Genomic DNA, 57,671 nt, shown 5'->3' with positions numbered 1-57,671 from the left:
GATAGGTGTTGCCGTAGCTCAGTTCGAACCGCGAATCGGTTCCCTGGAGCGTGTTCACGTACTGCACGTAGTCGCGCTCCTGCGCCGTGGCGGCCGACAGGGCGAAGAGTGCCGCGGCGGCCGACAGGGCGAATCGCTTCAGAGGAAGCCGCTGCCGGAGTCGGCAGCATTCGTTCAGGTTTTTCATGTTGTTTGCCGGTATTGTTGGTTTTACCTTTCGGTCGGTTTGTCGATGCCCCACTGCCGGTTCGGCTCGGGGCCCATGTAGAGTTCGAGCGTGCCGCCCGCGGCGATCTGCGCGAAGTCGATGTGCGAGGCCGCGAGCTCTTCGCCGTTCAGCACGGCGCGCTGGATGTAGATGTTCTCGGGCGAGTTGTCGTGCGCCACGACGGCGAACGTTCCGCCCTGCGCGTAGCGGGGGTCGAGTCTGAATTCGATGCGGTCGAACACGGGGCTGGTGATCTCCATGCGCGTGTCGCCCGGGCAGGCGGGATGGATGCCCGCCGCGGCGAGCACGTACCAGGCCGACATCTGGCCGGCGTCCTCGTTGCCCACGATGCCCTCGACCTTGTCGGCGTAGGCCTGGCGGCAGATGAAGCGCGTCCAGCGCTGCGTGGACCACGGCTCGCCCAGCCGGTTGAAGAGGAACGGCACGAGGTGCACGGGTTCGTTGGCGTGGTTGTAGTAGGCGTTCCAGTGCATGTCCGCGGGGGCCTTCTCGAAGAATTCGTTCAGGTCGGCCAGCACGGCCTCGCGGCCGCCCATCAGCTCCACCATGCCTTCGACGTCGTGCGGCACGAACCATCCCTGCTGGTAGGGGGTCGATTCGATGCAGCCGTACCACTCCGTCGTGCGGGCGTTCTCCGGCCACGGGGCCCACGAACCGTCGGCGCGGCGCGGACGGAACCAGCCCTTCTCCCTGTCGAAGATGTTGCGGTAGGCCCGGCTCTTCTGCGCGAAGGCCTTCGCGTCCTCCGTCTTGCCGAGCCGTGCGGCCAACTGCGAGACGCACCAGTCGGTGTAGGCGTATTCGAGCGTGTGGGAAATGCAGAGGTCCGAGGGGGTGTAGCCCAGCGAGTCGTTGCCGAACAGGCGCGAGGTATTGACCGCGTAGCGGTAGGCGCGTTCGACGTCGTAGCCCCGGATGCCCTTGGCATAGGCGTCGGCGAGCACCGACAGCGCCGGGTTGCCGAGCATGCAGCCCGAGTAGGCGTTCACGATCTCCCACCGTTCGAAGTACTCCCGACCGCTCTCCTGGGCCATCGTCGTCAGCGAGGCGAGCAGGTCGTCCACCAGTTCGGGGTTGATGATCGTCTGCAACGGCATCTGGCTGCGGAAGACGTCCCATCCGCTGAACACGGTCCGCTTGGTGAAGCGGCCTTCGGTCGAACGGGGCTTGCCGTCGGCGCCCATGTAGCGGCCGTCGGTGTCGGTGTAGATGCGCGGGTCGATCATCGTATGGTAGAGCGCCGTGTAGAAGATCGTCTTCTCCTCGTCCGTGCCGCCCTCGATGCGGATGCGGTTCAGTTCGCGGTTCCACTGCGCATAGGCCTCGCCGGCCACCTCGTCGAAGGTTTTCGAGGCGATCTCCGCCTCGAAGTTTTTGCGCGCTCCCTCCATGTCCACGAACGAGATGCCCGCCTTGAACTCCACCTGCTGCCCTTCGCGGGTCGGGAATTCGGTGTAGAAACCGATGTGCTTGCCCTCGATCTGCCGTTCGCCGGTGACGACCGGGGCCTGGGCGACGCGTTGCAGGTAGGGGATGCTCACCACCTCGTCCTTCTTGCGTACCCAGGTGTCGGGGATGTCGGCGCTCCAGAAGCCGTGCTGCCGCATCGGTTCGCTCAACTGCGCATAGAAGTAGATCGTGTAGTCGGCGTGTCCCTCGCCGTTGCCCCAGCCGCCCGTGGCCGGGGTGCACTTCATCCATCCGGCGATCGTGCGGTCGTCGATCACCTCGACGTACTGCCGCTCCGAAGTGCCGCCCACGCGGCGCGCCAGGTCGATCTGGATGCGCGAGAGGTCGTTCTCGGGGAAGGTGAAGCGCAGGATGCCGCAGTGGGGCGTGGCCGAGCTTTCGACCCGGATGCCGTAGTCCGTCAGGTCGGCCGCGTAGTAACCCGCACGGGCCGTTTCGGTGGTTTTGTCGTAGTGCGAGCGGTAGCCGGCGATCGAGCCGTCCTCCTTGCCCGCGATCTTTTGCAGCGGGCCCGTGGTGGGCATGACGAGCAGGTTGCCCAGCTCGCCGAACCATCCCACGCCGTTCATCTGCGTGAAGGCGAAGCCTTCGATCGTGGTGTGTTCGTAACTGTATCCGGGGCTGTTGTCGCCGCCCGTGATGGTGTTCGGGCTGACCTGCACCATGCCGAAGGGCGTCGTGGCCCCCGGGAAGGTCTTGCCCAGACCGTGATAGACGCCTGCGGCGGCTGTGCTGGTGCTCGCGCCGATGAAGGGGTTCACGTAACGGGCCGCGTCGAATCCTTCGGCGGCAGCGCCCTCCCGGGCGCAGCAGCCGGTGAGCCCCGCCGCCGGGGCCGCCAGTGCGAAAAGCAGAGTCGCTTGGGTGAGGTAGTTATGCATGGGATGACTGTTATTTGGTCAGACGGAAGGTTTTCAGGCCGAAGCGGGGCATGGCGACCCGGACTTCGGTCTCGCCGTCCCGCACGACGGCGTCGCATCTGCCCGTCGTGCGGCCGTTGAGGTCGATCTCCTCGATCTTCGACACGGGGAAGCCGAACCGCACGGTCTGCGGCGTTTTGTCGCCCGAGGCGTTGAACAGGCGCACGATGACGCTTCCCTCCTGGGGATAGGCGGCCGACAGCTCGTAACCGCTTCCGGCGACGTCGATGAGCGAGGCGCTTCCGGCGGCCGTGTTCCCGGCGTCGCAGAGCAGCGGCTCGTTCCAGCGGAGGCTCTCCTCGTGGACGCCCGCCTCGTCCCATGTTCCGTCGTGGGCCGCCACGGCGAAGCGGATGTGCGTCGGACGGTCGATCGGGTAGTCGCGGCCCCACAGCCCGCCGCCGGAGTACTGCACCGTCAGTCCGAGCGGCGAACCGCCGCCGTAGATATAGGAGGTGGTGTGGTCGGTCAGCAGGGCCAGTCCGTAGCCGCCGTCGCGCTCCGCGAGGTCGGCCCAGTGGAGCAGGATGTCGTGTTTGATGTTGTCCCACGTCGAGAAGCGGGTGTCCTTCAGGCGGCTTTTGCAGACGTCGAACGGCGCGTCCTTATAAAGTTCGGGGGCGTCGAGCGCCACCGGGAAGTAAACGTTGAGCTTGTAGCGGCTGTCGTAGAAGGCACGGCGGTTCTTGTTGAAGGCGTCCTTCTGGGCGAATTCGCCGATGCCGACGTTGTGTTTCCAGTCGATCCGCAGGTCGAAGTCGATCTTGCGGTCGCCCTTGCGGAGCGTGATCGTCTCGGTGAAGGGGTGCGATGCGATGGCGCCGCGGATGCGGATGCGCTTCTCCAGGTCGTTGTCGCAGAGGACCGAGACCTCGGCCGGTGTTTCAGTCGAGGAGCGGAAGCGCCCCTCCTCGTAGAAGTGGCCCCGCAGTTCGCCCAGCGCGTAGTCGCTGCCGGCGTCGGCATATTCCCTGCCGCCGAGGTGCTTGGCCACGAGGCTCGTGACGATGCCGCCGCGTGCGGGGTCGATCTCGAGGCGGTACATGTCGTTTTCGACGACGATGCGGCCCTCCGTCGCGGCGTGCGGCGCGGTCTGCGCTCCCTTCTGCGGACGGCCTTCCCGGACGGTGTAGGTCGTGTAGCCGAAGGCGGGAACCTCGGCCTCGAAGAGCAGGCTCTTCGTCCCGTCCGAGGTCGTGAGGACGCTGCCGACCTTCTTCCCGCGGATGTCCCGCACGACGGCCCCCTCCGCGTCGAATCCTTCGGGCAGCGCGGCGCGGACCACCTCGCGGCGCGGCGTGCCGAGCGTGTTGCAGACCCTTATGCCGAACTCCTTCCTGCCGTTTCCGGCCGCAGCGAGGCTCCCCTCGGCCGCGGCGACGATGCCGGCGCAGATCGAATCGGTGGCCGCCGTCCAGCGGTGGATGTGGTCGGCCCAGGTCCCTTTGCCGTGCAGGCCGTTGTAGGGTACGATCCACGAATCGTGGTGCTGGGCGAGCATCAGCGTCCGCCACGCCTCGTCCATGTCGCCCTGTTTGTACAGGTAGCCGTTCGAGAGGTTGGCGATGGCGCCCATCTTCTCGGCCGTCGAGAGGCTGTTCTCGGCGCGGCGCACTTCGCGGGCGATGCGCTGCATGACCTGGCTGCCCCACATGAGGCTGACGTGCATGTCCTCCTGCGGGAATCGGTAGTCGTCCGTGGTGCGGCCCTCGGAGATGCGTTCGAAGTATTCGCGCCAGGTGACGTAGATCGAGTTGTTGCGGATCGAGTCGCCCGAACCGATCCAGGGCCCGTAGCGCCATCCGGCGTCCTGGTAGCACATGCCTACCGGATGGGCGATGTCCTGCCGGATGCAGGCCTCGATGTAGGGTGTCTCGTTGCCCCAGGCCGTCGTCTGCCAGACGGAGTTGGGCTGCAACTCTTCGCAGGCGTAGCGCGGGGAGGTGAGGATCGACGTGCCGTCGGGAGCGGTCCAGTTCACCAGTTCGCCGCCGTAGGGGGCCGTGTAGCCGCCCCAGCAGGTGTTCGGGCACTTGAGCGAGGCGTATTTGAAGCCGAAGAGCCTGAGAATCTGCGGCAGGCTGCTCGTGAAGCACGGTTCCTCGACCGAATAGGTGACGAACTCCACGTCGGGGAAGTGGCTGCGGATCTTCCGGATGCCGTAGGCGAACTGCCGGATGATGCTCTCGCCCGAGATGTTGTAGCAGTAGGGCTGGGCGTAGGTCGGGTTGGTGAATTCGATGCGCGGATCGGCGGCGATGCGTTTGAAGCGGGCGTAGTCGGCCGGCGTGCGCAGCGCCACGGTGTCCCACGTTTCGGGCTCGATCTCCAGTCCGATGCGCCACTCGGGATGCGCCTCCAGCTCATCGACGATGAAGCGCGTCTTCCACTCGACGGGATAGTGCCCGTAGATGCCTCCGTGGTACCCGTCCACGAAATAGACGGGCCGCCGTTCCTGTGCGGCGGCGGACGCGACGGGCGAGAGGGTCAGCAGAAGCAGACCGAGCAGCGCTCTCTTTCCGGTGTTCGGGATCGTGTGCGTGGCCGGGATTCCGGCGCGATGGCCGCAGAGGCGGGCGCGGAGCCGTGATACTCCGTTGCAGAATGGTTTCATGGTGTCAGCAGTTGGTTCGTAGATTCCGGGATTCCGCAGGAATCCGCTACTACAAAGAAACTGAATAAACCGCAAACCGTCATGCCCGCCGCGGGGCGAAGTAGATCGGAAAGTAAGTGCGTTGTACGACTATGCGGCTATTTTACAGCGTATTGTCGTTTCCGTACACCTCCGTTTTGGTAAATCACATTGAATCGCTCGCAAAGGTGTTCTGACCCAGTTTCCGCACCTCTTCCTCGAAATGCTCGATGCCGGGCTGCGCCTTGCTCTTGATTTTGCTCTTGTAGTTGTAAACCGTCTGGAGCGAGCAGCGCAGGAATTCCGCGATCTGGTTCACGTTCGTCAGTCCGAGCCGCATGAGGGCGAAGATGCGCAGCTCGGTGTTGAGTCTCCCTTCGGTCGTCTCGTAACGGGCCTCGGGCCTGAGCAGTTCGTTGAACTCCTCCACGAACGACGGGTAGAGTTTCAGGAACGCCTCGTCGAACTCGGCGTACAGCTCGTCGAACTCCCGGTCCTGCTCCTTCGGCGGAATCTTGAGCCGGTCGATCTGGCCGCTGCGCAGCTTGTGGCTGACGTCCTTGCGGTAGGCGCAGAGCTTGTTGATATAGAGGGCGCACCGGTTCATGAAGTAGCCGATGTATTTCTCCTTGACGACGTTCGCCTCGTTGAGGCTCCGGTTCAGCTCCGAGAGCTGGCCGTTCATCTCCTGAAGGTTGCGCCGTGCCCGCGAGACCATGCGCATCTGGATTCCGATGACGGCGAGCGCCCCGGCCAGCAGGGCGATGAAGACGCTCAGCAGAATGGTCGAGCGGCGCAGGTTCCGCCGCTGCGTCTCGATGCGGTCGAGGTAGTTGCTCTCGATGATGGGCTGCACGCGGGCGATGACCGAATTCTTGACGCGCGAGTTGTAGAAGTTGGCGTCGCTGAGCGCCGAGGAGATGTAGTTGTACGACCGTTCGATGTCGCCCTGTTCGAAGAGGTTCGTGGCCAGCGTGAGCAGCGCCTCGTTCTCCTTGACCGCCAGCCGCGTGTCGGTCAGGGCCGCCAGCTTCAGGAAACGGTTCTCCCGCTCCCGGTCGCCGGCTTCGCGGTAGAGTTTGGCCAGGCTCATCGCCGCCATGGCGTAGCTGTGCGTGTCGGGCGTCTGTCCGCGGTAGATTTCCGTGAGGATCCTTTCGGCCTCCTCCAGTCTCCCGTCGGCCTGCAACTGGAAGGCTTTCTCCTTGAGGTACATTTCGGAGTCTTCGGGCAGCAGCGACATGACCGTGTCGCGCAGCGCCCGGATCTGGGCGGCGTAATCCGCGCCGAGCGCCTCGTCGCCGGTGTAGCGCGTCAGGTTTTCGTAGTAGCGGATGCGGGTCCAGCAGTAGGAGAGCTTCTGGTCCGCGGTCAGCGCCCCGAAGTCGATGGCGCGGAGCAGGTCGGAAGCCTGCACGAACAGCCCCGAGAGGGAATAGACGAAGGCCAGCCGCAGGCGGCTTTCGGTCCGCAGCCGCTCGTCGCCCAGCGTTTCGGCGATGCGGAGGTTGTCGTGGATGTAACTCGTGGCCGAGTCGCAGACGAACGACGTGTAGTTGTCGATGATCTCGTCGTTGATCCGGTAGCGGTCCCGGAGCGACTCCTGCGCGTCCCGCCGCTGTTTCAGCTCGCGGAGCAGCTCCTCCTTGCGGGCCGTGCGGAGACTCCGTTCCGCGATGGCGCGGTCGAGCGTCCGGAGCAGCGAATCCGGTTCGTTCCCGGCGCGGGCCGCCGGGGTCAGCGACAGCAGCGCGATAAGCAGAAGCAGGTATCGTCTCATGTATGCGTGGCGGATGCGCAGCCCGTGCCGTACGGGGCGTTCCCCGACAAATATACGGAAAAAAGATGAATTGCGAAAAAAGGAACGGAAAATGCACACCGCCGTGCGGTCGGCGGGAGCGGGCCGCGGCGAACCGGGGCGGGACGCCTCCCGGGAACGGAGCGTGCGGAAGGACGGTTGCTTTTCTTCGGTATTTGTATTACCTTTGTTCCGGGAGGGGCCCTGCACGCCGCCCGGGCGGGATGCGCCGGAGCGCCCGTGCGGGTTCCGGCGGCGCTTCCGGAAAGCCGGCGTTCCGGACCGCACGGACGGATTCCGTCCCGATTTAAAAAAACTGTTCCGCCATGAAACGAATCTTTGCGACTTTGCTGTTCGTCTTCGCCGCCTGTGCGGCCGGGGCGCGCGAGGTGTATCCGCTCAACGAAGGGTGGCGTTTCTTCTTCAAGTCGGAGAACACGAGCGACAACGCCCGCCATGTCACGTTGCCGCACACCTGGAACACCGATCCCCGCTCGGCGGGGGGCTGGCTCGAAACGACGGGCAACTACCAGAACGATATTTACATTCCCGGGGAGTGGGCTTCGCGGCGGCTGTTCGTGAAGTTCTACGGCGCGCAGTCGGTGGCCGACCTGTTCGTCAATGGCCGCCATGCGGGTACGCACCGCGGAGGGGCCGCGGCCTTCGCGTTCGAGATCACGGACTACGTCCGCTTCGGGGAGGACAACGCGCTGCTGGTGGTCGTCAGCAACGGCGTCCGGGACGACGTGCTGCCCACCTCGACCGACATGAACCTCTATGGCGGCATCTACCGCGACGTGGAGCTCGTCGTGACCGGCCGGACGGCCGTGTCGCCCCTCTACCTCGGCTCGGACGGCGTGCTCGTCCATCCGCAGGCGGTCGATTCGCTCTCCGTTTCGGGCGAGGCCGAAATCCACCTCGTCTCGAAGGAGGGGAACGCCTGCATGGTGACGCTCGACATCGCCGCGCCCGACGGACGGCCGGTCTTCTCGAAGCGGCAGCGCGCACGGCTCGACGGCAAACCGGTCGTCGTGCCCTTCGCTTTCGGGGAGCCGGAGCTGTGGAGCCCCGAATCGCCGTCGCTCTACACCGTCACGGCTTCGATCGGCGAGGACAGTATCACGGACCGCGTTTCGGTCCGCACGGGATTCCGCTCGATCGTAGCGACACCCTCGGGCGGGCTGCGGATCAACGGCCGCCGGATTCCCGTGCGCGGCGTCACGCTCTACCACGACAACGCCTCCTCGGGCGGCGCGCTCACGCCGGAGGACGGCGAGGCCGATCTGGCCGTGCTGCGCGACCTGGGGGCCAACGCCCTGCGTTCGGCCGTGATGCCCCATTCGCAGCGTTTTTACGACCGCTGCGACGAACGGGGGATTCTGGTGTGGGTCGATACGCCGCTGCAAAGCGCCCCCTTCCTGGGCGACATAGCCTACTATGCCACGCCGCAGTTCGAAGAGAACGGACTGGAACAGTTGCGGGAGATCGTCGCGCAGAACATCAACCACCCGTCGGTGGCGATGTGGGGAATCTTCTCGTGCCTCCGGCCCCGGGGCGACGACGTGGTCCCCTACCTCCGGCGGCTCGTCGGCACGGCCCGTGCGATGGATCCTTCGCGGCCGACGGTGGCGTGCAGCGACCAGAACGGGAATATCAATTTCGTCTCGGACCTGATCGTCTGGCGGCAGAACGTGGGCTGGCGGAAGGGTTCGACGGACGATGTGGCCGTCTGGCGCGACCAGATGCGCAAGAACTGGTCCCACCTGCGTTCGGGTGTCGCCTACGGGGGCAGCGGGTTCATCGGCCACAAGAGCTACACGGCGCAGGCCGAACCCCGCTCGAACTGGATGCCCGAGGAGAAGCAGACGCGCTTCCACGAGGAGTACGCCCGCAACCTGCAAGGGGATTCGCTCTTCTGGGGCGTGTGGATCGACAACCTGTTCGATTACGGCTCCGCGCGGCGCCCCTACGGCGTGAACGGCTCGGGGCTCGTGACGCTCGACCGCCGCGACCGGAAGGACGCCTACTACCTCTACCGGGCGCTCTGGAACGCCGAGTCCCCGACGCTCTATATCGCCGACAAGCACCGGCGGCTGCGCGACGTGCCGCGGCAGGCGTTCCGCATCTACTCCTCGGCCGGGGTTCCCGTGCTGACGGTGGGGGCCGACACGGTGGCCGTCACCGAGTACGCCGCCTGCCAGTACCGGTCCGATTCGGTGGACGTGTCGGGTCTCGTGGAGGTGAAGGCCGTCGCCGGGCCGCTGCGCGACAGCGTGTCTATTCTGGTCGGCAACGTGCTAAAACCGAAGCGGCTGCAGGTCCCTCTGCGAAAAGCAGGTCCGCGAACGACAAATTAGCTTCGAAGGGCATCCGGTCGGAGAATACCTGGACATAGGGCTCGGCGGCGAACGCCGGGCCCTCTCTGCGTTTGGGCCGCAGATCCCGGTCGCCGGGCGCGGCCTCGACGTAACGCTCGGAGACCTCCGGCATCGGGATGTGCGCCAGCGAGCAGAGCAGCTCGGTGAGTTGCAGGTCGTAGTCGGCCAGGAAGGCGTATTCGCGGCGGTAGAACGGTTCGAACCGCCGGGCGTAGTGGTCGAAGTAGGGCGAGGATTTGTAGGAGGCCGTGAGTGCGCCCCAGTGCTGGTGCTGCCAGCGTTTCGAGTAGTCGAGGCGCATGTCGCGCATCGGCTGGCGGGGGCGGTCGGCATGGCGGACGTGGGCGGTGAGTTCCATCGCGCCGTCCGTGGCGAGGATCCGCGCGCGGTTGCGCTCCGAGCGTTTGACGAAGTGTTCGCCCAGATCGACGACGCACCCGCCCTGCGCCAGATGCCAGAAGTACTCCACCGAGGGGAGGTATGCCGCCGGAAGGATCGTCATGCCCGTGCCGCGCCGCGGGGTCCGGCGTCGGGTTCCGTCCATTCCCCGTTCCGTTTGATGAGTTCCACGAGGCGGTCGAGCGCCTCTTCCTGCGGGATGTCGCGTTCGACGACCTCGCGCCCCTTGTAGAGGGTGATGCGCCCGGGTCCCGCGCCTACATAGCCGTAGTCGGCGTCGGCCATCTCGCCCGGGCCGTTTACGATGCAGCCCATGACGCCGATGCGGAGGTTCTTGAGGTGCGACGTGCGGGCCTTGATTCCGGCGAGCGTCTTTTCGATGTCGTAGAGCGTGCGGCCGCAGCTCGGGCAGGCGATGTATTCGGTGCGGGAGAAGCGCACGCGCGCCGCCTGGAGGATCATCAGCTCGATGTCGTGCAGCTCGCGGTCCGTATGGCCCGGAGCGTCGATCCGGATGCCGTCGGCCAGCCCGTCGAGCAGCAGCGGCCCCAGGTCGGCCGCGGCCTTCACGGCCAGCGTTTCGAGGTCCTTCTCGTCGTAGCGGCACGCCACCATGACCGGTGCGTCGGCGGGTTCGAGGTCGAGGATCGCGGCCCGCAGTTCGGCCGTCGGGTTGCCCGAGCGGGCCTCGAGGATGCGGAAGCCGTCGTGCGGCTCGTCGTGGACGACGGGAACCGCCACCCGCGAACGACGGCGGTATTCGGTCGGGGAGTAGCGTTCGGGATGCCGCACGGGGAAGATGCCCGGGCGGTCGGCGAAGTGGCGGACGAGCAGTTGCGCCACGGGAATTTCGTGCTCCGGGGCCTCGGTGAGCGACACGCGGATCGTGTCGCCGATGCCGTCGGCCAGCAGGGCGCCGATGCCTACGGCGCTCTTGATGCGCCCCTCCAGTCCGTTTCCGGCCTCCGTGACGCCCAGATGGATCGGGTAGCGCATTCCCTCGGCCTCCATCGCTTCGACCAGCAGCCGGTAGGCGGCCACCATGACGCGCGTGTTGCTCGACTTCATCGAGACCGTCACCTGGTCGAACTCCTTCGCGCGGCAGATGCGCAGAAACTCCATCGCCGAGACGACCATGCCCTGCGGCGTGTCGCCCCACCGGTCGAACACCCGTTTCGCGAGCGAGCCGTGGTTCACGCCGATGCGCAGCGCCACGCCCCGGGCGCGGCACGTGTCGATGAGCGCCTCGAACTGGCCGCGGTCGTTGCGGTAGTTGCCCGGGTTGATGCGCACCTTGTCCACGTATTGCGCGGCGACGGCGGCCACCTCGGGCGTGAAATGGATGTCGGCCACCACGGCCGCCGTGCATCCGTCGGCCCGCAACTGCCGGACGATTTCGCGGAGGTTCTCGCCTTCGCGGCGGCCCTGCGCCGTGAGGCGCACGATGTGTCCGCCGGCGCGGTCGATCCGTTCGATCTGGGCCACGCTCGCGGCCGTGTCGTTGGTGTCGGTGTTGGTCATCGACTGCACGGCGACGGGGTGTCCGCCGCCGATGGTCACGCCGCCGATGCGCACTTCGCACGCCGGGCGGCGCATGAATTTCTCGAGATTCATCGCTTGTCGTTTTCGGGACCTTCCCGCGCCGGGGCGGAGAGAGGTCCCTGCAAAGATAATATAAAAATAGCAGACCGCAGCTATTGCTGCGGTCCGCCGGGAGTTATTGCCTTCCTGGCTTCCGGGTCGGGATCCCGGCCCGGAAACCGGAAGGGGAGGGGAGAGAGTTGTCGTTATTCGGCCGAAGCCTCGGGAAGCAGATCGACGGTAACGGTTGCCGTCAGCGTGCCCCACTTGTGGCTTACGGTTACGGGGATGAAGAGTTTCACGGCCTTCTCAACCTTCACGCCGCTGATGTTCTTGAAGGTCAGGGTCGATTCCGCGGTGTTCTCCGTGATGCAGTTTACACCGAAGCGGTCTTCTGCCTTGATCTGGGCGTTGTCTGCCGTGATCGACTCGTCTACCACGTAGTTGCCTGCGTTGTCCTTCTTGAGGTTGGTCTTGGCCTCGGCCAGGTCCCACTTCGGAGCTACGACCTGATAGTACTTGTAGAGTTCGGCGGCGTATTTCTCCTTTTCGCCGGAGCCCGTGGTGGTCTCGGCTACGATGTAATCCTTGAAGTCGGTCATCGTGAAGGCCTTCGAGCAGTCGATCGTCGAGCCGCTGATGAGCTGGTCCACGAAGTAGGCGTTCTCCAGTTCGGTGTTGATCTTCAGCGGTTCTACGAAGAGAATGTTGAACGTATGCAGCGCGATGCGGTTGTAGTCGTTGATGGCGGCCCAAACCTGGAGAGTCGCCTCCTGACCCAGTATGCCGATACCTTCGGCGTTGTGCATTACCTGTACCTGGATGTCGGATGCTTCGGCCACGTTCGTAGCGCCGGGCGTAAGGGGAGCAGCAGGTGCGTACCAGGGATCGCCGGCTGCGTAGTTGAGCTGTACGGCCGTCGTCAGCCCCTTGACCAGGGTATGGCCCGCAGCATCATCGGACGGAACCTTCGTTGCGCCGGAGCTGTATACGCTTGGCTGCTTCTGAGCGAACTGGATGTCCCACTTGCCGCAGGGCAGCATGTCCTTGACCGGTTTGCTGTCGGCGAACAGACGGTCGAGTTCGTAACGGTATGCGCAGGTTTCGAGGGCTCCCGGCGTGTTGTACTGGATCGGGAATACGCGGGCGAGCGTGTAATCCGGGTTGTACCAGTTCGTCGATTCGTATCCGTAGATGCCGGGCAACTGCGGGAGCTTCACGACTACCTCGAATGCGAAGGTTATGGCACCCTGGTACTCGATCTTGGCGGGGATGGTTACATTGACCGTGTACTTGACCTCTTCGCCTGCCGTGAGCTTGTCGATGACGGTTCCGATCTGTTTGGTCGTCAGCGTCCAGGTGAATGCGGCGGCGGATTCGTCGGCAGCAGCGTCGAAGTTATAGACGAACTCGGCGTTTTCGGCCTCCGGAACGCCTTCTGCGGCGACGGATCCTTTGTCGTAGCCTTCTGCTTCGATCACGGGAGCGCCGTAGGTTGCGAGGAACTCATCCTGCGACATGCCATTTTCGCCGATCTTGCCGAGCACCTCGTTTACCATTTCATTCCAAAGGAATTCACCGGAGAATTCTTCGCAACTGAGCGTATAGTCGAAAGTCTTCAGAACACCCAGAGGCAGAGCCGGAATCGTCTCCTTGACCCACTGGATCTTGAAATAGCGCACGTCGGCGATCGCATTCTTGTTGTTCACGTCTATCAACTCGACGCGGACGATCGGGGTCTTGTCGATAGCGGCTTTGTTATTGGTTGTACCGTCGGGCAGTCGCGACGAGATCTTCCATCCGTCCTCGCCTTTCGAGACGGAAGCGAAATCCTGCTGGTCGGTCTTGTTGTCGCCGATCGTGTAAGCTGCGGTCGGCACATCGAAGCGGAACTCGAGGCCTGCGGCTTTCAGCTCCTCTTTCGTAATTTCGACGGCATTCTCGCCCTTCATGTAGCAACCCGTTACGAGCGGCAACAGTTCGAGCGGCTCGTTGTAGGCGACCATCTTGATGGGATCGGAAGCTTTTGCGGCTGCGTAACTTTCCGAATAGTGATTGTGGTTCTCCTTATCGCAATCGTATGCGGCGGCAGCGATCTTGGGCTCGATGGTCGCCTCGGACAGAGCTACGAAATCCGAATAGACGGACGTTCCGGTCTCTTTTTCACCGAGCCATTGGTCGGCGATGGGCACTGCGAGGGCAGCCGTATAGACATGGCCGTCGTTCAGTTTGATCTCTACGCCCGATTTCTTCTTCACGTTTACGGTCAGGACACCGTCGGCAACCTCGTAGGAATCCACGGAAAGCAGTTGATCTTTCACGGCAGCACGCGTCGTGCGCACCTCGGCCTTTTCGAAGATGTAGCTCGGCTCCTTGATGTCATCTATGGTTACGAGCGACGGGCTTACCAGGTAGCGAACGGCCGTAGCGTTCTGGGCGGTCGTTGCAACCGGTCCGCTCTGGGAGATCGTTTCGGTCGTCTCATTTACCGACCATGCCTTGTACTTGAGCGATTTCAGCTCGATCGTCTCGATTCCGTCTATGTACAGATCGGGAATCAGTTGGACGCTCGTCAGACGGCCGGCGATCTTGGCTGCCATTTCCTTTACGGCATCCTGGATCATTTCGGCGATCTTCTCGTTGATGAAACCGTCCTCGTTCTCGACAGCGTCGGTCAGCAACTGCTCGATGTGCTCGTTGTATGCCGCGAATGCCTTGCCGATTTCGTTCGCGGGCTCTTCGGTGGCGCCGGCGATAACGCTCTCGACTGCGGTCTTGAAGGCCTCTTCGCAGGCCTTGCCGGCAGCCGTGATGGCGGCGCTCTTGGCGTCGTCGATGGCCTTCTGGATGGCCTCATCGGTCGTGAAGGCTCCCAGAGCCTCCGTCACCTTCTTGATCGCCTCGCCTACGTACTGGGTCGTAGCGTACGATGCGAGCGTGGTCGAAAGGTAATCTTTCGTCGCGTAGTTCGCCTCGATGGCGTCGATGGCATCGCGGAGGGTTTGCAGGTCTGCGTCCGTGACCTGAGCGTCTTCGAGGGCCTTAATACGCGTTTCGAGAGCTTTGAGGCTCTCGACGGTCGTTTGCATCGAGCTGAGCTGGGACTCGATGTCTGCGATCTTGCCGGTCGTCAATTCGTCGATCCGGTCGTTGATCTTGTTGATGTCGTCGTCGTAGTCCTTACAACCGACACCTGCCAGCATTGTTCCTGTTAAGAACAATGCAAGAAGATTTTTAAAAATTTTCTTCATACAAATTAGAATTGAAATGGATTGGTTGTTTATGTCGTTCTTGTTTTATCCGTTACCTGTTTTCCCCGTTAAAAGTGCGCTCTGTACGCTTTTTGTGTATCATATATGATACCAACGATGCAAATATATATATAAAAATTTGCACAGCAAAATTTTTGTTCAAATTTTTGAGATGGGGGTTGTTTATGAAGAGGAGATCGCCTATATCTCCTCGAGAATTAGGGAGTTGAGGAAGGAAAAAAAGCTGACTGTGCAGGAACTTGCGTATCGTTGCGACATGGAAAGATCCAACCTGAGCCGGATCGAGGCGGGGCGCACGAATCTTACGATCAGGACCATTTGTATCATCTGCAATGCGCTCGAGGTCGGGTTGCGCGATGTGATCCGTGCGTAGGACATACCTATTTAATATATTGGGTTAGGTATCTGTGGCTCCCGTGACGTACGGGTTTTTCTTTTTTTGGGCGGTTCGGCCAAAAGTAGTATCTTTACACGCGAAACCCGCTGCTTTTGAACGCTATCGACCTTATAGTCTGCCTGGTGCTGGCGCTGGCCGTCTGGAACGGCTGGCGGCAGGGCTTCGTCGTGCAGGTATGTTCGCTGGCGGGAGTGGTCGCCGGCATCTGGCTGGCGGCGCACTACGGCGGCCGGGTCGGGGCGTGGCTCGAGCTCGACGGGGAGTTCGCCGCGGCGGGAGGCTTCGCCGCGGTGCTCGTGGCCGTCGTGCTGGCGGTGGCCGTCGCGGCGCGGCTGGTGCGCCGTCTGTGCCGTTTCGCAGGGCTGGGCATCGCCGACATCCTGCTGGGCGTGGCGGTTTCCGTGCTGAAGTATCTGTTGATACTGAGCGCGTTGTTCTCGGCGTTCGACAAGCTCAATGCGGATTACGCGCTGGTCGGCCCGCGGACGGTCGGACAGTCGAAATGTTATGAACCGGTGCTGCGTCTCTCGGAGGCCGTCTTCCCTTTCCTGGAATGGGTCGGCGACCGGGTTCCGCAGCGGGACGAATAGCCTATGGAGAAGCGTTTTACGGGAACGGTGGTCCGCGCGACCGGAAGCTGGTACGAGGTGCGGCACGACGGGGAGACGGTCCGCTGCCGCATGCGGGGCCGCCTGCGTCTGCAAGGGCGCCGTTCGACCAATCCGGTGGTGGTGGGCGACGAGGTGGCGTGCGAGGCCGACGACGGGGGCGACTACGTGATCGCCGACATCGCGCCGCGCCGCAACTACGTGATCCGCAGGGCTTCGAACCTTTCGAAGGAGTCGCATATCATCGCCGCCAACGTCGATCGCGCGCTGCTGGTCGTGACGCTGCGCGCGCCCGAGACCGCCACGGAATTCGTGGACCGTTTCCTGGTGACGTGCGAGGCCTACAAGGTCCCGGCGGCGATCCTGCTGTCGAAGATCGACCTGCAGGATCCGGAGGCCGTCGCCGCCTTCCGCGCCGTGTACGAAGGGGCCGGCTACCGCGTGCTGGAGGCCGCCGCGCCGCAGGGCGTCGGCGTGGAGGAGGTACGGGAGCTGCTCGCGGGGTGCACGACGCTCGTGGCGGGCAATTCGGGCGTAGGGAAATCGACGCTCGTCCGGGCTATCGACCCGTCGCTCGACATCCGCACGGGCGAGATTTCCGAGAGCCACCGCAAGGGGCGGCATACGACGACCTTTTCGGCCATGTATCCCCTCGCCGGGGGCGGGGCGGTGATCGACACGCCCGGCATCAAGGGATTCGGGCTGCTCGACATCGACGGGGCCGAGTTGTGGCACTACTTCCCGGAGATGATGCGCACGGCTCCCGGCTGCCGCTTCTACAACTGCACGCACACGCACGAACCGGGCTGTGCGGTCGTGGAGGCCGTGCGGAGGGGAGAGATCGCCCCGGCCCGCTACGAAAGTTACCTGAAAATCCTCGACGAAGATGAAAAATACCGCAAATGACGAAGCCGCTTCCGATGGCGGGTTCGGCCCCGAAGCCGGACATCTTGCCGGACGGATCGCCTGCCTGGCGGAGTTCATGACCGCGGACCGCTATGCCGTGCTGCGGCGGACGGTCGCCGGCCGGACGCGTTATATGACGGTGCTGGCCGAGAACATGTTCCACGGCCAGAACGCCGCCGCGCTGGTGCGCCATTGCGAGGCGTTCGGCATTCAGGAGATGCACACGGTCGAAAGTCTCTGTCCGTTCGAGCCGAGTGCGGCCGTGGTGCGGGGGACCGACCGGTGGGTGGACATCCGGCGGCATCGTTCGACGGACGACGCGCTGGCGGCGCTCCGCGGCGCGGGTTACCGCATCGTCGCCACGACGCCCCACCGCGAGGACTGCACCCCCGAGACGTTCGACGTCGCGCGGGGGCCCTTCGCGCTGGTCTTCGGCACGGAGCACGCCGGGATTTCGGACGGGATCGTCGCCGCGGCGGACGAGTTCCTGCGTATTCCGATGTGCGGGATGGTCGAGAGTCTGAATGTCTCGGCCTCGGCGGCGATCCTGATTTACATGCTTTCGGAGCGCGTGCGGCTCACGGTTCCCGGGTGGCGGATGCCCCTTGCCTCGCAGGCCGAGGTGCTGGAGCGCTGGATGCGCCGCAGCGTGAAGGATTCGGAAGAGATTCTACGGCGGCGTTTCGGCAGCGGCGGCCTTTGAGACCGTCCGGACGCGGGTTTCGCGCTGCGGCCGCGGTGACGGTCGTTCCGCCGGGCGGCCGTGAAACGGCGGCTGCGGGGATGCTCCCGTGCGCGTGGACGTGTCCCGGTCCGGCGGAGGGAAAAATGGAAAATTCGGTTATTTCTATGAACGATACGATTTTACGGAAACAGTTCCTGGCCCGTGTGGCCCAGACTTCGCCTTCGCCGATGCTGGTGGAGGTGGCCCGGGCCGAGGGTTCGTTTTTCTATACGCCCGAAGGAAAGCGGTATTACGATCTGGTGGCGGGCGTCTCGGTGAGCAACGTGGGCCATGCCAATCCGGCCGTAGTGCGGGCCGTGCAGGAGCAGGCCGCACGCTACATGCACGTGATGGTTTACGGCGAGCTGATCGAAACCCCGCAGGTGGAGTACGCCGCGAAGATCGCGTCGCTGCTGCCTGCGCCGCTCGAGAGCGTCTATTTCGTCAATTCGGGTGCCGAGGCGGTCGAGGGGGCGCTGAAGCTGGCCAAGCGGTTCACGGGGCGCACGGAGATGATCTCGATGCGGAGGGCCTACCACGGTTCGACGCACGGCGCGATGACGATGATGGGCGCGCCCGAGGGCGAGGAGTGGAAAGGGGCGTTCCGGCCCCTGCTGCCCGACGTGCAGGCCATCGAGTTCAACGACTTCGCGCAGTTGGAGCGCATCACGCGCCGCACGGCCTGCGTGCTGGCCGAGCCGGTGCAGGGCGAAGCGGGGGTGCGGCCGCCGCGGCCGGGCTACCTCGAGGCGCTGCGCAGGCGCTGCGACGAGGTGGGGGCGCTGCTCGTCTTCGACGAGATACAGACCGGCATGGGCCGCACGGGCGAGCTGTTCGCCATGCTCAAGTACGGCGTCACGCCCGACATCGTCTGTCTGGCGAAAGCCTTCGGCGGCGGCATGCCGCTCGGGGCCTTCGTCTCGCGGCACGAGATCATGGACACGTTGCAGTCGAATCCCGTGCTGGGGCATATCACCACTTTCGGCGGCCATCCGGTCTGCTGCGCCGCGGGGCTGGCGGCCCTCGAATACCTCCTGGAAAACGACGTCGTGCGGCAGGTCGAGGCGAAGGGGGCGTTGTACGAGGAGCTGCTGGGCGGCCATGCGGCCGTGCGGGAGATTCGCCGCAGCGGCCTGCTGCTGGCCGTCGAACTGGGCGATTCGGCCCGGCTTTACCGCATGATGGAACTGTTCCGGGAGGAGGGCATCCTGAGCGACTGGTTCCTCTTCTGCGACACGGCGTTCCGCATTTCGCCGCCGCTGACGATCTCCGAAGAGGAGGTGCGCGGCAGCGCGGCGGTCATCCGGCGGTGTCTGGACCGGCTGTGAGGGCGCCCCGTATGCGAAAACCGCCCCTGCGACACGTGCGGTCGCAGGGGCGGTTTTCGCTCGCCGGCGGTCCCCCGGGGTTACGCCTCCCCGGCGAATGCCTTCAGCCGCGCGATTTCCTCGCTCCAGCGGGCTTCGTCGGGGGTTTCGAGAATCAGCGGAATGCCGTCGAACCGCTTGTCGCGGGCGATGTAGCGGAAGCATTCGATGCCGATTTGTCCGTCGCCCAGCGGCGTGTGGCGGTCCACGCGGCTGTCGAGGGGCTTCATCGCATCGTTCAGATGCATCCCCCTGAGGTAGCGGAATCCCACGACGCGCTCCAGCTCGGCGAACGTGGCGTCGCACGCCTCGGCCGTGCGCAGGTCGTATCCCGCGGCGAAGGCGTGGCAGGTGTCGATGCAGACGCCCACGCGCGACTTGTCCTCCACGCGGTCGATCAGGTAGGCGAGGTGCTCGAACCGGAATCCGAGATTCGAACCCTGCCCGGCCGTATTCTCGATGACGGCCGTGACGCCGTGCGTGCGGTCCAGCGCGAGGTTGATCGACTCGGCGATCCGGTCGAGGCTCTCCTCCTCGGCGATCTTCTGTAGGTGGCTCCCCGGGTGGAAGTTCAGTCGGTCGAGTCCCAGTTGCTCGCAGCGCCGCATTTCGTCGAGAAAGGCGGTCCGTGATTTTTCGAGCGCCTCGCGCTCGGGGTGTCCGAGGTTTATCAGGTACGAGTCGTGCGGCAGGATCTGCGCCGGAGCGTATCCCAGCTCGTCGCACGCCTTGCGGAAGGCCGCTATCTGTTCCGCGCGGAGCGGGGCGGCGACCCATTGCCGCTGGTTCTTGGTGAAGAGCGCGAAGGCGGTGGCGCCGATCGCGTGCGCATTGGCGGGGGCGTTCTCCACGCCGCCCGAGGCGCTTACGTGTGCTCCGAAATATTTCATCTGTCGTGTCAATCGGTTTAAGTTCCCGACAAATGTAAATATTTTGTAAATAAATTCATAACTTTGCTACTTGAAAATACAATCGCTTCATTATGAAACATTTTTACCTGCTGCTCGCCTTGTCGTCGTTTCTGGTCTCCGCTCTCCCGGCCGCGGCGCAGATTTCGATCGACGAAGTGAATGCGGAACAGGAGGGCGTGACTTTCCGCGACCGGCTGAAATCGACTCCCGTGGATGTCGATTATTTCAGCCTGGCCCGTTACAAGGCCGAGCGGGCGGCGATCCGGAAGGAGCGCAACTACCTGGAGATAAAGGCCGACTTGCAGGGATCGCTCACCTCGTACAACGATTCGTGGATCGCCGTGTCGGGCGGTGACAACTCCATCGCGCTGACGGCGACGCTTTTCCTGAAGCATACTTTCACGAAGAATCTCTTCACGGTAGAGACGATTTTCAACGCCAAGATGGGCTACAACCGGATGCGGGTCGAGACGACCAACGACGACGGTTCGACCGACAGCAACGGCATCTGGTTCAAGAACCAGGACGAATTCGACATTTCGGTCTCCCCGGCCTTCAAGATGTCGAAGAACTGGTCCTACGGTTCGATCTTCAAATTCCGCAGCCAGTTCGTGAACGGCTATGTATCGCGTACGGAGCAGGAGCGCAAGCACCTGAAAAGCACCTTCATGACCCCGGGTTATCTGGATATTTCGTTCGGTTTCACCTACAACTGCCCAGTCAAGAAGTTTCCCATCGTCATCAACCTCTCGCCGTTGTCGCTCAACGCCACCTTCGCCGAGAGCGACTGGATTCGCCGGCGGCAGGTCGATAAGGACGGCAACGAGATCAAGCCCGCCTACTCCTACGGTATCGAGGACCCCGACAAGACGTCGAAATACGAGGGCGGCTCGTCCATTCAGATCGACTTCGACCGGACCTTCGGCAAGTCGAACTACCTGCACTACAAGACTCGTATCTCGGGATTCTACGGCTGGATGACCGACCTGGGACAGAAGAACAAGATCCGCGACTACACGGAGTACCGTCTCGCCTACGAGAAGTGGCTGAGCGGCGGCCAGAATATCAAGGACAAACCCCGCCTGCCGATCCATCCGACGGTACGCTGGGAGAACACGCTCGAAATCTACGCCACGAAGTATATCAAGACGACGCTCAACTTCCAGCTCTACTACAACCGGGCGCAGAATCTCGACGTGCAGACCAATACGCAACTGCTGGTGGGTCTGACCTATACCTTCAAGAACAAGTAATTCCGTAGCGGCCGCGGGCCGCGTCATGCGATGTACAGAAATTCGAAACATACGGTGATTTTCCCGCTGATCCTGTCGGCGGGCGTCGTGCTGGGCATCCTGCTCGGCCAATATCTCGGACGGCACGACACGGCGTCGCAGATCCGGGGGATGCTGAGCCACATGTCCGTGCCGTCCAACAAACTGACCTATACGCTGTCGCTCATCGAGAACCGCTACGTCGATTCGGTGTCGATGGATTCGCTCGCCGAGCACGTCATTCCGCTGCTCGTGCGGGAGCTGGACCCCCATTCGGTCTATATCCCCGCGTCGGAGATGGCCGCGCTGAACGAGCCGCTCGAAGGCGAGTTCGACGGGATCGGCGTGGTGTTCAACATGGCCACCGATACGGTGATCGTGCTGAACGTCATCCCTCACGGCCCGAGCGACAAGGCCGGTGTCAAGGCCGGGGACCGGATCGTCGAGATCGGCGATTCGCTCGTCGCCGGGCGGAAGATTCCTCAGAACGAGGTGGTGAAGATGTTGCGCGGGCCGCGCGGCTCGAAGGTCCGTCTGGGGCTCGGCCGGCAGGGGATCGACGGACTGGTGGAGGTGGAGGTCGAACGCGGCATCATTCCGATCCGGAGCGTCGAGTCGGCCTTCCGCATCGTGGACGGCATCGGCTATGTCAAGCTGGGGCAGTTCGCACGGACGACCGCCGGAGAGTTCCGTGCGGCGCTGGATACGCTGCGGGCGCAGGGGGTGTCGAAGCTCATCTTCGACCTGCGCGGCAACTCGGGCGGATTCCTCGACCAGGCCATCGCCGTGGCCAACGAATTTCTGCACGAGGGGCAGTTGATCGTCTATACGGAGGACCGCCGCCACGAGCAGTTGCGCGAATACGCCGACGGTACGGGATCGGCTCAGGAGATGGAAGTGGCGGTGCTCATCGACGAGGCGAGCGCTTCGTCGAGCGAGATTCTGGCCGGCGCCTTGCAGGACAACGACCGCGGTACGATCGTCGGCCGCCGTTCGTTCGGCAAGGGGCTCGTGCAGCAGCAGATTCCCTATGCCGACGGATCGGCCCTGCGGCTGACGACGGCCCGCTACTACACGCCGACGGGGCGTTCGATCCAGAAACCCTACACGATCGGCGACGACGAGAGCTACGAGGAGGATCTCTGGAACCGCTACCGGAACAACGAGTTCTTCTCGGCGGACAGCATCCGCTTCGCCGATTCGCTCAAGCGCACGACACCCGGCGGGAAGGTGGTCTATGGCGGGGGCGGCATCATGCCCGACGTCTTCGTGCCGGCCGACACGACCGACGTGACGAAGTATTTTATCGAGGTGGCGGGACGCAATATCCTCTACCGCTATACGATCGAATATGCCGACCGGCATCGCGACGCGCTGAACGCCGTGCGGACGATCGGCGGGCTGGACTCGCTGCTCGACGGCGACCGGAGGCTTTTCGACGACTTCATCGCCTATGCGGCCCGCAAGGGCGTCGCGCCGCGTTACGACGATATCGCCCGCTCGCACAAACTCATCGAGGCGCAACTGAGGGCCTACATCGGGCGCAACACGTCGCTCGAGGACGACGGATTCTATGCACAAATCTATCCCGTGGACGACGTGATCGTGCGGGCCATCGGGATTCTGAACGGAAAGCGGGATGATTAAGCGACTGATCGGCTGGATCGCTGCATTGGCGACGCTTTTCGCGGTCGCGGCGGCCGCGCTTCGGTGCGGCGAATACCGTTCGATGCTCTCGCTGCGTGCGGAGCGGACCGAAGCCTCCGCCGGCGTTCCGGGCGGGACGTCCCGTTCCGGTGCAGGGGAAACCTCCGCCCGGGAGGCGGAGAGCGGGAGCCGCGGCGCAGTCGCTGCGGACTCCGTGTCCTCCCGCTGAGCCGGGAGTGGTTCCGCGCCTGCCGGTGCGGTTCTTTTTCGTTCCCGGACCGGTTCCGGGAAATCAAGAGCCCTGCAATGAAATTACCCCTGCGGCATTCGCTGCCGCAAGGGTAATTCGGTTCGTTTTCGGTTTTCTCCGAATCCGTTCGTATGTTCTGCCGCCTCTCTTTCGGACCGGACCGGGCGGATTGCCGGAACCGTCGGATTTCTCCGAGGCCCTGCGGAGGGCGGTCGCCGGATCAGTAATATTTCACGGGTTTGCCTTCGATGGCCGAGAGCAGGTTGTTCGCGGCCGACGAGGCGCCGATGCGGAACAGGTCGGTCGTGAGCCATTCCCGGCCCAGAATCTCCTCGACGATCGTGTAGTACAGCGCCGCGTCCTCGGGCGTGCGGACCCCTCCGGCTGCCTTGAAGCCGACCTTGCGGCCCGTCTTTTCGTAATAGTCGCGGATCGCCTGACACATGACGACGGCCGCTTCGGGCGTCGCCGCCACGTCGATCTTGCCGGTCGAGGTCTTCACGAAATCCGCCCCTGCGAACATGGAGAGCAGCGAAGCCCGTCGGATCAACTCCGGCGTTTTCAGCGCTCCCGACTCGATGATGACCTTCAGCACGACGTCTTCGTCCAGCTCCGAGCGGATCACCTCCACTTCGTTGGCCGCCTCGTCGTATTCGCCCGTGAGCATCCGTCCCACGTTGAGCACGATGTCTATTTCGTCGGCTCCGTTCTCCACGGCCATCGCCACTTCGAGCGCCTTCACTTCGAGGTAGGTCTGCGATGCGGGGAATCCGCCGCCGACGCTCGTGATGCGCATCGGCGTGCCGTCCACGGCCACACCGACGGTCTCGACGAACGAGGGGTAGATGCAGATCGACGCCACGTTGGGAATATGCGGGTATTTCTCGTAAAACTCCGCAGCCTTGCGAGCGAACTCCGTGACGGAGGCCACCGAGTCGTTGCACGAGAGTGTCGTGAGGTCGATGGCCGAGTAGCAGAATTTATAAACTTCCGCGTTGCGGTTGCGCTCCCCGGCGGCCTTGCGGATGCGGGCTACCTCTTCCTCCACGCGTTCCGCGCTCCATGCCGGGGCGTATTCCTTCAGGTGATTGGCGTATTCCATGGTATCGCTGTTTTCGACAAAATTAGAAAAATTATTCGATCTCCGCCCCTCTCCGGCCGGATTTATTTTCTGTTCCGGAGGCCTCTCCGGGCTTTCCTGCTTTCGGGAACGGCGTCCGGAATCCTTTTCCGAAGAGGCCGGGCTGTTTCGGGGGCGTTTCGGAATGGCATCTGCGGCCGTCTCCGGAGTCGTTTGTGCGAGTCGTGTCGGACATGGCGTCCGGGCGATACGTCCGGGGGAGGGTCGGAATGGCCCCGCGAAGTCATGTCCGGGACCGCTCGATCCATATCCGTGTCGGCGGGCGTGTGCTTCTGCGCAACCGCCTGCCTCCGCACATTGCCCTCTCCTCTTATTTCCGTCTGTTTCTGCGTTTGGGGTTCCCCGCGGACGGCCGTCCCGTTGCTTTGCATTCCTGCCGCCATCCCTTTCCTGCGGCGCTCTCTCTTTTCCTTCGTATGCGTTTTCCCTGCAAAAAGAGAGCCCGGACCATTTTGGTCCGGGCTCTTTCGCAGCGGAGATTCTCCGCCTCTTCCGAATTATTTCTTCAGTGCCTTCAGGTTCACGTCCTTGGCGGCCTTCTTGGCCAGCTCGGGATTCTTCGACGTAGCGCTCTTGAGCTGAGCCTCGGCGCTCTTCATGTCGCCTTCCTTCACGGCGATCACGGCGCGCAGGTAGTCGGCGTCGGCCGAATTGTCCTTGGCGATGGCCTTCTTGGCGCCGGCCAGGTCGTTCGACTGTACCAGTGCGATGGCGGCGTTGTAACCCTCGAGGTTCCGGGCCGCGGTCTTGTAGTCGCCCTCGGCGGCAGCCATGGCGGCCTTTGCCTGAGCGTCGGCGGCTGCGGCGTACTTCTTGGCCTCAGCGGTGTTGTTGTTGGCGAGGTTGGCCAGCAGGAGGTTCTTGTTCAGCTCCTTCGACGAATCCATCTTGGCGGCCTTCTCGAACGACTTCAGGGCGGCAGCCTTGTCGCCGACCTTCGTCTGGGCCACGCCGAGGTTGTTGTAAACGCGGGCGTCGTTGTACTTCTTCGAAGCGGCGGTCAGGATGGCTACCTGCTCCTTCGGGCAGTCGGTCAGCTCCTGAGCAGCGAAGAGGTACTCCTCGACGGTCAGCTCTCCGCCGTTGCGGTAAGCGGCCATGATCTCGGCGTCGGTCTTGCCCTGCAGGTCGGTGGTGTTCACGATCTGCGAGCGGCGCAGCTCGGGCAGGATCTCCTCCTTCAGCTCGTTGAATACGGCCGACATGTTCTTGATTTCGCTCTCACGCTCGGCGGGCGAGTTGTAGAGGCTCAGCACCTGGAGAATGAGGTTCTTGTCCTTGATGTTCGACTTCTCGACCAGCTCCTTGAAACCGTCCCAGTCCTCGCCGTAGGCTGCGGCGTCGATATCGAGGCCCGAATCCTTGAGCAGCTTGGCGATCACCTTGTGACCCGATTCGCTGCGGGCTTTCGACAGCTTGTCGTTGAACTTCTCGGGACCGTCGGGCGAAGCGTAACCCTTCACGGCGATGTTCTGCGTTGCGCGGTCGTTCGTGAGGTTCTTGTCCACGTTCTCCTTGAATGCGCCGAGGTTGGCGGCCTTCTCGTGCTTCTTCGTCACGACCGACGAGTTGATCGTGTAGAGCAGGTCGGTCTTGTCCACTACGGTGGTGATGCGCTTGAAGTTGTTGTCCATCTGCTCCATCAGGTCGCCGTATTTGATGTCCTTCTGCAGCGTGTTCAGACCGTAGGCGACCGTCAGGCCGAACTCCTTGGCCAGAGCGGCTGCGGCAGCGTCGTTGCCGGCCAGCACGGCGGCCTCCTCCTTCGTGGGGATGGCGCCGGTGTTCAGGTTCACGAGCGTGAACTCCTTGCACTTGCCGCCCGGGCACTTGATCTCGGCGCGGAGCTGCAGGGCGCACTCGTCCATGCGGGGATCGTACGGGAACTCGACGTGCATCGTCACGTTGCCGCCGTTCTTCTTATCGACCACCGTGTAGTTGTCGTCCACCTTCGAACCCTGGTAGAAGTGAGCCGTGCCGGCCACTTCGCCGCCCTCGAACACGATGACGGGGGTCACCTTGACGACGGCCTTCGCGTTGAAGTACTTGACCGGGAAGGTTACGTTGATGTCGGCGGCCACGATGCCGTTGTTGAGCGTCAGAATCTCGGGAGCCACCGTCAGTTGGACGTCGTCCCGGTTCTTGGCCATTTTCTTGAAGCAGTTGCAGCTCGTGAATGCCAGCGCGGCCACGGCGAGCACCATGCTCAATTTCATTAGCTTTTTCATAATGGGTAAATTTTAATGTGATTTTTGGTTGTTTGCCTAATTTTTTCTCCCCTGTTGTTCTCTCTCACTTCGGTTTTTCTTTTCCCGTCCCGTTCCGTCGGATGCATTATACGGTGACGGACAATGCAAATATAGAAAAACTTCCGTGAATTATGCAATTATTTCGGGCAGAAAAACTTTCAGGAAGTTTCTGCCCGAAATAATCGCTTTCCGTCCGGTCGGGCTACTCTTCCTTGCGCTCGTGGCGTTCGCGGCGCTCGGGACGCGGGCGGCGCTCCCGCTCCACGTAACCCTCGGGCTTGGGCAGCAGGGCCTTGCGCGAGAGTTTGAGTTTGCCCGTCTTGGGGTCTATGCCGATCAGCTTGACGTCGATCTCGTCGCCCTCCTTCAGGCCGGTCTCCTCCATCGTCTCGAACCGCTTGTAGTCGATCTCCGAGATGTGGAGCAGGGCGTCCTTGCCGGGCATGATCTCGACGAACGCGCCGAAGGCCACGATCGAGCGGATCCGGCCGTGGTACGTCTCGCCCACCTCGGGGATGGCCACGATGGCCTTGATGCGGGCCAGCGCGCCGTCGAGGGCGGCCTTGTCGATGCCGAAGATGTCCACGATGCCCTTGTTGTCCTCCTCGGTGATGGTGATGGTGGTGTTCGTGGTCTTCTGGATGTCCTGGATCACCTTGCCGCCCGGGCCGATCACCGAACCGATCATGTCCTGCGGGATGGTGATCTGCACGATGCGCGGCACGCACGGCTTGTAGTCGGCGCGCGGCTCGGCGATGCACTCCGTGATCTTGTCGAGGATGTGCATGCGTCCCTTGCGGGCCTGTTCGAGCGCTGCGGCGAGCACCTCGTAGGAGAGGCCGTCCACCTTGATGTCCATCTGCGTGGCGGTGATGCCGTCGCGCGTTCCCGTCACCTTGAAGTCCATGTCTCCCAGGTGGTCCTCATCGCCCAGAATGTCCGACAGCACGGCCCATTTGCCCGTCTGCGAGTCGGAGATCAGGCCCATGGCGATACCCGACACGGGTTTCTTGAGCTTCACGCCGGCGTCCATCAGGGCGAGCGTTCCGGCGCAGACGGTGGCCATCGACGACGAGCCGTTCGACTCGAGGATGTCCGACACGACGCGCACGGCGTAGGGGTTCTCCTCGCCCAGCGGAACCATCGGCTTCAGGGCGCGCCATGCCAGGTGGCCGTGGCCGATCTCGCGGCGCGAAAGACCGCGTGCGGCCTTCGCTTCGCCCGTCGAGAAGGGCGGGAAGTTATAGTGCAGCACGAACTGCTCGGTTCCCTGTACGAGCACTTCGTCCTTGACCTTTTCGTCGAGCTTCGTGCCCAGCGTCACGGTGGTCAGCGACTGCGTTTCGCCGCGCGTGAAGATCGCCGAGCCGTGGGCCGCGGGCAGGTAGCCCACCTCGCACCAGATCGGGCGGATTTCGTCCGTGCGGCGGCCGTCGAGGCGCTTGCCCTCGTCGAGGATCATGTTGCGCATGGCCTTCTTCTGCACGTCGTCGTGGAAATACTTGTGGATCAACGGAGCCTTCTCCACGAGCTCCTCCTCCGTGTAGCGCGACGCGAATTCGGCCTCGAGGGCGTTGAACAGATCCTCGCGCTCGTGCTTCATCGTGCCGCTCGTGGCGATGGCGTAGGCCTTGTCGTAGAGCTCGCGGACGATCGTCTGGCGCAGCTCCTCGTCGTTCACCTCGTGGCAGTAGGTGCGCTTGACGTCCTTGCCCAGCTCCTTCGAGAGCTCGATCTGTACGGCGCAGTGCTTCTTGATCTCCTCGTGTGCGAACTTGATGGCGCCGAGCATCACCTCCTCCGAGACCTCCTTCATTTCGCCCTCGACCATCAGGATGTTGTCGATCGTGCCGCCGACCATGATGTCCAGGTCGCATTCGGGCATCTCCGAGAAGTTGGGGTTGATGGCGTACTCGCCGTTGCGGCGCACGACGCGCACCTCCGAAATGGGACCGCCGAAGGGGATGTCCGAGACGGCCAGCGCGGCCGAAGCGGCCAGACCGGCCAGCGCGTCGGGCTGAATATCCTTGTCCGCCGAGATCAGCGTGACGGTCACATAGACTTCGGCGTGGTAATCCGAGGGGAACAGGGGGCGGAGCGCGCGGTCGATCAGCCGGGCCACGAGCACTTCGCTGTCATTGGCCTTGCCTTCGCGTTTCATGAAGCCTCCGGGGTAGCGGCCGCAGGCGGCGTACTTCTCCTTGTATTCGACCTGGAGGGGCATGAAATCGGTGTCGGGTTTTGCATCCTTGGCGGCCACCACCGTGCCGAGCAGCATCGTGTCGCCCATCTTGACGACCACCGAGCCGTCGGCCTGCTTGGCCAGCTTGCCCGTTTCGATCTCGATCCGGCGTCCGTCGGCCAGCGTGATCGTTTTACGGACTGCGTTGTACAGCTTCTTTTCTTCCATAAAAATTTTAAACCTATGTGTGTTTCGATTGTTCGTCTTCAATGAAAATGAAGGCAACCCCTCTCGGGAATTGCCCTCATTTCTGCCTCGGGATTACTTGCGGAGGTTGAGTGTCTTGACGATCGCGCGGTAGCGCTCGATGTCCACCTCCTTGAGGTACTCCAGCAACTGGCGGCGCTTACCTACCAGGCGCAGCAGCGCGCGCTGGGTTCCGAAGTCGTGCTTGTTGCTCTTGAGGTGTTCAGTAAGGTGGCTGATACGGTAGGAAAACAACGCGATCTGGCTCTCGGGCGAACCCGTGTCGGTGTTAGACTTGCCGTACTTGCCGAAAAGCTCCTGCTTTTTCTCTGCTGTTAAATAAGCCATTGTGTGAAAGTTTATTTAAGTTCCACTCTACGACGCATCCCCCTTACCGTGGATAACGCCAGAGCGTTTTGCAAAGGTACGAAATAAATGGGAATTGCGCATGAAATGTGAAAAATTATTTCTCTTTTCGGGAGGAAAAGTAGCCGGATCGGCGGGAAAATCGTACTTTTGCGGCTAAACGGGTGAAAATTATGCTGAAAAAGAACCTTTGCGGCCTTTTCGCGGCGCTCTTTGCCGCGGGGTTCGCGGGCTGCGGCGGAGGGCCGCGTACCTATACGGTGGTGGACGGCACGATGCTCGGTACGACGCTGCACGTGGTGGCCGACGTCGAGGGGGTCTCGTCGCAGGAGCTGTACGCGGCCGTCATGGAGCTGGACCGCGAGGCCAAGGCCTCGATGTCGATTTTCGATCCGGCGTCGCTGCTGAGCCGGCTGAACCGCAACGAGACGGACAGCGTCGATCGCCATATCGCCTTCAACCTCCGCCTGGCGGACAGCATCGGGGCGTTGAGCGGGGGGCGTTACGACGTGACGGTCAAGCCGCTCGTCGAGGCGTGGGGATTCGCCGGCAAGGCGGCCCAGGCGCACCCGAACGTCGATTCGATCCTCGATTTCGTGGGCCGCGAAAAGGTCCGCATCGAACGCGGGCGGCTGGTGAAGAGCGACCCCCGCGTGCAGCTCGACTTCAATTCGGTGGCCAAGGGCTACACGGTCGATCTGCTGGCGGAGCTGGTCGAACGGTTCGGCGCCGAGAACTACATCGTGGACATCGGCGGCGAGATCCGCTGCCGGGGCGTCAATCGCACGGGCGAGGCGTGGCGGATCGGGGTGGAAACCCCCTTCGACGGCAACATGAGCGACGGCGAATACCTTCAGAAGCGGATCCGGCTGCGGGAGGGCGGGCTGGCCACCTCGGGCAACTACCGCCGCTTCTATCTCGACGCCGACGGCCGCAAGGTGGCCCATACGATCGACCCGCGCACGGGCCGCAGCGCCCTTTCGCGGCTGCTTTCGGTCACGGTCGTCGCGCCCACGTGCGCCGAGGCCGATGCGCTGGGGACCATGTTCCTGGCCATGGGGGCCGACGACGCGCTGGCGGCCGCGGAGCGGATGCCGGAGGCGAAGGTTTACTTCATCCTCGCCGGCAGCGGCGACACCTACGAGGAGTACGTCTCCCCGGCGATGGAACAACTGATTATGAAATAGCGCATACGGAATATGAAAACAGCCATTTTTCTCTACAATCCGCAGTCGGGCAAAGGGCGTATCGCCGCCCATGTCGAGGGCATCTGCACGGTGTTCCGCGCCTACGGATACGACATCCGCCCGCAGCGGGTCGATTTCGCGGCCAATCCGTTCGACGGCAACGAGTCGGTGTCGCTCATGGTCGTCGCGGGAGGCGACGGGTCGGTCAATTTCGTGCTCAACGCCATGAAGCGCAAGGGGCTGGACATTCCCGTGGGGGTGATTCCGGCCGGCACGGCCAACGACTTCGCCGGAGCGCTCGGCATGTCGCGCGAGCCGCTCGAAGCGGCGCGGCAGATCGCTTCGGGCGTGGAGGAACGGGTCGATTGCGGTCGTGTGAACGACCTTTACTTCGTCAATGTCTTCAGCTTCGGCATCTTCACCACGACCTCGCAGCGCACGCCCGACGACCGCAAGCACAGGCTCGGCAAGCTGGCCTATATCATCGAGGGGGCCCGGGAGATCGCCTCGATCCATGCCGTGCCGCTGGAGCTCGAGGCCGACGGCGTGCGGTTCGACCTGCGGTCGCTCATGGTGCTCGTCTTCAACGGCGAGACGGCCGGCGGGTTCCGCCTGGCGCGCCGCTCCTCGATCCGCGACGGGCTGCTGGACTGCATCCTGCTCGAGAAGCGGACCTTCCTGCGCTCGGCGATGGCGATGGGGCGCTACCTGCTGGGCGGCAACCCGAAGATCGTGCACCGCCTGCAGGCCCGGCGGCTCGAGATCCGTTCGACGGTCGCCGAGCCGACCGACGTGGACGGGCAGAAGGGGGCCGACTTCCCGCTGCACATCGAGTGTCTGCCCGGCGGGCTGCGCGTCGTCTGCCCGCCGTCCGGGGAGAGATAGTCCGGCGCGGCGTCCGCTGCGCGGTGCGGTTCCGCCTCCGGACGGAGCGGCTGCCGGGTGTTTCCCGGGTGCGTTCGCGCACCGGAGATTTCCCGGGCGGACGGGGCCGTTTCGCCTCCGGAATTTTTGGATTTCCGGTCGAATCTTGTTATTTTTGTCCGCAAAGACCTCGATACATGGCGGAGAACGGCAAAACGGCGAAGGCGACGTCCGGCAGCGGGCGCGAAGGACTGCACAAAGTCTCCATTTCGCGGATCAAAAAGGAAATGAGCGACGTGTTCTATCTGTCGGACGATCTGGTGATTACATCCCTTTCGGCGCAGAACAACACGACGGCCGACTACCCGGCCTCCATCGACGGCTTCTCGGCCATCATCATGATGACGGGCGAGGCCACCGTGTCGATCGACATGCAGAACTACCATGTCCGGCCCAACGCCATCGTCTTCTTCAACCCCAACAGCATCATCCGCACGGTGAAGTGCTCGTCGAACGCCGCGGCCTATTTCCTGGCCTTCTCCAAGTCGTTCGTCAATGAGATTCAGATCGACCTTTCGACGTCGCTGCCGGTGTACATGCGTTTCGGCAAGGCTCCCGTGCTGGAGGTGTCGCCGCAGGACGTGGAGGAGATCCGGCAACTGTTCCAGCTCATCAAGACCATGCTGCGCAGCGACAAGGAGCGCTACCGCCACGAGATCATCCGCACGCTCTTCACGACGGCGTTCTACATCATCACCGAGATCAACCAGCGGGACCGGCCCGGCGAGCTGAAGCAGGGCCGCTGCGAGGTGCTGTTCAACGAGTTCATGTCGCTCCTGCAACAGTACAACAAGCGCGAGCGCAACGTGAGCTTCTACGCCCGCCAGCTCAACATCACGCCCAAATACCTCTCGTCGGTGGTCAAGGAGGTGAGCGGCAAGACGGCGGCGCGGTGGATCGACGAATCGGTGATTCTCGAAGCCAAGACGCTGCTGAAATACTCCGGAATGAGCATTCAGGAGATCGCCTACCACCTGAATTTCTCGACCCAGTCCTTCTTCGGCAAATACTTCAAGCAACACACCGGAACCTCCCCGTCGCGCTACAAGCGCAAGGGGTGATTCCGGCGGTTCCGGGGCCTTTTGCGGACACGGGCGGCGTGGATCGGAGCGCTATTTCAGCGCCTCCACGACCTTGCTGAGCAGTTCGGGGAGCTTGTGCTCCTCCTGCGCCGTGTAGAAGTTCCCGTCGATCTCGGTGGCGGAGTCCGTCGCCGCGGCGTGCCGCACGGCGCCTTTGGCCAGCGGATGCACGGCCACGCGCTTTCCGGCGGCGATGCCCGCGATGTCGAAGAGCAGTCCGGCGCCGCAGTGGCCGATCAGGAGTTTGCCCTGTTCGGCGAAGGTCTTTATCTCCCCGAGCAGGGCGGCGTTCCACGGTTCGCCGGCGTGCTGCGCGAAGACCGGCACGGCGTCGCCGCAGGCGAACACCAGCGCACCGAACTCCCCTTCGCGGCCTTTCAGCTCGGCGATCGTGGCGTCCGCCGTGAGCCGGACGCCCGAATTGGTCCGGATTTCCCGGCTGCCGGCGACGGCGAACAGGGTGAAGGGAATGTCGTTTTCGAAGAAGGTTTCCAGATACTGGAACAGGCCCGCCCCGTTCACGGGATCGACGGCCAGAACGGCTGCTTTCTTTGTCATGGTCGCAAGTGTTTGAATGATATGACGGTTATTTTCGGTAAGTTTCTTATATTTGCATACAAATATACGCCGGATAACCTTCCCGTGCAAGAAGTGACTTCCGGATGAGTAGGTTACGGCCGTGTAACCGTTGTTGGAAATCAAAGCGATGGAGACGAAAAAAAATTTGAACGATTTTCCGCCTACGGGCCGCTGTCCGGTCCGCGACGTGCTGAGCCGGCTGGGCGACAAGTGGTCGATGCTCGTGCTGATTGCGCTGCATGCCAACGGCGTGATGCGGTTCAGCGAGATTCACCGTTCGTTGGGCGACATTTCGCACCGTATGCTGACCGTCACGTTGCGGACGCTCGAGGCCGACGGCATGGTCGCCCGCACGGTGTACGCCGAGGTCCCGCCGCGTGTGGAATACCGGCTGACCGCCCGGGGCGAGAGCCTGCTGCCCCATGTTTTCGGACTCGTGGAATGGGCGCGGGCGAATATGGAGGGGATTTTTGCGGATCGGCGGAAAAATTGATTATCTTTGTGTCGTCCGGATGCGGGACACCCTTTCCGTAAGGGAGTTATGTGCGGTCCGGCCTGGAAAACGGTTCGGGGCTCGCCCCCGGATGCCGGATAAAAAGGAGAGGAAAGATGAAATACCGAAAGAGAGTTGAGAAACCGCAGGGCCCCGTTTCCCCCCCCCTCATTTTTTGGGGCGGAGCGGGAAAGGCGTATGCCCTGCTGATCGCCGCAGGGCTGCTCGGCGCGTCGCCGGCCGGGGCCCGGAGTTACGGTAGCGGCCCCCGGGTGGAGGGTGGCCGGGTCGTCGTCACGGACGACGGATTTTCGCGCGACGATGCCCGGGACAACGGGCTGGCCGACCGGTTTGAGGTCGCCCGCGAGGACGCTCCGCGGGAGATGACCGCCGCGGAGGCCGTCGCTTTCTGCCGCAGTTACGCCGAAAGGCGCGACGATGCGGGCCGGTGGCGGGTTCCGACGCAGCGGGAGCTGATGCAGGCCGTGATCGTGCGGGTGCGCCTGACGGGGCTGGAACCGTTCGACAGCGAGGTGTACTGGAGTTCGAGCGCCGTACCCCGGCAGTTCGGAGAGGAGGAGCGTTACGGCGTGCACATGCGGACCGGATCGACGCTCTGGCTGCCGCTCCGCAAGACGGCCCGCGTCCGCTGTGTCCGCACCCTCGGCGAGAACGAGGTGCCGCAGGAGGCTGCGGACCGCGATGCCCGCAGCTACCGGGGGTTCCGGTATTGACCGGGCCTCGCCGGACGGTCCGTGCGGAGAGAAGGCCCGTCCGGAATCCGTATGCGAATGAAAAAACACCCCTGCCGGCATGCGCGCGGCAGGGGTGTTTTTTCGGTGTGTCCGCTCCGGGCTATTTCGCTTTGGCGGCCTTGGCGGCGACGGCCTTGTCCAGCTCGATGATGAAGTCGGCCAGTACGTTCATGTAGTTGATGAAGGCGTCGTAGGCCGAGTCGTAGGGATTGAAGTAGGAGTGCACGTCGCCGTCCGAGAGCCACTTCGTCGCCATGTAGTAGAAGTGGTCGGAGGTCTGCATGAAACTCCACACGTAGTCGAAGTCGGGATTTTTCAGCGCCGCGATCTTCTCCTTCTGGGCGTAGAGCTTCGAGAAGGCCTCGTTCTGCAACTCGTTGCCCAGCCAGGCCGTCACGTCGCGCTCCTCGTCGGCCCACGACATCACGTGCGGGCAGTGGAGCACCGAGACGGGCTGGTGCTTCTTGGCCGCTTCGCTGACGGTGGCGAACTCCAGGTCGTTCTTCTTGGCCAGGATCGCCTTCGGCAGGGCGCGCATGAACTCGAAGATGCCCGTGTCGGCTGTCTGGTGTTCGCCGAAGGTCTCGTAGTCCATGAAGAGGTTCACGACTTCGCCCGGGGTGTCCTCCGAGGCGATCCACTTCACGTATTTCTCCGCCGTTAGGGGCCACTGGTCCCAGCTACGGTTCGAGAAGCGGAAGGCGATGTCGTCCGAGAGCTTGTAGTTGCGCAGCAGCAGGCGCAGCTTCTGATCGACGGCGTTGGCATAGACGTAGTTGGGCGACTTCCAGCCCAGCACGTGCTTGGCCCCTTCGGCCAGCATCGTGCGGAAGCCCATCGAGGCGACCATCGCGCCGATGTCGTCCGAATAGATCAGCTCCGTGTTGCGGAAGGCCGTGGGCTTCACGCCGAACTCCTTCTTCATGAGGTTCGTATGCAGCCGGACCTGTTCGGTGAAATCCTCCTTCGACGCCAGCGACGCCAGCGAGTGGGAGTAGGTCTCGGCCAAAAACTCCACGCATCCCGTGGCGGCCAGTTCCTTGAACGAGTCGAGCACCTCGGGCGCGTAGGCGCGGAACTGCTCGACGGCGATGCCGGTGATCGAGAACGAGCAGCGGAACTTGCCCTTGTTCTCCTTGATGAGCTTCAGCAGCAGCGCGTTCATCGGCAGGTAGCACTGCCGGGCCACCTTCTGCATGATGGATCGGTTCAGCAGGTCGTCCAGGTAGTTGTGATCCTTGCCCATGTTGAAGAAACGGTATTTCTTCAGGCGCCAGGGCTGGTGTACCTGGAAATATAAGCAGACGGTTTTCATAGCGGGTGGTGTTATTTTGTTTTTTTCTGATTCTCTTCGATAGCGGTCTCATAGACCGTCTTGATTTTCGCCGCGGCGTCGTTCCACTTGAGGTTCGTCACCTCCTCCAGCCCCTTCGAGGCGAACATTTTGCCCAGCGCGGGGTATTCGATGAGGGCGAAGATGGCGTCGGCCAGGGCGTCCACGTCCCAGTAGTCCACCTTCACGGCGTAGTCGAGCACCTCGGCCACGCCGCTCTGTTTCGAGATGATGACCGGGACGTTCGAGCGCATGGCTTCGAGCGGCGAGATGCCGAACGGCTCCGAGACCGACGGCATGACATAGACGTCCGACAACTGGAACATCTTGTGCACGTCCTCGCCGCGCAGGAAGCCCGTGAAGTGGAAGCGGTCGGCGATGCCGAGCCGTGCCACGCGGCGGATCACATGATTCATCATGTCGCCCGAGCCGGCCATCACGAAGCGCACGTTCGGGATGCGCCTGAGCACCTTGGCGGCCGCCTCGACGAAGTAGTCGGGGCCTTTCTGGTAGGTGATGCGGCCGAGGAACGTCACGATCTTGTCCTTCACGCCGCGTTCGGGCGCGGCGCCCGCATGCTCGGCGAAGCGCACGGCGTTGTGCACCGTCACGACCTTCCCGGCCGGAATGCCGTAGCGGTTGATGACGATGCTGCGCGTGAGGTTCGAGACGGCGATCACCCGGTCGGCGGCCTCCATGCCGGCGCGCTCGATGGCGTAAACCTGCGTGTTGATGTTCTCTCCGCTGCGGTCGAACTCCGTGGCGTGCATGTGCACCACCAGCGGTTTGCCCGAGACGCGTTTGGCGGCGATTCCGGCGTAGTAGGTGAGCCAGTCGTGGGCGTGGATCACGTCGAACTGCCCCTCCAGGTCGCGGGCCACCTGTGCGGCGACCACGGCGTAACGGGCGACCTCCTCCATGAGGTTGGCGCCGTATTTTCCCGAGAAGGTGTAGCGCTGTTTCCACGGGTCGGCCGTCGTCCAGGTCGTCTGGCCCGTTTTCACGTATTTTTCGTGGTAGGCATCGTACTCTTCGGGCGAGATGTAGGGGACCATGTTCGAGTCGATCTGGATGAACGCCATCCGGCTCAACACGTCGTCCGCGCCGCTTCCGGTCGAACCGTACAGGGCCTCCACGTCGCTGGCGTTCACCACGCGCGTGAAACGCTGGTCCTCGTCGCCGTAGGCGTGGGGCACGACGAACGTGACGTCCACGCCGTTGCGCGCCAGCCCGCGGGTCATTCCGTAGCAGGCCGTTCCCAACCCTCCCGCAATATGGGGCGGAAACTCCCAACCGAACATTAAAACTCTCATATCGAATAATTTGTTGTTATGCCGCCTGCGCGCGCCGATCCTTTCGCGCGCGTTTGCCGCGCTCCGGGATCAGGTCCCTCTCTGTGTCCTTCCCGTCCGGGGAAGGGCGCCGTCCGTCACAATCCTTTGTGCGCCCGGGCTTGTCGTTGCTTATTTCATCGTTTTTTTCTTCGTCCCGCCGGAGGGCGCCGTCGCTTTCCGGGCTTTTCCTGCGGCCGGTTCCGCAGCCTTCTTCCCGCTCTTCTCGGCGGTTTTCGCGGCTGATTTCCCGGCGGTTGCCGCTTTCGCGGCCGTGTCCTTTGCCGGCTTTCCGGGGGTCTTGGCGGCCTTCTCCGTTGTCTTTCCGGCTTTCGCCGCCGTTTTCCGCGTTGCGGAGCCCTTCGTCTTTTCCGGGGCGGGACGGCGCGTGAGCACCATGTGGTAAATCTCGAGCACCGCGCCTACGCTCCACGCCTGCGAGATCGCGCCGCGCGCCGCATAGGGAGGATCGGCGTCGTAGAGTTCGCCGATCGAACCGATGCCGTAGGACTGGATGTCCTCCTCGAAGTTCGCCAGAATCTCCTCGGCCTGCGGCAGGAACGAGTCCCCGTCGATGTCGAAGCAGGCCCTGACGTAGAAGGAGAGCAGCCAGGGCCATACCGAGCCGTTCTTCGACGCGAAGTCCCGCTCCTCGGGCGTACCTTCCTGCGAACCCCGGTAGAGGGGGTTGCGGGGCGAGAGCGTCCGCAGACCCTTGGGCGTCAGCAGATGCTGGCGGACGGTGCGGATCACGTCGATCCGCATCCGGTCATCGACGGGCTTGTAGGGCAGGCTGCAGGCGAGGATCATGTTCGGGCGGATGCTCTTGTCGGGCCCCGTCTCGTCCACGTAGTCGGCCAGATAGCCTTCGGGCAGGGCGAACAGCTCCCGGAATGCGTTTTCGATGCGCTCCGGAAGAGCCTCCCACGCCTTGACGAAGGCTTTGTCGCCCTGACTGCGCGCCAGTTCGAGCGTGTAACGGACGGCGTTGTACCACAAGGCATTGACCTCGACCTGATAGCCGTTGCGCAGCGTGACGGGCCGGCCGCCGATCATGGAGTTCATCCACGTCAGGGGAATCTCGTCGGACGACGCCCATACGAGCCCGTTGCCGTGCAGGGCGACCCGTCCCGCGATACCCCGGCGGTAGGCTTCGAGCACCTCCTTCATCGCGCCTCCGTAGCGGTTCCACACCGCTTCGTCGCCGATCGTCCCGCCGAGCCGCTGGAGAGTCCAGAAGAACCACAGCGGGGCGTCGGCCGCGACGGCCGCCGAGGCCGTTGCGGCGAACATGCCGTCGCGCATGTTCCGCACTTCGGTGTCGAGGACGTCGATGCAGTCCTCCTTGTGCTCTTGCAGCAGGGTGATTCCCGGCAGGGCGACGAAGCTCTGGCGTCCCGAGACGCCGTGCCACGGATAGCCTGCGATGACCTCCGTGCGGCCGCCCGGCCGGCGGATCACGAACTGGCGCGCCGAGTGCTCGAGGCAGCTCAGGAAGTCGATCTTGTGCGTGCGGCGTGCGATCGAGGCGGCGAATACCTCCTCGATGGTCTTCGTCGAACCCATCTCGTCGAGCGAGGCCGAGAAGATGATGCTTTCGCCCTTCTTCAGCTCCGTTTCGAAGTAGCCCGTGGTCATCAGATCCTCGTGCCCCTCGTAGCCGCGGGCGAGGTCCTGCAGGTATTCGAAGTTGTAGTACCAGTCGGGGGCCGGAACGAATTCCGTGCCGGGTTTGCTGGTCTGGAGGTAGAGCCACGGGAACGAGCCGTAGAGGCGGCACTTCACGCCGTTCACCGCGGGGTAGGAGTGCCCGTCGGCCTCCATGTTGGCGTGCGTCAGCGCGTGTTTGTCGCGGAAGGCGAGGAACGGGCGCAGCCGCAGCCGGGTCTCGGAGTGGGCGTCCACGAGCGTGTAGCGTATCATCAACTGCGTCCGCTTGTGAATCCACAGCATCTCCTTGCGGAGGATCACGCCGCCCACGCGGTAGGTGATCGTCGGGGTCGGCGTGTATTCGAAGTCCGTGATATACTTGTGTCCGCGCGGTTCGTACACTCCCGGGAAGCGGTGCAGGGCCAGGTTGAACGTCTGGTCGTGCTGGATGACCGTCTCGTCGAGCGACGACAGCAGGACGTAGGTCCTGCCGCTGTCGTCGATGGGGGCGACCATCAATCCGTGGTATCGGCGGGTGTTGCAGCAGACGATGGTGGTACTCATGTAGCCGCCTATACGGTCCGTAGCGAGCATCTCCCGCTGGAGCGAGTACTCCAGGTTTCCCAATTCGCTTTTGTCGAAGGTAAGTGCTGACATATGCTTTAAAATACGGTTCGTCTTATAAAGATATTCGATTTTTCGGGATTTTGCAACCGGCGGATCGAAATTTCACACTTTTTTACCATACTTCATGCCGGGTGCGTCATGCCCACTTCACCAGTGCGAAGTCCATGCGGTGCGGCAGGTGCGGATTGCTGGGATAGACGCGCAGCGCCACGTCGTACGTGCCCGTCTCCTCGGGCGTGTAGTCGAGCGCATAGGTCACCTGCCGGCCCTCCACGCGGGTCCGCGCGAGCTGGATCGTCCGCGTGACGTTCACCGACTGTCCTCCGACGATCTGCTGCGCCACGACCATCTCCACGCCGATGTCCTCGGGCCGCAGGTTGGCCACGTCCACCGTCACGGCGAAGTGGTACTTCTCGCCCACGCAGACGGCCTCCTTGTCGATCATCACCCGCTCGACGTCCACCACGCGCACCTCGTCCCAGGCGGCCGAGACCTTGCGTTTCCACGCCGCGATCTCGCGGGCGAGGCGGTAGGTGTCGGCGCACAGCTCGCGCTTGCGGGCGGCGAGCTTGTCGTAGAAGCGGTTTTCGTAGTCGGTGAGCATGCGGTTGGTGGTGAAGTTCGAGGCGATCTCCGCCACGCATTTCTTGATCGAGGCCACCCACTCGTGCGGCGTGCCCTGCGCGTCGCGGGCGTAGTATTTCGGGGCGATCTGCTCCTCGATGGTGTTGTAGATCATCTCGGCGTCGAGCTCGTCCTGATAGCGCTGCTCGGAGAAGGTGCGCTCCATGGGGAGCATCCATCCGGCGCCCTCCTTGTAGCCTTCGACCCACCAGCCGTCGAGCACGGAGAACTGCATGACGCCGTTCATCACGCACTTTTCGCCCGACGTCCCGGAGGCTTCGAGCGGCCGGGTGGGGGTGTTGAGCCACACGTCCACGCCCTGCACCATGCGGCGGGCCAGCTCCATGTCGTAGTTCTGCAGGAAGATGATCTTGCCGACGAACTGCGGCATGGCCGACACCTCGACGATCCGCTTGATGAGGTCCTGCCCGGGCTTGTCGTTGGGGTGGGCCTTGCCCGCGAAGATGAACTGCACGGGGCGCTCCTTGTTATTGACGATCTCCGACAGCCGGTCGAGGTTCGTGAACAGCAGGTAGGCGCGCTTGTAGGTGGCGAAGCGGCGCGCGAAGCCGATGGTCAGCACCTCGGGCTTGATGCCCTCGATGATGCGGAGCATCTGGGCCGGCGATTCGAGCCGCACCTGGCTGGGGTCGCTGTACCGTTTGCGGATATGGCGGATCAGCTTGTCCTTGAGTTTCATGCGCTCGCCCCAGAGTTCGGCGTCGGGGACGGCGTTCACCTTCTGCCAGGCGGGGATGTCGTAGGTGTGTCCCTCGAATCCGTCGGCGAAGTAGCGGGCGTAGAGGCGGCGCATCGACGTGGCGATCCACGTCGGGAAGTGCACGCCGTTGGTGACGTAGCCGATGTGCAGCTCGTTCTTGAAGTAGCCGGGCCACATGTTGCCCAGAATGTCCTTCGATACCTCGCCGTGGAGCCACGACACGCCGTTCACCTCCTGCGAGAGGTTGCAGGCCAGCACCGACATCGAGAACTTCTCGTTCGGGTCGTTGGGGTTGGTCTTGCCCAGGTTGATATACTGCTCCCAGGTGATGCCCAGCACGTCGGGATAGTGCGACATGTACTGGCGGATCATCGGCTCGGGGAAGGCGTCGTGTCCGGCCGGAACGGGGGTGTGCGTCGTGAAGAGCGACGACGAGCGCACGACCTCCAGCGCCTCCGAGAAGGAGAGCCTGCGGTGGTTGATCATTTCGCGGATGCGCTCGATGCCGATGAAGGCGGCGTGTCCCTCGTTGCAGTGATAGACGTCGTGCCGGACGCCCAGCTTGCGCAGGGCGCGGATGCCGCCGATGCCCAGCAGGATCTCCTGCTTGAGGCGGTTCTCCCAGTCGCCGCCGTAGAGGTAGTAGGTGATCTGGCGGTCCTCCTCGAGGTTGGCCTCGAAGTCGGCGTCGAGCAGGTAGAGGTCCGTACGGCCCACCTGGCATTTCCAGATGCGCGCCGAGAGCGTGCGGCCCGGGAAGGCGATGGTGACCGTCATCCAGCCGCCGGCGTCGTCGCGCACGGGCGAAATGGGCAGCTTGTAGAAGTTCTGCGCTTCGTAGGTGGCCTCCTGCGCCCCCTGGGCCGAGAGCCGCTGCGTGAAGTAGCCGTAGCGGTAGAGCAGGCCCACGGCGGCCATCGGCACGTTCTTGTCCGAAGCCTCCTTGAGGTAGTCGCCGGCCAGGATGCCCAGACCGCCCGAATAGATCTTCAGCGACGAATGGAGTCCGTACTCCATCGAGAAGTAGGAGATCGTCGTGGTCTTCGGGTCGGGCTTTTCGTTCATGTAGTCGCGGAACTGCGTGTGCACGGCGTCGAGCTGCGCGAGGAAGTTCGGGTCGTGCTCGAGCTCTTTGAGCCGTTCGACGCTCAGCTTGTCGAGGAAGGCGATCGGGTTGCGGTCCGAAGCGGCCCACAGGGCGGGGTCGATGCCTTCGAACAGGTCGCGGGCGCCGGGATTCCAGCTCCACCAGAGGTTGCGCGACAGCTCCTCGAGGGCGTGCAGCCGTTTGGGCAGCGTCTTATCGACCATCATGCGGTTCCAGTTGGGCTTTTCGACGAAAAGCTGCTGACGCACGAAGTTGATCTGTTCGGTCTTCGACCCCCCGTCGTCCAGCACGGCGCGGTTGGTCCGCACGACGGAGCTTTCGACCGCCTCGGAATAGGCCTGCTCGTAGGCCGGGTAGAGGTGCTCCCAGAGCGCCGTGGCCGAGAGGTCGGCGGCCGAGACGCGCACTTCGTTCACGTGCTTGTCGTCGAGCGCGGCGAAGCGCACCAGCGCGTCGGCGATCTGCTCCTCCACCTCCCGGTCGTTGTAGTCGTCGCGGCGGATCACCTCCACGCCGGCGTGCTCGCGGTGCTTTTCGGCCCAGATGCCGAAGCCGGCCAGCGTCGTGGTGATCGTCGGCACGGAGAAGGCGATCGATTCGAGCGGCGTGTACCCCCACGGCTCGTAGTAGGAGGGGAAGACCGTCAGGTCCATGCCCGCGAGCAGTTCGTAGTAGTCCTTGTCGAAGATGCCGTCGGCCCTGTTGAGGTAGGTCGGCACGAAGATCACCTTCACCTTCGATTCGGGCGTCGTGAGAATGCTGTCCTTCAGGGCGTTCACGATCGGGTCCCATGCCGGATTCTCCAGCAGGTGAGTCGAGTGGGCGTACTGTGCCGGGTCGATGGGCTGCGCGGGATCGGCCAGATGGGCCTGGAGGTCGGGGCGCGGGCCGCGGTTGCCGGCCGGCACGGTGATATAGGCGAGCACCTCGCGCCGGAGCTTGTCCGACGCCGCGAGCTTCTTGAGCGACTCGATGAACACGTCGATGCCCTTGTTGCGGAATTCGTAGCGGCCGCTGGTCCCGACGATCAGCGGCTCGGAGGCGAACCTGCATCCCAGGCACGCCTCGGCTACGGCGATCAGGGCCTTGCGGGCCTCGTCGCGCTTGGCGTAGTACTCCTCGCCGGTCCATACGAAGTCGTTCTCGAAACCGTTGGGCGTGATGCCGTCCGGTTCGCGGCCCAGGAGAAACTTGCATTCGTTGGCCGTGATGTCGCTCACGGTGAGGAAGGCGTCGTGGTTCGCCGCGGCGGTCTTCTCGATCGAGTGCTTGGCCGTGACGTTGAACTGGCGGGCCAGTTCGTCGGCGTTGAACTTCGCGAGGTCGCTGTAGAGCGGCAGGCGGTTCCCGGCGATGCAGCGGCCCATGACCGTGGCGTGCGTGGTGAACACCGTGGCCACGTAGGGGGCGTATTTGCGCAGGTAGAGGCCTCCGGCGGCCGACATCCATTCGTGGAAGTGGGCGACGATCTTTTCGGTCGAGGAGCAGAAGGTCTTGACGTAGGAGGCGATCACCGTGCCCGCGGCGTAGCCGAAGAGCACCGGCTCGATGTAGTCCCACTGCCCGGAGAGCGAATCGACGTGGTAGCTCTCCCAGAGCTTGGTGAGGATTTCGTCCTTGCGCGGGATGAGCGAGGTGAAGTCCACCAGTACGGCCAGCGGCTCGCCCTTGATCTTCCAGCGGCCGATGCGGATGCGCAGGCCCTCCGAATAGACCGCCTGACGCCAGGCTTTGAGCAGGGTCTGGTCCTCCTCGAATTCGGGATTCGTCCCTTCGTGCGAGAGGTCGGGGCCGATCAGGATGTAGCGGTCCCCGAATTTCCGGGTCACGGTCTGGGCCTTGGTCGAGATGACGGTGTGGATGCCGCCTACTTTGTTGCATACCTCCCAGCTTGCCTCGAACAGGAAGTCGGGAGCGAGTCTTGCGTTGCTCATATTCTTTTCTTTACTTGTATGTGCTGAAACGGGCTGAATTCGGGGGCAAAGGTAATACTTATATTTATAAAAACAATCCGAATCCGATCTTATTAAAAATATTTAATAATAACTTAACGTTTCTGTTTCACTTGGTTGCGCCGGCTGTTATGTTTCGAAAAGCGTTTCGATCACCGCATCCGACAGCAGCATGCGCCGGGGCGGAACAGCCAGCCGTCCTCCGCGGATTTCGGCCGCGCCCGTCTCCGTCCACGGGCGGACCTCCCGGACGATCCGCGCGGTCCGTTCCGCCCCGAACAGCGCTTCGGTCTCGGCGAGGCCGATTCCTTCGGCGGTGCGCAGCCGCGTGAGGAGGTATTCGTTGAAGCGGTCCCGTTCGGAAAGGGTTTCGCTTCCGGGTTCGGCGCCCCCGATGTATTGCGTAACGGAAGCGACGTTCCAGTGACGTTCCCGCCCGTCGAACGAGTGGGCGGCGGGGCCGATGCCCAGATACTTCGCGCCGTGCCAGTATGCGGCGTTGTGGCGGGCGCGGAATCCCGGGCGGGCGAAATTCGAAACCTCGTAGTGTTCGTATCCCGCGGCGGTGAGCGTATCGTGCACGAGGCCGAACTCCGCTTCGCTGACCTCCTCCTCCACCGGCGCGAAGTCGCCCCGCGCGGCGCGGCGTCCGAAGGTCGTCGCGGGTTCGATCGTCAAATGGTATGCCGAAATGTGTTCGGGGCCGAGCGCCAGCGCCGTGTCGAGCGACCGCCGCAGCGTGTCGCCGCCGAATCCCGGCACGCCGAAGATCAGGTCGATCGTCAGGTTCCCGAACCCGGCTTCCCGGGCCCGTCTCACCGATTCGGCGGCCTGCGCCGCCGTGTGGCGGCGGTTCATCAGCTTCAGACACGCGTCGTCGAAGGACTGTATGCCGATCGAGAGGCGGTCGATGCCGGTCCGGCGGAGCGCCTCCAGGTATGCCGGCGTGAGGTCGTCGGGGTTGGCTTCGAGGGTCGTCTCCTCGACGGCCGAGCAGTCGAACAGCTCCGCGGCACGGGCCAGCAGCCCTCCGATCGTCTCCGGCGGACAGAGCGACGGCGTGCCGCCCCCGAAATAGCGCGTGCGGACAGGTTCGCCGCCCAGATAGTCGCGGCGCGCTTCGAGTTCGCGGCGCATCGCCTCCGCGAGCGGCTCCATGCGGTCCAGTTCGACGCTCTTGTAAAAGTCGCAGTAGGCGCAGACGCGCTTGCAGAAGGGAATATGGAAGTAAAGACCGGCCATAGCTACCAAAGATAACGAAAAATTCCGGATCCTGTTGCCGTTTCCTCCTGATTTCCTCCGGGTCCGTTTCCGTCCGGTCCGTCTTTTCCGGGTGTTTCGCTCTCTTCCGCACCGCCGTGCGGGCGGTCGCGCCTTCCGGACCATCCTGCTCCGGCGGATGGCGCGGACCGTGGGCGGCGGGGCGTTTGCGGACGAGGGGGCGGATTCCGCCCCTCGCGGGCCGGGGCGACCTGCGTATGTATTTGCAGGTTAAACCTATATGCGTATTGGAAAAAATAATAAATATTTTTCGTAATTTTTACTGTTATTCTTTTCACAAGAATAAAAGTTTTTCTACCTTTGTGCCGTCGGATTCCGCACATACGGAAGTGCGGCGTGCGACGTTGGAAAGAGAGTGGATTTCTAATTAAATATCAATTGCTATGGACAAGATGGATCTGAAAAAGTACGGGATCACGGGCGTGACCGAGATCGTGTACAATCCCTCGTACGACGAGCTGTTCCGTGAGGAGACCAAGAAAGGCCTGCGCGGCTTCGAGAAGGGTCAGTTGACCGACATGGGCGCCGTGAACGTGATGACGGGCGTCTATACCGGCCGTTCGCCCAAGGACAAGTTCTTCGTGATGGACGAGACCACCAAGGATACGATCTGGTGGACCTCCGACGAGTACAAGAACGACAACAAGCCCGTGACGAAGGCTGCGTGGAAGGAGCTGAAGAAGATCGCTTCGAAGGAGTTGTCGGGCAAGAAGCTCTACGTGGTGGACACCTTCTGCGGCGCCAACGAGAACACGCGTCTGAAGATCCGCTTCATCATGGAGGTGGCCTGGCAGGCTCACTTCGTGAAGAACATGTTCATCCGTCCGACGGACGCCGAACTGGAGAACTACGGCGAGCCCGACTTCGTGGTGCTCAACGCCTCGAAGGCCAAGGTGAAGGAGTACAAGAAGCTCGGCCTGAACTCGGAGACGGCCGTCGTGTTCAACCTCACCGAGAAGATGCAGGTGATCATCAACACGTGGTACGGCGGCGAGATGAAGAAGGGTATGTTCTCCTACATGAACTACCTGCTGCCGCTCAAGGGCATCGCTTCGATGCACTGCTCGGCCAACACGAACGAGAAGGGCGAGACGGCCATCTTCTTCGGTCTGTCGGGAACCGGCAAGACCACGCTTTCGACCGATCCGAAGCGTCAGCTCATCGGCGACGACGAGCACGGCTGGGACGACGACGGCGTATTCAACTTCGAGGGCGGCTGCTACGCCAAGGTCATCAACCTCTCGAAGGAGAACGAGCCGGACATCTGGAACGCCATCCGCCGCAACGCCCTGCTGGAGAACGTGACGGTGGACAAGAAGGGCAAGATCGACTTCGCCGACAAGTCGGTGACGGAGAACACCCGCGTGTCGTACCCGATCTTCCATATCGACAACATCGTGAAGCCCGTATCGAAGGCTCCGGCCGCCAAGAAGGTGATCTTCCTCTCGGCCGACGCATTCGGCGTGCTGCCTCCGGTTTCGATCCTGACTCCCGAGCAGACGAAGTACTACTTCCTCTCCGGTTTCACGGCCAAGCTGGCAGGTACGGAGCGCGGTATCACGGAGCCCACGCCGACCTTCTCGGCCTGCTTCGGCGCCGCCTTCCTGTCGCTGCACCCCACCAAGTACGGCGAGGAGCTCGTGAAGCGCATGCAGCAGTCGGGCGCTACGGCCTACCTCGTGAACACGGGTTGGAACGGCACGGGCAAGCGTATCTCGATCAAGGATACGCGCGGCATCATCGACGCCATCCTCGACGGCTCGATCGACAAGGCCCAGACCAAGACGCTGCCGATCTTCGACTTCAAGATCCCGACCGCTCTGCCGGGTGTGGATCCCAAGATCCTCGATCCGCGCGACACCTACAAGAGTGCCAAGGATTGGGACGTGAAGGCCGAGGACCTCGCAGGTCGCTTCGTCAAGAACTTCACGAAGTTCACCGGCAACGAGGAGGGCAAGAAGCTCGTGGCTGCCGGTCCGAAACTGAAATAATCGCCGCCCGGTCGATCCGGGTCGCCGGCGGGAGGTCCTTCGGGATCTCCCGCTTTTTCGTTCTGGGGCGGCACGAGGGCCGGTCGGAGTCGCCGTTCCGTTGCACCGTTTTCCGGTCGGTCCGGGCCGTCACGACCGTTCCCGCCCTTCCGGTCGCATCGGGGCCGTTCGGAGATTTCGGGCGTGCCGGAGGCGGGATGCCGGTCGGAAATTCCGGCGGTCCGGCGCATGTCCGGCGTTTTTTTCTATCTTTGCGAAAAGGGCCGCATCGTCGCGGCCCCGGAAAAATACCGTATCCATGAGATCCCGACTGTTCGTTCTCTTCGCGTTTTGTTTCGTGCCGCTCTGCGCCGCGGCGCAGGATTTTGCCGGCGTGTGGGAGGGTGCGCTCTCCGTCAATGGCGGCAGCGTGCGGCTGCTGTTCCGCGTTTCCGCTTCGGAGCGGGGATATGAGGCCGTGCTGGACAGCCCCGATCAGGGTGTGCGGGGAATTCCCGTGGATTCGGTCTCCGTCGGCGGTTCGGAGGTCGTCTTCGGCGTTGCGGCGTTGCAGGCCTCCTACCGGGGCGCGCTGCTGCCCGGAGATATGCTTGTCGGGGTGTTCCGGCAGGGCGGGATGGATTTCTCGCTGCTGCTCAGACGCCGCGATCCGGCTGCGACCGCCCGGCCGCAGGAGCCGCGGCCGCCCTATCCCTATGTGAGCCGCGAGGTGTCGTTTCCGAGCCGGGCGGAGGGCGTGACGCTTCGCGGTACGCTGACGTTGCCCGCCGGGGAGCGTCCTGCGGCCGCCGTGGTGCTGGTGACCGGAAGCGGGCAGCAGAACCGCGACGAAGAGGTGTTCGGCCACAAGCCTTTCCTGGTGATCGCCGATTTCCTGACGCGCCGCGGGATCGCCGTGCTGCGTTACGACGACCGCGGCTTCGGTGTGCCGGAGGAGGAGCGGCGGCGTCTGCTGGAGCGTGCCGCGACGGCCGATTTCGCGCTCGACGCGCTGGGGGCCTTCGACTTCCTGCGTGCACAGGTAGGTTCCGGTTCGCCGCAGGTCGGGATTCTGGGCCATAGCGAAGGCGGGACGGTCGCCTTTCTGGCTGCTGCGGAGGAGCCGCGGGTGGCGTTCGTGGTGTCGATGGCGGGGCTGGCCGTCCGGGGCGACCGGGCGAGTCTCCGGCAGAACCGCCGGGCGATGGAGTTGCAGGGGTTCGATGCCGCCCTGACGGAGGCGTGCTGTTCGCTGCTGGAGCGGATTTATGCGGAGGTCCGGGAACGTCCGCAGGAGCGTCTGGCGGCGGAGTGCGGGGAGGTGAAGGCCCGTCTTGCGGCCGCGGAGCCGGCCGTGTCGCTGCCGCGGCCCGTCCGGGAGAGGCTGTTGGCGCTGCTCGACGAAGCCGCCTCGAATGCGTGGGTTTACCGTTTCCTGACCTTCGATCCGTCGGAGGCGATCGCTCGTGCGGGCGGCCGCCCCGTGCTGGCGCTCAACGGATCGCTCGACCGGCAGGTGGACGCCGCGGAGAATCTCGGGGCGATCCGCCGGCTGCTCGCCTCTTCGGAGCGGCTGACCGTCCGGGAGTACGGGGGACTGAACCATCTGTTCCAACCCTGCACGACGGGCGACGTCTCCGAATACGAGACGATCGGCGTGACCGTGGCCCCCGAAGTGCTCGAGGAACTGGCGGCATGGATCGCGGCGGTGGGGGCGGAAGGCGCACGGACAGGAGCTGCCCGTTCCGACGGCCGGTGAAAACGTAGCGGGAGGTCCCGAGGGGCCTCCCGCTACGGTATTCGTGCGGCGGCGGTCACCGCTCCCGGGGTTTGAAGATGCGGTAGCCGATCGAGACGCCGATCTTGTTGGGATACCATTCCGACGAGCCGTTGAACGGGTCGGGATGCTCGGGCTGCACCGGCCGGTGGGGGTGCATGTCGATCTCGCCGTCGAAGCTGTAACCGTTGTAGTGGCTGTCCATCCACGACCAGCCCAGGAAGGCGTCGAGCAGCCACCGTTCGCCCAATTGGCGTTCCCAGCCCACGCAGAGACCGATCATCATGCCGTAACCCTTGCAGTAGCGGTCCTCGAACTTGAGCGACCAGTTCTCGATGTAGGGTTTCGACATGTCGAAGGCCATCATGCCGAGGTTGGCTCCCAGGTACCAGCCGCGGTTGTGCTCCTTGAAGTAGCGGCGGTATTCGCCCATGAAGATCGCGAAGAGCATGTGTTTGCTGTCGATCGACTTCCAGGGCGAGACGACGATGTCGGTCTGCAACGTGGATTTGGGCGAGACGGCGAACTCCACCGAGGGGTTCACCACGCCTACCAGCGCATAGAGCGCGTTGAGTTTCACGTATCCCTGGGCGGCGGCGCGCTGCGGCCCGGCGAGCGGTGCGAGGAGCAGGAGCAGCGCGGCTTTGCAAAGCAGGTTTCTCATGACGTCGAAAGGGTTGGGTCGGGCAAATATATGAAAAAATCCGGCCCGATTCATGCCGGGGCCGGATTTTTTCGCGGTGCGTGCGGTTGCGCGTCACACGGTCATGATCTCCTTCTCTTTCTTCGCGATCGCCTCGTCGAGGAGTTTCGTGAACTTTTCGAGCAGCTTCTGCGACTGGGTTTCCCCGTCCTTCGATTCGTCCTCGGGCATACCCTCCTTCTGGGCCTTCTTGAAGGCTTCCACGGCATCGCGGCGGGCGTTGCGCAGCGAGATGCGGGCCGTTTCGGCCTCGCCGCGCACCTGCTTCACGAGGTCCTTGCGGCGCTCCTCGGTCAGGGGCGGGATCGACAGGCGGATCTGCTCGCCGTTGTTCGAGGGCGTCAGTCCGATGTTCGAGTCGATGATCGCCTTCTCGATGGGGCGCAGCATGTTCTTGTCCCACGGCTGGATCAGGATGGTCTTGGCGTCGGGCACGGTGACGCTGGCGGCGCCCGACACGGGAACCTGCGAGCCGAAATAATCGACCATCACGCCGTTGAGCACGTTGGGCGACGCTTTGCCGGCGCGCACGTTGAGCAGCTCCTCCTCGAGGTGGTCGATGGCCTTCTGCATGCGGAGGGAGGCTTCGTTGAGAATCGTCTTGGTATCCATAAGTCTCTATCGGGTTTGATTTTCGAGCGTTTTTTCGATGGCGCGCAGCAGGGCGTCGAACTCCTCGTCGTCGTAGTCCACGGAGGCCAGGACCACCTTGCCCTCGCGGTCGATCAGGAAGTTGCGCGGAATGTAATTCGAGGCGTAGAGGCCGAACACGGCCTTCGTCGAATCGAGCCCCATCGGGAAGTCGTAGCCGTTCTTTTCGCGGAACGCCCCGACGGCGCTGCGCCCTTCGCCGCGCGATACGGGCAGGAAGACGAAGTCGCGACCGGCGAAGCGTTCGATGATATCCTTCCCGACGCGCGTCATCTCCTTCCGGCAGGGCGGACACCACGTGGCCCAGAAATTCAGCAGGACCACCTTCCCGCGCAGCTCCGAGAGGGTGACCTGCGAGCCGTCGAACATCGTGACGGTGAAATCGGGGGCCTCGTCGCCCGCCCGGACGAGCGTGGCGGCTTCCTCTTCCGTCGTACCGCCCTTCGCCGCGCGGCCGCCGCACGAGGGCAGCAGCAGGATGACGGCCAGGACGATGGCGATCAGCGCCAGCAGTATCCAGAGCGACCGGTCGCTTTTTCTCTTCTTTCGGATCGTCTTCATCGTTACGGCTTTACGCGTGTTCCGATTCCCTCTCCGGCAAGTACCCTGCCGAGATTGCCCGCGGTGTCCATGTCGAACACGACGATTTCGAGCCGGTTCTCGCGGCAGAGCGTGAAGGCCGTGAGGTCCATGACCTTGAGCCGCCGGGCGAGCACCTCCTCGAAGGTGATCTCGTCGAACTTCACGGCGGCGGGGTCCTTCTCCGGATCGGCCGTGTAGATGCCGTCCACGCGCGTGCCCTTCAGCAGGACGTCGGCCTCGGTCTCGATGCCGCGCAGCGCGGCGGCCGAATCGGTCGTGAAGTAGGGGTTCGACGTGCCGCCTCCGACGATCACCACGTAACCCGCCTCGAGGTACTCGATGGCGCGGGCCTTGGAGTAGTATTCGCCCACGGGCTCCATGCGGATCGACGTGAGCACCTTGCACTTCACGCCGTTGTCCTCGAGCGCCGACTGCAACGCCAGCGAGTTGATGATCGTGGCCAGCATTCCCATCTGGTCGCCCTTCACGCGGTCGAAACCCCGCTTGGCGCCCGTGAGGCCGCGGAATATGTTGCCGCCGCCGATGACGATGCCGATCTGTACGCCGGCCGCCGCCGCATCGCGGATCTGTTCGGCGTAGGATTGCAGCACGGCGGGCGAAAGCCCGTACTGCTCGCGTCCCTGCAGCGATTCGCCGCTCAGTTTCAGAAGTATTCGCTTGTATTTCATGGTCCGTGGCGATTTATCGTATTGCGAAGATAGGAAAATTTTCGGAATAATCCGCAATCGGTTCCGATCTTTCCGGACGCTCTTCTCCGTGCGGGCGATTCGCCGAATAAAATTTGGCATTGCGCCGCTCTTGCACTATCTTTGCGAGGAATAACCCCGGTCCGGGGCGCGCGCCGCGCGTCCCGTGTGAACAGAAAATGGCGGAAAACTTTGAATTGCTGCATACGGTCTCCTCGCCGCGCGATCTGAAAAAGCTCTCGCCGGAGGAGTTGCGCCGCTATTGCGACGAGCTGCGGCGGTATATCATCGACCAGTGCGCGGTCAATCCGGGCCATCTGGCCTCGAGCCTCGGCGCTGTGGAGCTGGCCGCCGCGCTGCACTATGTCTATGACACGCCCGAGGACAAGATCGTCTGGGACGTCGGCCACCAGACCTACGCCCACAAGATCATCACGGGGCGCTGCGAGGCGTTCCGGACCAAGCGGCGCCTGGGAGGCATTAGCGGCTTTCCGCGCATGGCCGAGAGCGAGTACGACGCCTTCGGGGGCGGGCACGCCTCGGTGTCGATCTCCGCGGCGTTCGGCATGGCCAAGGCCGCCGAGCTGCGGGGCGAGCGGCGGAAGGTCGTGGCCGTGATCGGCGACGGCTCGATGACCGGCGGCCTGGCGTTCGAGGGGCTGAACAACGCCGGAGCCAGCAAGCGGACCGACCTGCTGGTGATTCTCAACGACAACCACATGGCCATCGACCAGGCGACGGGCGCGCTGAAGAACTACCTGCTGAAGATCTCGACCTCGGTGCACTACAACCGGTTCAAGCAGCGGCTGTGGGGCCTGCTGTCGCATACGCCGCGTCTGCTGCGCCTGTGCCAGCAGGCGGGCAACGCCGTCAAGCAGGGGGTGCTCAACAAGAGCAATCTGTTCGAGAGCCTCAATTTCCGTTACTTCGGGCCGGTGGACGGCCACAACCTCGGGGAGTTGGTGCGGACGCTGCGCGCGATGCACGACATCGAGGGACCTAAGCTGCTGCACGTGATGACCGTAAAGGGCAAGGGCTACCTTCCGGCCGAGCACGATCAGTCGGTGTGGCATGCCCCGGGGTGCTTCAACCCCGACACGGGCGAGCGGATCGCCCCGAAAGGCGGCCCGGCCCGCTACCAGGACGTCTTCGGCGAGACGCTGCTGGAACTGGCCCGCCTCGACGCCCGCGTGGTGGGCGTCACGCCCGCCATGCCGTCGGGCTGTTCGATGAACATTCTGATGCGCGAGATGCCCGACCGCTGTTTCGACGTGGGCATCGCCGAAGGGCACGCCGTGACCTTCTCGGCCGGACTGGCCGCCGCGGGGATGGTTCCCTTCTGCAATATCTATTCGACCTTCATGCAGCGCGCCTACGACAACGTGATTCACGACGTGGCGATCCAGGACCTGCCGGTGGTGATGTGCCTCGACCGGGGCGGCCTGGTCGGCGAGGACGGCGTGACGCACCACGGAGTCTTCGACATGGCCGCCTTCGGCGCCGTGCCGGGGCTGGTGATTGCCGCGCCGATGAACGAACCCGAACTGCGTGATCTGATGTACACGGCCCTCCGGTCGGGGCATCCCTTCATGATCCGCTATCCGCGCGGCTGCGGCGAGGGGCTGCCGTGGCGCGGTGAGGCGTTCCGCGAGCTGCCCGTGGGGCGGGGACGCCGCCTGCGCGACGGCTCCGACGTGGCGCTGGTGACGGTCGGTACGGCCGGCAACGCCGCCGCCCGGGCCGCGGAGCGTGCGGCGGAGGCGGGCGTGCGCGTCGCGCACTACGATCTGCGTTTCGTCAAGCCGCTCGACGAGGCGTTGCTCGACGAGGCGGGCCGCCGCTTCAGGCGGGTGGTGACCGTCGAGGACGGCTGCCTGCGCGGCGGTGTCGGCGAGGCCGTCGCGGCGTTCTTCAACGCCGGGGGATACGATGTACGGGTCCGTTCGCTCGGCATCGGTGACGAATGGGTCGAACACGGTACGCCGGCCCAGTTGCAGGCCCTTTGCGGATACGACGAGGAGGCCGTCCTCCGGGCGCTGCTCGCGGCGGCCGGGAAGTGACGCGACGCCCTTTCGGCACGGATTCTGCGGGGCGTTTCGGAAAAAGTTCGCGGAGTATGAAAATCGTGATTATCTGTCTGCTCGTGGCGCTGATGGCGGCCGCGGTGACCTACGGCATGAGCCGTTCGGCGCGGATCGACTCGGCACCGGTCTCGTCGTTCGATCTCGGACGCTATCTGGGGACGTGGTACGAAATCGCCCGTTACGACAACCGTTTCGAGCGGGGCCTGCAGGAGGTGCGTGCCGAATACCGGCTTCTCGCACCCGGCCGCATCGAAGTCGTCAATAGCGGCGCGGATGCCTCGGGCCGCCGCCGCGAAGCCGTGGGCAGGGCCCGTCCGGGCCGCAGGCCGGGGCAGCTGCGGGTGTCGTTCTTCTGGATTTTCTATTCGGACTACAACGTGCTGGCGCTGGGCGACGACTACGGCTGGGCGCTGGTCGGCGGCGGCTCTCCGAAATACCTCTGGATTCTTTCGCGCACGCCGTCGCTTCCGCAGGAGACGCTGGAACGGATTCTGAAGCTGGCCTCCGACCGGGGGTACGACACCGACCGGCTCCTGTTCGTCGATCAGACGCGGTGACCTATCGCAGCGTGAAGTGCGGCTCGTCGCCGCGGCTGCGTTCCGGGTCGAACCGGAATCCTTCCCATTCGAACGTTTTCAGCCCCTCCGGGTCCGCGATGCGATGCCGGAGGATATGGCGTGTCATCTCCCCGCGGCACATTTTCGCATAGACGACGACGGTTTTCATCCGGTTGCCTTCGCGGATGCGGAATTCGGGCGTTACGACCCGCACCTCGCGGCAGACCCGCTGCCAGTCGAAGAGCCGTTTCATCTCGGCGCTGGCCAGATTGACCAGCACGCCGTCGTCGCGGCGGACCCGCTCGATGAGCGGTCCGGTCAGCCGGTCCCGCCACCATTCGAAGAGATTCGGCGCCTCCTCGCCGGGCGGAGCGACGCTCCCTTCGAGGCGGTAGGGGCGGATGGCGTCGAGCGGACGGAGCAGTCCGTAGAGGAACGAGGTGATGCTGAGGTGTTCCTGCGCGTAGGCGAAATCCGCGGGCGAGAACTCCGCGGGGGCAATATGTCTGAAGACGACGCCCGTGTAGGCGGTGATGGCCGGGAGCTGCGGTGCGTCGTGGAAGGCGAGGTAGCGGCGGCGGTTTTCGGCGGCGATGCGCGGGTTCACGCGCAGCATCCGTTCCAGCTCCCCGGCGGGCAGCGCGGCCAGCCGGAGGGCCAGTCCGGCAGCTTCCGCCTCGAAGAGCGGCCGGGTCGTGCGGGGCGCGGCGACGGCGGCGGTGCCGGTCATCGTCTTGGCGCAGGAGATCAGAATCTGCATGGCAGGGGAATTTCGGAAGATCGGAACGGTTCGGGAACGAACGCCCGGCCGGCGGGCGCTTCCATCGTGACGGAGCGGATCATGCGACCGAGCAGGGAATGCCGAGGGCTTCGACGCGGGAGGCGATGGCCAGCAGCTCCTCGCGGGGAACCTTTTCGAGCGTTTGGCAGGGGGTGTCGCGGTCGAGCGAATAGACCATCACCTGCCGGGGGCGGATTTCGTCCGCGAGGGCGAGCCATGCCGCGACCTCCTCTTCGGTGGTATTGTCGATCGGTGCGCCGCCGCACTCGCCGCGCAGGAACATGGTCTGTAGGATCATGCGCCCCCCGAAACGCTTCATCCGCTCGACGGTGTCGCGGACCGAATAGGCGGGGCTCTGCGGGTTGTTCATCCGGCGCACGGTCGCATCGAGCGCCGAGTCGAGCTTCAGGATGTTGTTGTCCACCCGCGACAGGGCGCGGCAGACCTCCTCGCGGTGGAGCTGCGTGGCGTTGGAGAGCACGGAGACCTTCGCTCCGGGGCACAGCCCGTCGCGCAGGGCCAGCGTGTCGTCGATCACCTCCTCGAACCGGGGGTGCATGGTCGGCTCGCCGTTGCCCGCGAAGGTGATGACGTCGGGCGGCGTGCCTGCGTCCACCATGCGGCGCAGCGTCTCGCCGAGCAGGCGGCGGACGTCGTCGCGGGCGTTGAACCGGCGCGCTCCGGGGTGGTCGGCATTCCAGCCGCATTCGCAGTAGATGCAGTCGAACGAACAGAGTTTCGACTCCGTGGGCAGCAGATTGACGCCCAGCGAGAGGCCCAGCCGCCGCGAATGCACCGGGCCGAAGATGATGTCGTGATAGAGTGAGGTCATACGGCAAAAATAGGGAAAATTCCCGGAATATGTCCTCCGGAGCGCCGGAAAACCCGCCTCGCGGAACACTCCGGGCGGAACGGCTGCGCGGCGGGCCGCTCCGTCCGGTATCCGGGGCGAAAAATAAGTATAAATACGCATCCCCGTGGTACAAAAAACGGCTACTTTTGACTGCCGAATCGGTTCGATTCGCGCCTTTGTGTGTCCGAATCGAACGAAAATGGAGGTTAAATTACATTAAATCAGATAAATATGGTTGATATTTTTGCACGCCTCGAAAAAAATGCGGGCGGACCTATCGGTCAGTACATGTCGTACGCTCACGGCTATTTCGCCTTCCCGAAACTCGAGGGCGAGATCGGTCCCCACATGGTGTTCCGGGGAAAGAAGATGCTCAACTGGAGCCTGAACAACTACCTGGGACTGGCCAACCATCCCGAGGTGCGCAAGGCCGATGCCGAAGGCGCCGCCGAGTTCGGCATGGCGGCTCCGATGGGAGCGCGCATGATGAGCGGCCAGACCAAATACCACGAGCGGCTGGAACGCGAGTTGGCCGAGTTCGTCGGCAAGGAGGACGCCTTCCTGCTCAACTTCGGCTACCAGGGCATGCTGTCGATCATCGACTGCCTGCTCACCCCCCGCGACGTGGTGGTTTACGACGCCGAGGCGCATGCCTGCATCATCGACGGCCTGCGTCTGCACAAGGGCAAGCGCTTCGTCTATGGCCACAACGACATGGATTCGCTGCGTCTGCAACTCAAACACGCCACCGAACTGGCCGAGGAGCAGAACGGCGGCGTGCTGGTCATCACCGAAGGCGTGTTCGGCATGAAGGGCGACCTGGGCAAACTCGACGAGATCGTGGCGCTGAAGAAGGACTTCCAGTTCCGCCTGCTGGTGGACGATGCGCACGGCTTCGGTACGATGGGCGAGGGCGGCCGCGGCACGGCTTCGCATTTCGGCGTGGTGGACGGCGTGGACGTGCTTTTCAACACCTTCGCCAAGTCGATGGCCGGCATCGGAGCATTCGTGAGCGGCCCCCGCTGGCTGATCAACCTGCTGCGTTACAACATGCGTTCGCAGCTCTACGCCAAGTCGCTCCCGATGCCCATGGTGATCGGCGCGCTGAAGCGTCTGGAGCTGATCCGCAACCACCCCGAGTACCAGCAGAAACTCTGGGAGATCGTCCGCGCATTGCAGAGCGGTCTGAAGGAGAACGGGTTCAATATAGGTGTGACGAATTCGCCCGTGACCCCCGTTTTCATGAAGGGCGGCATTCCCGAGGCGACGAACCTGATCGTCGATCTGCGCGAGAACCACGGCGTGTTCTGTTCGATCGTCGTCTATCCGGTGATCCCGAAGGGCGAGATCATTCTGCGCGTGATTCCGACGGCGGCCCATACGCTCGAGGACGTGAACTATACGCTCGAGGCGTTCAAGTCGGTGCGCGACAAGCTCGAAAGCGGTTACTATGCGAGCCTGCCCATTCCGGTCCGCGCCGACGAGGGATTCAAGGTCCGCTGATCCGGTCCCGGTTTCGGCGGGAGCCCGATTCCCGGATAAATTCGCGACACCTCCGGCCCTGCGGCCGGGGGTGTCTGTTTTTCGAGAGGCATTCGGGATGGGTGCGGAGCCGGTTCGGAACGGGCCTTTCGGCCGGGCCGGGAGATCTGCGTTTTCCGTAGGATTTTGTTCCCGGACGGAAGCCGGACCGGCGAGGCGGACGGCCCCGTTTCCCGGGAGTCTGGTCCGGACGGGCGGAAGGACGGGGTGTTCCGGTCCGATGGCATTCGCTGAAACCGTCGTTTGGAACAGGGGGAGAGGGCCTCTCCGGACGGTTGTCAGGGGATGGGAGCTCGTTGCCCGGATGTTGCCCGGAAACTGCCTGGAAGTGAAGCCGGGGCTCCGGGCCGATCGGCCGAATGATTTCTCCTTCCGGGGACCGGATTGTTTGGGCGTTTCGGCGCGAATTTCGGCGCGGGTCCCGGTTGCGGCATTTCGGGCCGGAAGATGGCCGGGCCGGAAGCGGTCACGGTGTCGGTTTTTGCCGCGGCCCTGCCGCCGTGAGTCGCGGCATTTGACGGCCGGATGGCTCTGAGCATGCCTTTGGCGGCGGAATCCGGAATTTTCCCCGGAAAATTTTGGCGGAATGAATTTTTCCGTTTATATTTGCAGTCCCGAAACGAAAGTTTCGGCATATTTGCGGAAATAGCTCAGTTGGTAGAGCGCAACCTTGCCAAGGTTGAGGTCGCGGGTCCGAGTCCCGTTTTCCGCTCGGAGAACCTTTGAAAGAAAAGGAGACAAGAAGCAAAATCCTTATGTATCAATGATACGTAAGGTTTTTTGTTTTCGGGGCATAGTGTATTCGGAATCGGGTTGTCCTCTTCTCGATCCGGCCCCGTTCGTCCCGGTCCGGGAAGAGGACGCGAATTGCGG

43 protein-coding genes and 1 tRNA gene (1 of these 44 running past the window's edge) are annotated in these 57,671 nt (G+C 63.4%); 20 read left to right on the top strand and 24 right to left on the bottom strand.

Translation table 11 applies throughout. The features are described 5' to 3' along the window. The 4 genes from KB554_RS10265 to KB554_RS10250 all read right to left on the bottom strand — a co-directional run. Positions 1-187 carry the beginning of a GH92 family glycosyl hydrolase gene (locus KB554_RS10265; protein WP_242116337.1) on the bottom strand. It extends 2,141 nt beyond the left edge of the window, so 187 of the gene's 2,328 nt are visible here — the first part of the coding sequence; it begins with the start codon at positions 185-187; the stop codon falls past the left edge of the window. 23 nt (positions 188-210) lie between these two features. After that, a complete protein-coding gene (locus tag KB554_RS10260; protein ID WP_211035959.1) occupies positions 211-2,580 on the bottom strand; it encodes a GH92 family glycosyl hydrolase in 2,370 nt (789 codons plus the stop codon). A 10-nt stretch (positions 2,581-2,590) separates the two neighbouring features. After that, on the bottom strand, positions 2,591-5,233 hold the full coding sequence (locus KB554_RS10255) for a glycoside hydrolase family 38 C-terminal domain-containing protein (RefSeq protein ID WP_211035958.1): 2,643 nt from the start codon (positions 5,231-5,233) through the stop codon (positions 2,591-2,593). A gap of 184 nt (positions 5,234-5,417) precedes the next feature. After that, positions 5,418-7,031 carry a DUF6377 domain-containing protein gene (locus tag KB554_RS10250; RefSeq protein ID WP_211035957.1) on the bottom strand — a complete coding sequence of 538 codons (1,614 nt, stop codon included), beginning with the start codon at positions 7,029-7,031 and terminating at the stop codon, positions 5,418-5,420. A gap of 344 nt (positions 7,032-7,375) precedes the next feature. On the opposite strand from KB554_RS10250, the gene KB554_RS10245 reads away from it, so the two are divergent. Then, positions 7,376-9,406, top strand: coding sequence for a glycoside hydrolase family 2 TIM barrel-domain containing protein (locus KB554_RS10245; protein WP_211035956.1), 2,031 nt, complete (start codon positions 7,376-7,378; stop codon positions 9,404-9,406). On the opposite strand, the gene KB554_RS10240 is transcribed toward KB554_RS10245, so the two are convergent. The 3 genes from KB554_RS10240 to KB554_RS10230 form a co-directional block, all read right to left on the bottom strand. Next, complete coding sequence (locus KB554_RS10240) at positions 9,327-9,971, bottom strand: WbqC family protein (RefSeq protein WP_242116338.1); 645 nt, start codon at positions 9,969-9,971, stop codon at positions 9,327-9,329. The genes KB554_RS10245 and KB554_RS10240 overlap by 80 nt on opposite strands. Beyond that, positions 9,926-11,440 carry a (E)-4-hydroxy-3-methylbut-2-enyl-diphosphate synthase gene (ispG, locus tag KB554_RS10235; protein ID WP_211035954.1) on the bottom strand — a complete coding sequence of 505 codons (1,515 nt, stop codon included), beginning with the start codon at positions 11,438-11,440 and terminating at the stop codon, positions 9,926-9,928. Before ispG ends, KB554_RS10240 begins: the two co-directional genes overlap by 46 nt. A 173-nt stretch (positions 11,441-11,613) precedes the next feature. Next, the gene (locus KB554_RS10230) at positions 11,614-14,610 is read right to left on the bottom strand and encodes a hypothetical protein (protein WP_211035951.1); all 2,997 of its coding nucleotides are present in this window, start codon (positions 14,608-14,610) and stop codon (positions 11,614-11,616) included. A gap of 220 nt (positions 14,611-14,830) precedes the next feature. On the opposite strand from KB554_RS10230, the gene KB554_RS10225 reads away from it, so the two are divergent. The 5 genes from KB554_RS10225 (at position 14,831) to KB554_RS10205 (ending at position 18,642) form a co-directional block, all read left to right on the top strand. Then, positions 14,831-15,052, top strand: coding sequence for a helix-turn-helix transcriptional regulator (locus tag KB554_RS10225; protein ID WP_211036041.1), 222 nt, complete (start codon positions 14,831-14,833; stop codon positions 15,050-15,052). 116 nt (positions 15,053-15,168) lie between these two features. Continuing rightward, positions 15,169-15,666: a CvpA family protein gene (locus KB554_RS10220; protein ID WP_211035949.1), complete on the top strand. Its 498-nt coding sequence runs from the start codon at positions 15,169-15,171 to the stop codon at positions 15,664-15,666. 3 nt (positions 15,667-15,669) lie between these two features. Next, the gene (rsgA, locus tag KB554_RS10215) at positions 15,670-16,590 is read left to right on the top strand and encodes a ribosome small subunit-dependent GTPase A (protein WP_211035947.1); all 921 of its coding nucleotides are present in this window, start codon (positions 15,670-15,672) and stop codon (positions 16,588-16,590) included. A gap of 76 nt (positions 16,591-16,666) precedes the next feature. Then, positions 16,667-17,293, top strand: coding sequence for an RNA methyltransferase (locus tag KB554_RS10210; RefSeq protein ID WP_232522959.1), 627 nt, complete (start codon positions 16,667-16,669; stop codon positions 17,291-17,293). Positions 17,294-17,439: 146 nt separating this feature from the next. Next, complete coding sequence (locus tag KB554_RS10205; protein WP_211035943.1) at positions 17,440-18,642, top strand: aspartate aminotransferase family protein; 1,203 nt, start codon at positions 17,440-17,442, stop codon at positions 18,640-18,642. Between the two features lie 80 nt (positions 18,643-18,722). Here KB554_RS10205 and nfo read toward each other — a convergent pair whose 3' ends face one another. Next, a complete protein-coding gene (gene nfo, locus KB554_RS10200) occupies positions 18,723-19,571 on the bottom strand; it encodes a deoxyribonuclease IV (protein WP_141428470.1) in 849 nt (282 codons plus the stop codon). A gap of 92 nt (positions 19,572-19,663) precedes the next feature. On the opposite strand from nfo, the gene KB554_RS10195 reads away from it, so the two are divergent. The 3 genes from KB554_RS10195 to KB554_RS10185 are packed head-to-tail and all read left to right on the top strand — an operon-like array spanning position 19,664 to position 22,739. Beyond that, entirely contained in the window at positions 19,664-20,845 is a 1,182-nt protein-coding gene (locus KB554_RS10195; RefSeq protein ID WP_211035941.1) for a DUF3078 domain-containing protein, read from the top strand. Between the two features lie 30 nt (positions 20,846-20,875). Next, positions 20,876-22,510, top strand: a complete 1,635-nt coding sequence (locus tag KB554_RS10190) for a S41 family peptidase (RefSeq protein WP_141428472.1) — start codon at positions 20,876-20,878, stop codon at positions 22,508-22,510. Beyond that, the gene (locus KB554_RS10185) at positions 22,503-22,739 is read left to right on the top strand and encodes a hypothetical protein (protein WP_211035939.1); all 237 of its coding nucleotides are present in this window, start codon (positions 22,503-22,505) and stop codon (positions 22,737-22,739) included. Before KB554_RS10190 ends, KB554_RS10185 begins: the two co-directional genes overlap by 8 nt. 241 nt (positions 22,740-22,980) lie before the next feature. Here KB554_RS10185 and deoC read toward each other — a convergent pair whose 3' ends face one another. The 4 genes from deoC to rpsO form a co-directional block, all read right to left on the bottom strand. Beyond that, a complete protein-coding gene (gene deoC, locus KB554_RS10180; protein WP_211035937.1) occupies positions 22,981-23,862 on the bottom strand; it encodes a deoxyribose-phosphate aldolase in 882 nt (293 codons plus the stop codon). Positions 23,863-24,398: 536 nt separating this feature from the next. Beyond that, positions 24,399-26,117 carry a hypothetical protein gene (locus KB554_RS10175; protein WP_211036040.1) on the bottom strand — a complete coding sequence of 573 codons (1,719 nt, stop codon included), beginning with the start codon at positions 26,115-26,117 and terminating at the stop codon, positions 24,399-24,401. A gap of 235 nt (positions 26,118-26,352) precedes the next feature. After that, complete coding sequence (gene pnp, locus KB554_RS10170; protein WP_141428475.1) at positions 26,353-28,560, bottom strand: polyribonucleotide nucleotidyltransferase; 2,208 nt, start codon at positions 28,558-28,560, stop codon at positions 26,353-26,355. Between the two features lie 93 nt (positions 28,561-28,653). Next, a complete protein-coding gene (rpsO, locus tag KB554_RS10165) occupies positions 28,654-28,926 on the bottom strand; it encodes a 30S ribosomal protein S15 (RefSeq protein ID WP_141428476.1) in 273 nt (90 codons plus the stop codon). Positions 28,927-29,117: 191 nt separating this feature from the next. Here rpsO and KB554_RS10160 point away from each other — a divergent pair, with 191 nt between their 5' ends. From KB554_RS10160 to KB554_RS10150, 3 genes are all read left to right on the top strand, one after another. Next, the gene (locus KB554_RS10160) at positions 29,118-30,131 is read left to right on the top strand and encodes an FAD:protein FMN transferase (protein WP_141428477.1); all 1,014 of its coding nucleotides are present in this window, start codon (positions 29,118-29,120) and stop codon (positions 30,129-30,131) included. A 12-nt stretch (positions 30,132-30,143) separates the two neighbouring features. After that, the gene (locus KB554_RS10155; RefSeq protein WP_141428478.1) at positions 30,144-31,016 is read left to right on the top strand and encodes a YegS/Rv2252/BmrU family lipid kinase; all 873 of its coding nucleotides are present in this window, start codon (positions 30,144-30,146) and stop codon (positions 31,014-31,016) included. A 176-nt stretch (positions 31,017-31,192) separates the two neighbouring features. Beyond that, the gene (locus KB554_RS10150; protein WP_211035936.1) at positions 31,193-32,116 is read left to right on the top strand and encodes a helix-turn-helix domain-containing protein; all 924 of its coding nucleotides are present in this window, start codon (positions 31,193-31,195) and stop codon (positions 32,114-32,116) included. 51 nt (positions 32,117-32,167) lie between these two features. Here KB554_RS10150 and KB554_RS10145 read toward each other — a convergent pair whose 3' ends face one another. Continuing rightward, entirely contained in the window at positions 32,168-32,695 is a 528-nt protein-coding gene (locus KB554_RS10145; RefSeq protein WP_211035933.1) for a DJ-1/PfpI family protein, read from the bottom strand. 166 nt (positions 32,696-32,861) lie between these two features. Between KB554_RS10145 and KB554_RS10140 the strand changes: the two genes are divergently transcribed. After that, the gene (locus tag KB554_RS10140) at positions 32,862-33,209 is read left to right on the top strand and encodes a helix-turn-helix domain-containing protein (RefSeq protein WP_211036039.1); all 348 of its coding nucleotides are present in this window, start codon (positions 32,862-32,864) and stop codon (positions 33,207-33,209) included. A gap of 116 nt (positions 33,210-33,325) precedes the next feature. After that, complete coding sequence (locus KB554_RS10135; RefSeq protein WP_211035931.1) at positions 33,326-33,943, top strand: DUF1566 domain-containing protein; 618 nt, start codon at positions 33,326-33,328, stop codon at positions 33,941-33,943. A 121-nt stretch (positions 33,944-34,064) separates the two neighbouring features. On the opposite strand, the gene KB554_RS10130 is transcribed toward KB554_RS10135, so the two are convergent. The 5 genes from KB554_RS10130 to hemW all read right to left on the bottom strand — a co-directional run bounded on the left by KB554_RS10130 (position 34,065) and on the right by hemW (position 44,552). Continuing rightward, positions 34,065-35,279 carry a glycoside hydrolase family 57 protein gene (locus tag KB554_RS10130; RefSeq protein ID WP_141428483.1) on the bottom strand — a complete coding sequence of 405 codons (1,215 nt, stop codon included), beginning with the start codon at positions 35,277-35,279 and terminating at the stop codon, positions 34,065-34,067. An 11-nt stretch (positions 35,280-35,290) separates the two neighbouring features. Continuing rightward, complete coding sequence (locus tag KB554_RS10125; RefSeq protein WP_317129388.1) at positions 35,291-36,610, bottom strand: glycosyltransferase family 4 protein; 1,320 nt, start codon at positions 36,608-36,610, stop codon at positions 35,291-35,293. A gap of 150 nt (positions 36,611-36,760) precedes the next feature. Further along, positions 36,761-38,935, bottom strand: a complete 2,175-nt coding sequence (locus tag KB554_RS10120) for a glycogen debranching enzyme N-terminal domain-containing protein (RefSeq protein ID WP_211035929.1) — start codon at positions 38,933-38,935, stop codon at positions 36,761-36,763. Positions 38,936-39,041: 106 nt separating this feature from the next. Next, entirely contained in the window at positions 39,042-43,292 is a 4,251-nt protein-coding gene (glgP, locus tag KB554_RS10115) for an alpha-glucan family phosphorylase (protein ID WP_211035927.1), read from the bottom strand. A gap of 147 nt (positions 43,293-43,439) precedes the next feature. Further along, complete coding sequence (gene hemW / locus KB554_RS10110) at positions 43,440-44,552, bottom strand: radical SAM family heme chaperone HemW (protein WP_211035924.1); 1,113 nt, start codon at positions 44,550-44,552, stop codon at positions 43,440-43,442. 422 nt (positions 44,553-44,974) lie between these two features. Between hemW and pckA the strand changes: the two genes are divergently transcribed. Further along, positions 44,975-46,582, top strand: a complete 1,608-nt coding sequence (gene pckA / locus KB554_RS10105; RefSeq protein WP_141428486.1) for a phosphoenolpyruvate carboxykinase (ATP) — start codon at positions 44,975-44,977, stop codon at positions 46,580-46,582. A 298-nt stretch (positions 46,583-46,880) separates the two neighbouring features. Then, entirely contained in the window at positions 46,881-48,320 is a 1,440-nt protein-coding gene (locus tag KB554_RS10100) for an alpha/beta fold hydrolase (RefSeq protein WP_211035922.1), read from the top strand. A 55-nt stretch (positions 48,321-48,375) separates the two neighbouring features. Here KB554_RS10100 and KB554_RS10095 read toward each other — a convergent pair whose 3' ends face one another. From KB554_RS10095 to pyrH, 4 genes are all read right to left on the bottom strand, one after another. After that, positions 48,376-49,002, bottom strand: a complete 627-nt coding sequence (locus KB554_RS10095) for a DUF3575 domain-containing protein (RefSeq protein ID WP_141428488.1) — start codon at positions 49,000-49,002, stop codon at positions 48,376-48,378. 93 nt (positions 49,003-49,095) lie between these two features. After that, positions 49,096-49,653 carry a ribosome recycling factor gene (frr, locus tag KB554_RS10090; RefSeq protein ID WP_141428489.1) on the bottom strand — a complete coding sequence of 186 codons (558 nt, stop codon included), beginning with the start codon at positions 49,651-49,653 and terminating at the stop codon, positions 49,096-49,098. A 6-nt stretch (positions 49,654-49,659) separates the two neighbouring features. Beyond that, a complete protein-coding gene (locus KB554_RS10085; protein ID WP_211035920.1) occupies positions 49,660-50,253 on the bottom strand; it encodes a TlpA disulfide reductase family protein in 594 nt (197 codons plus the stop codon). A gap of 2 nt (positions 50,254-50,255) precedes the next feature. Beyond that, positions 50,256-50,963 (bottom strand): UMP kinase, encoded by a 708-nt coding sequence (pyrH, locus tag KB554_RS10080; protein ID WP_141428491.1) that lies wholly within the window; start codon positions 50,961-50,963, stop codon positions 50,256-50,258. A 197-nt stretch (positions 50,964-51,160) separates the two neighbouring features. Here pyrH and dxs point away from each other — a divergent pair, with 197 nt between their 5' ends. Next, on the top strand, positions 51,161-53,041 hold the full coding sequence (gene dxs, locus KB554_RS10075; RefSeq protein ID WP_211035918.1) for a 1-deoxy-D-xylulose-5-phosphate synthase: 1,881 nt from the start codon (positions 51,161-51,163) through the stop codon (positions 53,039-53,041). A 56-nt stretch (positions 53,042-53,097) separates the two neighbouring features. Continuing rightward, complete coding sequence (locus KB554_RS10070) at positions 53,098-53,622, top strand: lipocalin family protein (protein ID WP_232522845.1); 525 nt, start codon at positions 53,098-53,100, stop codon at positions 53,620-53,622. Between the two features lies 1 nt (position 53,623). On the opposite strand, the gene KB554_RS10065 is transcribed toward KB554_RS10070, so the two are convergent. Beyond that, a complete protein-coding gene (locus tag KB554_RS10065) occupies positions 53,624-54,382 on the bottom strand; it encodes a YaaA family protein (RefSeq protein WP_211035916.1) in 759 nt (252 codons plus the stop codon). A gap of 79 nt (positions 54,383-54,461) precedes the next feature. Then, on the bottom strand, positions 54,462-55,235 hold the full coding sequence (locus KB554_RS10060) for a radical SAM protein (protein ID WP_211035915.1): 774 nt from the start codon (positions 55,233-55,235) through the stop codon (positions 54,462-54,464). 252 nt (positions 55,236-55,487) lie between these two features. Between KB554_RS10060 and KB554_RS10055 the strand changes: the two genes are divergently transcribed. Further along, the gene (locus KB554_RS10055) at positions 55,488-56,759 is read left to right on the top strand and encodes a pyridoxal phosphate-dependent aminotransferase family protein (protein ID WP_141428495.1); all 1,272 of its coding nucleotides are present in this window, start codon (positions 55,488-55,490) and stop codon (positions 56,757-56,759) included. Positions 56,760-57,437: 678 nt separating this feature from the next. Next, positions 57,438-57,510 (top strand) — tRNA-Gly (locus KB554_RS10050). Positions 57,511-57,671 lie beyond the last annotated feature (161 nt).

The sequence above is a fragment of the Alistipes sp. Marseille-P2263 genome (assembly GCF_018101075.1).
GTDB classification, from domain to species: Bacteria; Bacteroidota; Bacteroidia; order Bacteroidales; family Rikenellaceae; genus Alistipes; species Alistipes dispar.
Note: the sequence above shows the minus strand (reverse complement) of the source record. Positions and strands in the feature narration are given on the sequence as shown.

Coding starts and splice junctions, on each gene's coding strand:
- KB554_RS10195 (WP_211035941.1), top strand. CDS start 19,664: ATGAAACATTTTTACCTGCTGCTCGCCTTGTCGTCGTTTCTGGTCTCC.
- dxs (WP_211035918.1), top strand. CDS start 51,161: ATGGCGGAAAACTTTGAATTGCTGCATACGGTCTCCTCGCCGCGCGAT.
- pnp (WP_141428475.1), bottom strand. CDS start 28,560: ATGGAAGAAAAGAAGCTGTACAACGCAGTCCGTAAAACGATCACGCTG.
- KB554_RS10205 (WP_211035943.1), top strand. CDS start 17,440: ATGAACGATACGATTTTACGGAAACAGTTCCTGGCCCGTGTGGCCCAG.
- rpsO (WP_141428476.1), bottom strand. CDS start 28,926: ATGGCTTATTTAACAGCAGAGAAAAAGCAGGAGCTTTTCGGCAAGTAC.
- hemW (WP_211035924.1), bottom strand. CDS start 44,552: ATGGCCGGTCTTTACTTCCATATTCCCTTCTGCAAGCGCGTCTGCGCC.
- KB554_RS10155 (WP_141428478.1), top strand. CDS start 30,144: ATGAAAACAGCCATTTTTCTCTACAATCCGCAGTCGGGCAAAGGGCGT.
- KB554_RS10060 (WP_211035915.1), bottom strand. CDS start 55,235: ATGACCTCACTCTATCACGACATCATCTTCGGCCCGGTGCATTCGCGG.
- KB554_RS10255 (WP_211035958.1), bottom strand. CDS start 5,233: ATGAAACCATTCTGCAACGGAGTATCACGGCTCCGCGCCCGCCTCTGC.
- KB554_RS10185 (WP_211035939.1), top strand. CDS start 22,503: ATGATTAAGCGACTGATCGGCTGGATCGCTGCATTGGCGACGCTTTTC.
- KB554_RS10145 (WP_211035933.1), bottom strand. CDS start 32,695: ATGACAAAGAAAGCAGCCGTTCTGGCCGTCGATCCCGTGAACGGGGCG.
- KB554_RS10130 (WP_141428483.1), bottom strand. CDS start 35,279: ATGAAAACCGTCTGCTTATATTTCCAGGTACACCAGCCCTGGCGCCTG.
- KB554_RS10150 (WP_211035936.1), top strand. CDS start 31,193: ATGGCGGAGAACGGCAAAACGGCGAAGGCGACGTCCGGCAGCGGGCGC.
- KB554_RS10070 (WP_232522845.1), top strand. CDS start 53,098: ATGAAAATCGTGATTATCTGTCTGCTCGTGGCGCTGATGGCGGCCGCG.
- KB554_RS10175 (WP_211036040.1), bottom strand. CDS start 26,117: ATGAAATTGAGCATGGTGCTCGCCGTGGCCGCGCTGGCATTCACGAGC.
- KB554_RS10260 (WP_211035959.1), bottom strand. CDS start 2,580: ATGCATAACTACCTCACCCAAGCGACTCTGCTTTTCGCACTGGCGGCC.
- KB554_RS10160 (WP_141428477.1), top strand. CDS start 29,118: ATGCTGAAAAAGAACCTTTGCGGCCTTTTCGCGGCGCTCTTTGCCGCG.
- KB554_RS10210 (WP_232522959.1), top strand. CDS start 16,667: ATGACCGCGGACCGCTATGCCGTGCTGCGGCGGACGGTCGCCGGCCGG.
- frr (WP_141428489.1), bottom strand. CDS start 49,653: ATGGATACCAAGACGATTCTCAACGAAGCCTCCCTCCGCATGCAGAAG.
- deoC (WP_211035937.1), bottom strand. CDS start 23,862: ATGGAATACGCCAATCACCTGAAGGAATACGCCCCGGCATGGAGCGCG.
- KB554_RS10245 (WP_211035956.1), top strand. CDS start 7,376: ATGAAACGAATCTTTGCGACTTTGCTGTTCGTCTTCGCCGCCTGTGCG.
- KB554_RS10125 (WP_317129388.1), bottom strand. CDS start 36,610: ATGAGAGTTTTAATGTTCGGTTGGGAGTTTCCGCCCCATATTGCGGGA.
- rsgA (WP_211035947.1), top strand. CDS start 15,670: ATGGAGAAGCGTTTTACGGGAACGGTGGTCCGCGCGACCGGAAGCTGG.
- KB554_RS10120 (WP_211035929.1), bottom strand. CDS start 38,935: ATGTCAGCACTTACCTTCGACAAAAGCGAATTGGGAAACCTGGAGTAC.
- KB554_RS10100 (WP_211035922.1), top strand. CDS start 46,881: ATGAGATCCCGACTGTTCGTTCTCTTCGCGTTTTGTTTCGTGCCGCTC.
- pckA (WP_141428486.1), top strand. CDS start 44,975: ATGGACAAGATGGATCTGAAAAAGTACGGGATCACGGGCGTGACCGAG.
- ispG (WP_211035954.1), bottom strand. CDS start 11,440: ATGAATCTCGAGAAATTCATGCGCCGCCCGGCGTGCGAAGTGCGCATC.
- KB554_RS10225 (WP_211036041.1), top strand. CDS start 14,831: ATGGGGGTTGTTTATGAAGAGGAGATCGCCTATATCTCCTCGAGAATT.
- KB554_RS10085 (WP_211035920.1), bottom strand. CDS start 50,253: ATGAAGACGATCCGAAAGAAGAGAAAAAGCGACCGGTCGCTCTGGATA.
- KB554_RS10055 (WP_141428495.1), top strand. CDS start 55,488: ATGGTTGATATTTTTGCACGCCTCGAAAAAAATGCGGGCGGACCTATC.
- pyrH (WP_141428491.1), bottom strand. CDS start 50,963: ATGAAATACAAGCGAATACTTCTGAAACTGAGCGGCGAATCGCTGCAG.
- KB554_RS10250 (WP_211035957.1), bottom strand. CDS start 7,031: ATGAGACGATACCTGCTTCTGCTTATCGCGCTGCTGTCGCTGACCCCG.
- KB554_RS10240 (WP_242116338.1), bottom strand. CDS start 9,971: ATGGACGGAACCCGACGCCGGACCCCGCGGCGCGGCACGGGCATGACG.
- KB554_RS10095 (WP_141428488.1), bottom strand. CDS start 49,002: ATGAGAAACCTGCTTTGCAAAGCCGCGCTGCTCCTGCTCCTCGCACCG.
- KB554_RS10190 (WP_141428472.1), top strand. CDS start 20,876: ATGTACAGAAATTCGAAACATACGGTGATTTTCCCGCTGATCCTGTCG.
- KB554_RS10065 (WP_211035916.1), bottom strand. CDS start 54,382: ATGCAGATTCTGATCTCCTGCGCCAAGACGATGACCGGCACCGCCGCC.
- KB554_RS10135 (WP_211035931.1), top strand. CDS start 33,326: ATGAAATACCGAAAGAGAGTTGAGAAACCGCAGGGCCCCGTTTCCCCC.
- glgP (WP_211035927.1), bottom strand. CDS start 43,292: ATGAGCAACGCAAGACTCGCTCCCGACTTCCTGTTCGAGGCAAGCTGG.
- nfo (WP_141428470.1), bottom strand. CDS start 19,571: ATGAAATATTTCGGAGCACACGTAAGCGCCTCGGGCGGCGTGGAGAAC.
- KB554_RS10230 (WP_211035951.1), bottom strand. CDS start 14,610: ATGCTGGCAGGTGTCGGTTGTAAGGACTACGACGACGACATCAACAAG.